This window comes from Bacillus sp. BP-3 (genome assembly GCF_028401955.1).
In the GTDB taxonomy this organism is placed as follows: Bacteria; Bacillota; Bacilli; order Bacillales; family Bacillaceae_G; genus Bacillus_A.
This window is the reverse complement of sequence record NZ_JAQOTJ010000012.1, coordinates 1-57,671: the sequence shown is the minus strand read 5'-3', so window position 1 is coordinate 57,671 and position 57,671 is coordinate 1. Positions and strand designations below refer to the sequence as shown.

Sequence of the window (57,671 nt, the reverse complement as noted above, 5' to 3'; positions counted from 1 at the left end):
GAGCACCAATCATTAAAATAAAGAAAATAAATGCAATAGGTATTGTGATAATGAAAATTGTAGATAATGACATACATAGAAACAAAATTCCAATTACATGAGATTTCTTTATTAATTGTATTTTATTGCTACCGCATTTAGGACATTTAATAATGTTTTGTCCATCCATCCTTTATCCCCCTATAATTTAAATGATTTTATATATATTAATTGATTCATTTTATTTAAGTATATCAAACGTAAAGGTAAATTTATCCATAAGGAAGAGGGATTATTCCTCTAATCAATTTTAAACTAGCTAAAAATGTGGATTAGGTTTAATCAAAGATTATTTTCTTAACAATTTCTTTGAATCTATCACTGTTTAATAACTCTTCAAATGTCACAACATTACCATTTTCATCAGGTTCTGCATACTTAATTTTAAGTCTATAATTGTGTTTGTCTTTTTTCTTACTTTTACCCTTATCCTTATCTTTCATTTTCATTCCTCCCAAAGATATTTAAAATTCAATAGGATTATACATTAATTTGTATTTAAAAGTCAAAATATTCAGTTTATAAATGAAATAATTATTTATACGTGAAATTTCACTTGTTAAAACTAGAAATAAAAATTGTTAATGATAAAGAAGAAAGACCATCGAATCATTGATGGTCTCCTTTGTTGTCAAACTAAATAATTATTTTATTTATTAACGAAATTTTTAAGTTCATCAAATTATTGGTGATCTTTTTTGTTGTCTTCAACTAATTCAATTACTTCTTCGATATTACACTCAAGATATTCACAAATACTAATTAATACAGATAGAGCTACATTTTCTCCCTTAGACATCTTAGCTAGTGTTGATGGAGATATTTTAAGATCCCTTTTTAAATCGCTCTTTGTTTTATCTCTTTTGATTAAAGTAATTTCCATTGGTTTATAACTGGCTTTTAAGACCATTTATAAATCATCCTTTCATTTTTAAAAAGTACAACTTCTCGAACTAATTCTATCACAAATTATATATTTTTTACTACTAAACGAAAGATACTCCGAAATTAATGTTGACTTGTTTGTATTTGATAGTGTAAATTAAGTATAAGAAATCGAATTTTTTATACTATAAGTTGTACTTCCTGATTTCTTATATTTTTTTATAGGGAGAGATTCACATGATAGCAATTAATGAAAATGTCAAAAAAGTATTTGTTTATGACACTGTAGAAGAATGGGGAATTACAGAAAGCGAAACAGAGGCAAAACAAATTGATTCTACATACAAATTAGCAACAATTGAAGATTTACATACGCTTGTTTCGTCTTGTGGTCATGTTTTTCAAGGTAAACTTTTAACGGTGGATGGTATTGTTGAATGGCACGAAGATTGGGAATCTGATGAGTTATCTGGTATTGAAGAAGCGTATGATGCAAGCGAATATAAATTAGTGAATTAATAATTGTTTTATTTATAAACATCAGGGGTACATCTTTTAATTATCAACGAGAAGATGTACCTTTTCTTAACTATGCCTAAATTTAGTGGAAGGAGGGGAAAAGGATGAAACCGGGAAACATTAATCAATATGCAGAGCTATCACAGTTTCGTGATTTGAAAAATTTCAATGACTGTATTGAACAATGGATGATTGATATAAAGAATTTATTAACTAAGTCTGAATTGGTAGCATTGAAGCGACTAATCAGATATAGTAGCAAGTTTCCCGGTGTATCCAATGCGAAGATACAAACTATTGTTGCAGCTACTCATAAAGATGATGTTGGGATATCACGTAGTAGTTTTGAACGTATGCTTCGGAAAGCAAAGAAGTTCGGTATGATCGTTGTTAATAACACATTTAGTAAGGGAAAACAATGTCATAATGTTTATGTATTTCAGCGTTATCCATTACAAGAAGAGAAGGGGAATTCCATTTCTCAACAATCTGACGTACTGAATGATAAGAAAATTGACGGAGCAGAAACTGGTAATCTTTCTAAAACTAGCAACAAAAAAGATATAAATAAACGTAACATAGACGCTACCATTGTTAGTCAATTTAAATGTGAAAAAGTAAATGAAGAACAACAAGAACTGACAGCAGAATTCACATCTGAGTGTGTACCAAGTGAATTTACTAAACTAGCAAGTTGTTTCTGGAACTCTGCTAAAACTATTGAGTCATTGTGGCAACGTGTAGAAATCTGTGCGTATAAGAATGCTTATGAAAATGAACATGACATAAAGCTTGATATAGGTGTGCAAAGTCTTAGACAAGCTATCAGAGGGATAAAGATGGGCAGAGTGAGAGACTTCAAGGGGTACATGTATGGGATCATGAAGAAAAAGTTTCGTGAAAAGTATTTTGAGGAATTGTATGATTATGATGGTGGTAAGAGTGTTGTTATATAATCTTAACTATAAGGATGGTGATAATTCGTGGAAATTGAAAAACATTTACATAGTAATGAAACTCATGATGACTGGGAAGCTTTTATTCTAATTTATGAGAACGAAGAATGTGAAAGAATTGATTATGGTGTGTATTCTGATAAGGGTGAAGCATTAAACGTTTTAAATGAAGCTGCTGAAGAATTATTGAAGCATGAAAATTTAGAGTCGATTAGAAAAGAAATTGAATACTATATGGATTTATAAACCTGATAATGTTGGGTTTATAAATTAGGGTGCGTCAAATTTGACGTGTAAATTAGGAGTGCTCACTTTTGAGTGAAAGTAACGACTTACATTTACTCATTACTAATTTAGTAACGACCTATTAACGTTCGTAACTGAAATGGTGACGACCTTATATGATACCTAATCATTTTTGTCGATAACGGAATTATAAAAAGGTCGTTCAGACGGATTTGTTTTAAATAAGAGTGATAATGCCGAAAAGGTTATCTATAATGTAGGATACCTTGTAATTGTCTATATAATATAGAAGGTTTTAGTATCCTTATTGTTTTTGTGACCATAAAGATAGATGCTTAAATGCGACTAAAATAAAAGAGCACCTTATACTGGTGCTCAATAAAATAGCAGTATGGAAGCTCTTTTTCAATGTTAGAACCCTAAATTTTAGTGATTTGTGGTCACAAACGTGGTCACATCTGTGGAAACACAATAGTTATCTCAAATATTTTTTCGTCACGCCTACACCAACAAAGCTAGTCCTGATAGGGGGTTGATTCCTTTTTTATAATTCTATCGACTACTTCATGTAAATCATCGGGCTTCAAAAATTCAATAGGGGAAAACCCTTTTTCAAACGTAAGCGTGTCCGCTTCAATCATCAGTACATATTTATCATTAACCTTCGCAATATGAACTTGTTCACCAAAATCCGCAAGCAATGCCTTCACAGAAATGTGGTCTGCCTTTAGTTTTAATTCTATCTCAGGGGTATGCTCCACAATTTGTGCCGTAGCTTCCATAACTTCTTCTGTTGTGAAATGCTCCATAATTTCACGTTTAGGACTTGCAGCCCACACTTCCATCGCTTGGTCGAATTGTTCACGTTCTTCTGTACCTTCTTCAAAGACGTCTTCAATTTGGTCGTATACCATGCCCATAACTTGTGTTTTCATAATTTCTGGCATGGAACGCTCGTATTCTACGAATTTTAAGAAGTCTTCGAAGTAGCGGGCGTGTGATGCTTGATGGATTTTTAGTTCGCCGTGCTCCACGATGCCTTCTTCTGGCATGTATGGATATTGAATCGACTTCATATTTTTCGTTGTAATGGCCATTTCAACATTTCGAATTAGTGTTGCTTCATCAGAAATAGAAGCAACTTTTGGTTCGAAGTCACATTTCATTACAAAGACGAACGGATCGTCAAAGTATTTGCGAAGCTTTGCCTGAACAACGAGAAATACACCGCCGCGTACAGCGCTTGTATCAATATAGGTATAGACGAGCGGTTCGTTTGTATCCTTAAAGGTTTCTTTCGTTTCTGCAAAGCGAATGCGGTTAAATAGGTTGTAGTTCGGGTTTGAATCTAATTCATGGCCAACTTCAACAATGAAGCAACCGATTTTTGTCGGAACTTGTTCGCTTTTAGGATGACGGTCTACTTTTCGCTTCGAAATTTTTAATAATTCTCCGTCTAGAAAGTCTTTTAATGGACTGTCTTCGTATTCTTCTGCATCTAACGTTTGAAAATGTTTATAACGTTTGTCTGCTTGTTCACCTTGTCCGTCTACTTGTACGACGTAAAAGGATAGGAAATTTATTTCAAAATCCATGATTATCACCTTGTTTCATTTCGTTAACTCTTTTCAGTATAGAGATGGAGAAAACATTCGTCAATTTAATAACAATGGTGTTTTCATTCGTGCGGATGGGGGACACTTATTTATCTTAAAAAGAGTCATTATGTATTACATTTTTAAGTAATATTGGTATAATAAAATATCGAGTGTATAAAAATTGTCACAGTGTATTTTTTGGTATATACTGGATGGGTAAGACGATAAAATTTTTACATGAAATATGTGTAGACTTTTATGAAGGAAAAGAGTAACTTAAGATATGGTATAAATAAGACAGTAATACATAAAATTTATTTTAAAAAGTAATGTAATTATACATACATAGAATTGTTGAAACTAGAAAAAAAAGATAGAGAATAGAAGGAGAGAGTAATTTGTTGCGTAGGGTTCGAATTTTAGTCGTAGGAACATTCTGCTTAGGTGTAGTTAGTGGGTGCGGAACGAAAGCTAATGAAGTTGCATTAGTGAGTGGCGTTGGTGAACATGCTGTAGAAGCGAAAGCAGAGGTAAATAAAAGTATTAGTTTAGTAGATGGCAGAACTGGGAAAGAAGTAAAAAAGATAGATTTAGCAAGTTTAGGTTATTTTGAAGATGAAAAGACCTTTAAAAAAGAAGTCTCTAAGGTAGTTAGCGAAGTTGCAAAGAGTGTAGATACAAAGATGGTTCCTTCTCGTATGAAGAGTGATGGTACGTGGGTAGAAGGAAAACCTGCTTACGAATTAATGGAAAAAGAGTTAGTAGATAAGTTAATGAATGTTGGAATGTGGGATTCTACTTATCAGTTGCCAATTGTAGAGAAAAAGCCTGTTGCTACAGCAGAAGCTGGAAAAGGAAATGGAACAGTCGTAGGGAGATTTGAAACGAATTTGGGTGGCTCTACTGGTGGTAGAATAGAAAATATCCGTTTGTCTGCAGGCACTGTCAATGGAGTTGTATTAGGTAAGGGAGATAGATTTTCCTTTAACGCTTTAGTAGGAGATACAACACCTGACAAGGGCTATCAATTAGGGAAAGAGATTGTAGATGGTAAATTAGTAGATGGATATGGCGGAGGGGTATGTCAAACTTCTTCCACATTGTTTAATGCTGCAGATCAAGCTGGATTAAAAATGGTGGAGAGATCAACACATTCAAAAGAAGTAGGTTATGTACCTAAAGGCAGAGATGCAACGATTGCATATCCATATTTAGATTTAGTATTTGAAAACGCAAGTGATAACCCAATAAAGCTTGTAATGTACTTAGATGGTCAGAAATTAGTCGCAGAGGTACGTGCTGTATAGGTTGTTATAGGTGTAGGTATTGCGCTCTTTTTAGAAAACTTCTGAAAAGATGTGAATTGAAGTAAATAGATGTATACAAAAAGGTGCTACTTATGAAAGCGCCTTTTTGTATTGCCAATTAAATGTATCTTTACTTCATACGTTATAATGCAATCCAATATCTTTTTACGACATTACCATCTTCTTCAATATAATTTGAATCAGGTATACCGCCATTTTTGATAATTGTTTTTTCTGAACCGATATTACTCTCGTCACAAACAAGAAGCGCTTTTTTGATACCTAGTTCTTTCGTTTTTTCCAATGCTAAATGTAATAAAATAGTAGCGTACCCTTTTTGTCTTTCAGAAGGGCGGATGCCATAACCGATATGCCCGCCGCAATGTAATAATTTATCTGTTAATTGGTGGCGTATATTTACAGCGCCAACGACTTTATTTTGTTCTGTAATTAACCAATAAGTAGAATCAGGTACCCAACCTTTAGGAAGATTTTCACCTTTCTCTGAGTCTATTAGAAACTGAATCATTCCATGAAAATCTGATGGGTCTTTACTAATGATCCATGGTACCATATTTTCGCCGCTATCTTTCCATTCCTGATAGAAATTTAAATATTCATTTTGTAGTTCCAGTGTAGGTTTTACTAGTGAAACATTCATTTGCATGCTCCTTTAATATAGAATATTTATAATGTTAACACAGTTTTTGTTATTTATAATATGGGTTTTGAAGTAATAGCTGTTTCTACTTAACTGAGATAATTTAATTAGGTATTCATTTTCATAGAAGAGATTCATATGTTGAGAAATGAAAATCGATATAAAATATACTAATTAATAATCCATTTCCAAATTATTTTTCTGTATTCTTTTCATAATATCAATTAATATATATAAAACAATGTTAATTCAACAAACAAGGAGTGAAACATAATGGACTACCAACAAATAAAAATGAAAACATTAGAGGGGAAAAAAATAAGTAGATTGAAATCATATATAGCAGAAACAAAATCTGTTTTAAAGAATTCCTTACATATAAATTCGCTTATAAAAAATAATCAAAAAAACAGCGAGAGGGAAATTAGATACTATGCGATAAATTCTTGTCTAACAAAATTAAATCATTATATTGATTTGAATTTTGAGATAGCTGGATTATCCGAAGAAGAAATTAACAAAAATGTTTTTTCTGGAGAAAAAGTAGTTTCTGTTTTAAAGTTCATTGACTTTTCAATCGCTAACAACAAAATAAATATGAAAACATTGAAAGATCGTGAATTTTGTATTTTTTCTGATGTTGAACATACGAATCTGTTTTTATTACAGGCTAAGCACGAGATGTTAGTGTATGGGGATATTAAAACTTGGATTATTAATTCACTTTCATATAAGGAATATATATAGACTATAGAGAAGTGAATGATTGATAAGGAATAAAGAAATTTTATTAGTATGATTTGTATTTTTTCTGATTAAAATGTGCTGATTTATGGAAGCGGGGTATTTTTTCTCCTATTAAAGAGCTGAATAGTCATAAAAAAGAGGTATAATGAAAGACTTTGTCGAATTTTTTGTGAAATATCAAATTCCGAAATGTAAATAATTTAGGGATTTTAGACAGAAAAAGGGGTCTTATCATTGGAGAAAATAAAGGAACTATCAATCCCAAATAACGTAAGAATTATTGTTATTTCCGATATTCATGGGGAATTAGAACTTTTCAAAGCGCTATTAGAAAAGGTTAAATTTAGTAAAGAAGATTATTTAATCATTAATGGTGACCTTTGTGAGAAGGGGAGTAACAGTAAAGGTGTTGTAAACTACGTAATGGAACTCTCATTTAAGAATCCAAATGTTCACGTTATAGAAGGGAATTGCGATACTGTAGTTGAAGAACTTTTAAATGAAAATCCACATTTAATAAACTATTTATGTACAAAGCAGCACTCTATATTGAATGAATGGTTGGAGCATATAGGCTATTTTGTGAGTGAAGATACAAACATCAGAGAGATAAAGGAGATACTGGAAAATCAATTTTCAAAAGAAATAAAGTGGCTTACAGAATTACCTACTGCAATTGAAACGGACGATTACATTTTTGTTCATGCAGGATTAGATGAAATAGAGAATTGGAAAGATACAAATCGAGATACTGCCATTACATTGCCGGCATTTTTACATAAGTCACATCGTGCAAAAAAATATGTAATCGTTGGACACTGGCCAGTTGTTAATTATTCTTCAGAATTACCATCAGATAATCCAATTATTGAACATACAAAAAAAATAATTTCAATTGACGGTGGAAATGCGATTAAAGAGACGGGTCAATTAAATGCATTTATTATTCATAAGTCATCTAGTGAAGATACATTTTCACATACATATGTTGATCATTTTCCAAAATATAAGGTGTTAGAGGACTTTTGTGCGGAACCTATGATGAGCGGTTTGATTACATATCCACGATATGAGATTATACCAGTTAAAAAAGGTAAGCATTTTACTTTATGTGAGCAGCTTGAAGCAAAACAATTACTTAACGTTAAAAACGAATATATACATCAAAATGAAGCGGGAAGTTCTTATGCTAAAACGGATGTTTCTTGTGCGCAAATAGGTGTAAATAAAGGGGATACTGTCTCTATAATTGATGACAGCTGCACAGGATATGATTTGATAAAAAGAGATGGTGTAGTTGGTTGGGTAGCTAAAGGTATCTTAGCTAGTGAAATGGAGGTGTGACAATTGGTTTCTCAACTGGAAATAGAAGAAGTGAAAATAATAGATAAAGATATTGAAAAGCTTGCGGAACTTTTGAGAGTAGTAGTAGATGACGGGGCATCGATAGGTTTTTTACCACCAATGACACAAGAAGAAGCGATAAAGTACTGGAAATCCGTGTTAAGTTCTGAAGTTATACTATTCATAGCAAAGATAAATAATGAAATAGCGGGCAGTGTACAATTGCATTTAAGTACGAAGCAAAACGGGAGGCATCGAGTTGAAATTGGAAAACTAATGACTCATCCGAAATTCAGACGTAATGGAATTGGACGTGCACTTATGCAAAAAGCAGAAAAAAGAGCGATACAAGAAAATAAATCGCTTTTAACATTAGATACTAGAGAAGGGGATCCTTCGAATCAACTCTATATATCATTAGGGTTTGTAGAAGCGGGGAAAATTCCCCACTATGCTAGGTCGGCAAATGGAGAATTACATGCAACGGTGTTTTATTATAAAATGATTTAGTGAATTTTTGAATGCAAAATGTAAGCGACTATGATGATCTTTATTTTGTGTGAAATTACTTAAAAATGACATGATAAATTAACATTTTATAATAATCTATTAGCAGCCCTATTTTAGAATTTTGTTAGCAAGGTTCTAAGATAGGGTATTTATGTTTTTATAAAATATTTCTTTTTTTAAGAAAAATATTGAGAAAATCTTTCATTTGTCAGATTTATAAAAATTAGAAAGGTGAAATTTTACCTACCCTAGAATTACTCGTACATTCGAAACAATTCTAGAGTAGGAGAGTGATAGTTTTGTTGAAAAAAGTTGTCACAGTTGCTACCGTAATTCCATTGATTTTTGGTATGATTCATACTGTTTCAGCGGTAGAAGAGATACAAGGAAAAGTGCAAAATGTCTCACTACAAGAACAGGCAACCGAATATTTAAAAGGGAATGCAGCGCAGTACTCTTTGAAGTCGGATATATCAGATTTACAATATGTTTCTACGACAGATACAGAGGTGGCATCTTATGTTAGATTTCAACAAGCAGTTAATGGATTTCCTGTATTCTCTAGACAAGTAACCGTAACGCTCAATAAAGGAGGACAAGGTGTGTTGGCAGTTTCGGATTACCTTCCTGTACAGAGCGTGAAGGAAATTAAGCAAAAGCTAAGTGAAAAGGAAGCGGAAGGTAAATCTACTCAGTATCTAGAAGCTGATGATGCGACTTTATGGGCTCCAACTACGCGTGAATTTGGATATATAATAGAAGAAGGTGTGGCAATTCCCGTGTATCGGGTTGTCATTCATTCTCAAAAACCATTTGGTGCTTGGGAAACATTTATTGATGCAGAAAATGGGAAATTACTTAAGAAAAAAGATTTAAACCGAAAAGCAGAAGGACAAGGGAAGGTGTTTCTTCCAAACCCTGTAGCAACGAGTGGAAACTTAGCCGGATTGACTGATAATAAAGACTCAGATTCTACTGCGTTGAATAACCAATTGAAAACGGTCACTTTAAAAGGTCTCAATGGGTCAGGATATTTGGTTGGAGATTATGTGACGATTGCGTCGAAAGTAAAAACGTATTCTGCTTCTCTTCAATATAACTACACACGTTCAAATGATAGATTTGAAGATGTTATGGCATATTATCACATCGATACTTTGCAGCGATATATACAACAACTTGGGTTTAATAATATTAACAACCGTTCTATTAAAGCAAATGTGAATACATCTACAGCAGATAATTCTTTTTATTCGCCTTCAACTAAGGCGCTGACATTTGGTTCTGGCGGAGTTGATGATGCGGAAGATGCAGGGGTGATTGCCCATGAATATGGCCATTCTATACAAGATAATCAAGTTGCTGGATTTGGGAACTCTTCGGAAGGCGGAGCTATGGGAGAAGGGTTTGGAGATTTCTTAGGAGCTACATATGAAGATGCTGTATCAGATACAGGTTATGGAAAAGCTTGTATTGGAGAATGGGATTCAACTTTTTATTCCAATACGAATCCAACTTGCCTTCGTAGATTAGATAATAACAAAGTGTATCCGAAAGATATAGTGAATGAAGTTCATGCGGACGGTGAAATTTGGTCACAAGGTGAGTATGACATGGCGCAAGCTTTTGGCCGAGATATTGCGACAAAAATTATTTTACAATCGCATTGGTCTCTTACTCCTAACGCTACTTTCCGTGACGGTGCTAAAGCGATTAAGCAAGCGGATGCCCTCCTATATGGAGGACAGCACGGTGCAGAAATTGATCGTATTTGGACGGCGCGAGGCATCAGTACAAACTAGTTGTAAAATAGTGAATTTAAAGGGAATAGATCTAGAAATATAGAAGGTAACAGGATATCGACATTTGTTGATATCCTGTTATATATGCTTAAATTGGAAAAATATCGGGTGAATTTATTGACAATAAGTATAATTGTAACTAAAATGATTACATCTAATTTGTTATTCTATATTCTTGTGAAGTGATGCAAGTGAAAAGGATAAACATAATTTGGAACATAAAATGAAGCTTCTAGTATTGGGAGTTTGTTTCATTCTGCACACTTGTGCAGGAGAAAAAAGGAGGTTAAATAATTGCAAACAGAATTACAAATGAAAGTACAAGTCGCTAAGGATAAGCGAATTATTTTAGCAATCATTCTCGGAAGTTTATCTGCGATTGGACCGCTTTCTATTGATATGTATCTTCCAGCTTTTCCAGCTTTAACAGACGATTTGCATGCGACAAGTGCACTTACACAGTTAAGTTTAACGGCATGTTTGTTAGGAATTGCGTTAGGACAATTGTTGGTCGGTGCATGGAGTGACCGTCAAGGAAGGAAAAAACCAATTGTAATTGGTCTTGTTATTTATGCAGTTACGTCATTATTATGTGCGCTAACCCCCTCTGTCTGGACACTTATTGTATTACGTTTTATTCAAGGGGCAGCTGGTTCAGCGGGGATTGTACTTTCACGTGCGATTGTGAGAGATTTATACACGGGATCAGAGCTTACGAAATTCTTTTCTGCTTTAATGTTAGTAAATGGAGCTGCACCAATCTTCGCACCTATTATTGGGGGACAAATTTTAAGTTTTGCTTCTTGGCACTGGGTATTCATTGTGTTAGGTATACTAAGTGGATTTATGTTATTAAGTGTTATATTTATATTGCCAGAAACGTTGCACGAAGAAAAAAGAACCGCAGGTGGTTGGGGAGAGAGCTTATCGCATTATAGACGCTTATTACAAGATCGTGTATTTATGGGGTATGCACTTTCTCAAGGATTTATTACAGCAGCGATGTTTGCCTATATTTCAGGATCACCGTTTGTCATTCAAAATATTTTTGGTGCTTCGCCGCAATTATATAGTTTATTTTTTGCGATTAACGGTTTTGGGATAATCATTGCCTCACAAGTTACAGGGCGTTTGGCAGGGAAAATTAAAGAACGTACTTTATTAGTAACGGGACTTCTTTTAGCTTTATTCGGAGGCACAATGCTTCTTTTGATTATTTTGCTGGCTCCTTCTTTAATAGGGGTGTTAATCTGCTTCTTTATGATTGTTTCTAGTGTAGGGATTGTTGGGACGACGGGGTTTACGTTGGCGATGCAAAATCAGCAAAAGGCAGCGGGAAGCGCTGCGGCTTTACTAGGACTGTTACCTTTTATCTCTGGCGCTGTAGTAGCACCTATAGTCGGCATTCAAGGAGAGCAGACTGCCGTACCAATGGGAATAACAATTGTTTGTTGTCATATCGGTGCAATGCTTAGCTTTATCATTTTAACGAAACGAACAAAAAATTAAAAACTCTAATTTGAAATTATTATGCATGATAATGTTTACATTTTAAAGGGGCACAGTTTTTAGGTAGCTTTTATATTAATTATATAAGTCGTTTAAGTATACCCCTCTTTTGTTGTGAGAGGGGGTTTTTTATAACGTTTGAAGGTGAGAAAAGATGGATGGAAATACGGGAAGTGAGCACATATTAATAAAGAGGCATGCTGATCTTTTCTCACCGATTAACGGTAAATGGGAGAGATATTCTTTGATGTGACAAGGAGAAAATGATAAAGATATCTATATATTTTGTTCAAGAAAAAACGGTTTAGCTGAAGAGATATTATTACATTACTGGTTATTATATGATTATTGATTCAGGTAAGGGAATGACAATCCAATTTTTAATATAACGTAGAGGAATCCGAGAACCGATTGGATATATGAATTGATTGTGGCCGTTATGCGGATTTATTTGATTATGATGAAGAAGTGAGACAATTGTTTATAGAAGAATAAATGGGAGTATGTTTTATGGTATTCTTATGAGAGCAAAGGTCGATTATTAGAAGATAGGGGTGAAGAAAATGACGTTGCAAGAGATTGCACTTCATATACTTGTAGCTATATTTGCTGGGGCCCTTATCGGGACGGAGCGTCAGTGGCTTCATCGTATGGCAGGGTTAAGAACAAATGCTTTGGTTTCATTAGGTGCATGTTTGTTCGTTTTATTATCAGTGATTGTGACAGGGGAATCGAGTCCCACCCGGATTGCAGCTCAAGTTGTTAGTGGAATTGGCTTTTTAGGAGGGGGAGTCATTATTCGCGACGGCTTTAGTATTCGAGGGTTAAATACAGCTGCAACATTATGGTGTTCTGCAGCTGTAGGAACTCTTGTTGGAGCAGGTTTTCTAAAAGTGGCTATACTAGGGGCATTTGGCGTTTTAATAGCTAATATTTTCCTTCGTCCAGTTGCACTATTTATGAATAAGAAATCAACTGATCAAATGCCAGAAAAAATGAGTTATGTATTATCCGCAACATGCTCTAATACAGATGAAGTTCATATTAGGTTGTTACTTATGCAAATGTTAAATACAGAAGACATTGAGTTAAGAGAATTATATAGTGAAGAGATTGAAGAAGGTAAAAAAGTAACGATTCACGCAGTTTTACATTGTAATACTAAGAAAACAATTCTTATTGAAAAAGTAGTGAATGGTCTTAGATTAGAAGTAGGCGTTACAGCTACTGGATGGAAAGCTATTTTTGAGCAAGAGGGCGATTAAAAAGATACAAGTATAAATTTCGTACGTGTCAAAGAACAATTACAGTCAACTACCCACCACTGGGCTCTTGCCCGTCACGCGCTTGAAGGTGAAGGCTTCTTTCGGAAATACGTTAAAGTGGAAACGCCATCATGTAAGGATGAATTAACATAGTGTGTATGTTGATTCATTTTTATTTGAATGACGTTTTAAATATTTAGATTATTCTGTATAATTGAAAGCAAAACTTTTTAAATTATACAGTGAGGCGGTTAAAGATATGAAAAATGTGAAAGAAATGATCAAAATTGAGGATATTCTCGTTGCATATAATACGTTAAAAGATGTGATTCGAAATACATCTTTAGAGCGCGATTCAATTTTATCAGAGAAATATCAATGTAACGTATATTTAAAACGAGAGGACTTACAAGTTGTTCGTTCTTTCAAAATACGAGGTGCCTATAACTGTATTAGCAGTTTACCGATGGAAGACTTGAAAAAAGGAGTTGTCTGTGCAAGCGCTGGTAATCATGCACAGGGCGTAGCTTATACATGTCATAAATTACAAATTCCAGCAAAGATTTTTATGCCAAATACCACACCAAACCAAAAGGTATCACAAGTACGCTTTTTTGGAGGGGATTACATAGAGGTAATCTTGCAAGGAGATACATTTGACAGCTCATATGGGCAAGCTGTCAAATATTGTGAAGAATTTGGATTAACATTTATTCATCCGTTTGATGATCCAAGGGTTATTGCAGGACAAGGGACGGTTGGTGTAGAAATTTTACATGATACGGATTGTACGATTGATTACATGTTTATGGGAATTGGGGGAGGAGGCTTAGCAGCAGGAGTAGGAACATACATAAAAGGGATTAGTCCTTTAACGAAAATTGTTGGGGTGGAACCAGAAGGTGCCGCTTCGATGAAAGAGGCGCTTGCGCAAGGAGTGGTTGTCACGCTTCCACATATTGACTCATTTGTGGATGGGACAGCGGTTAAACAAGTTGGTTATCTTACATATGAAATTTGTAAACGTGTGCTAGATGATATTGTTGCTGTACCGGAAGGAAAAGTATGTACAACATTACTTGAGCTTTATAATAAAAATGCGATTGTAGCAGAGCCATCTGGTGCACTGCCAATTGCAGCGCTTGATTTATACCGAGATGAAATTCGCGGAAAGACAGTTGTTTGTATTGTAAGTGGTGGCAATAATGATATCGATCGGATGCAAGAAACAAAGGAAAGAGCATTAATTTATGAGGGACTGAAGCATTATTTTATTATTAATTTCCCGCAGCGGCCTCGGGCGTTACGTGAGTTTCTAGATAACGTACTCGGACCACATGATGATATTACACGTTTTGAGTATACGAAGAAGAATAATAAAGATAATGGTCCGGCACTAGTTGGAATTGAACTGCAGAAAAAAGAAGATTATGAGCCTTTTATTAGAAGAATGGAAGAACAAGGAATACATTATATGGAAATCAATCACAATCCAACATTATTTAATCTATTGATTTAAAAGGAGCATGAAAATGAATTTAGAAAAAAGGAAATCAGCTGAAGAAGAAATAGTAGAATTAAAGGAGCTTGTAAAAGAGTTGCATGGTTCTATCCATCAACTGCAATCAGAAGTGCAGCAAATGCGGCATGAAAGGCCAGTTGTACAAATGAAAAAGGGGATTGAATGGACACCAACAATGGTTGGACAGGTTGGCGGAATCATTTTAGGTGGTCTTGCAATTATCGGTATCTTTTGGTGAAAAAGAAAGGTTTACGGCTCATGCCGCAAACCTTTTTACATTAAATAACGTAAATAAATATATGCATGTGATAAAAGTAGTGCAACAATTGTTAATGGTAACCCGATTTTTAAGAAATCCATGTACGAGAAACCGCATCCTTCACGTTTAGCAATGCCTGCTACAACGACGTTGGCAGAAGCACCAATTAGCGTACCATTTCCTCCTAAGCAAGCTCCAAGTGATAATGCCCACCATAATACTTCAATTTGCGGGGAATCTGCTGCAAGTCCAAGTCCGCTTGCTAAGTTTTGAATAAGCGGAATCATCGTTGCGACAAACGGAATGTTATCAATTGTGGCAGAAGCAGCGCCGGATACCCATAAAATTAAGATAGATGCATAGCCGATATCTCCATTTGTTACGTCTAATACTTTTTTTGCAAGGGAGGAAATAAGTCCGATATCAACAAGTGCACCGACAAGAACGAATAAACCTGCAAAGAAGAAAATCGTTACCCATTCAATATGTGCAAATACATTTTCAATTTCGTGCTCTTTTACACCGATTAGCATTAAAAGGACAGCGCCAAGTAGAGCGATAACGGCAGCATCAACATGAATAACAGAATGGAAAATAAATCCAAATATTGTTAGTCCTAAAATGGATAAAGACTTAACGAGTAGGTTGTGATCACGAATATAATCAGTTTCATTTAAAGACATCAGTTTCTGGATTTGTTCGTCTGTTGTTTTTAATTTGTTACGATACATGATATATAAAATAAGTAACGTAACGGCAGAAATAATAGCAACAATCGGTGCTAAATTCAGTAAAAATGCATTAAAATCAAGATGCTTATTTGCAGATCCAATCATAATGTTTGGAGGGTCACCAATAAGCGTCGCTGTTCCGCCGAGATTAGAAAATATTACTTCTGAAATTAAAAATGGAACAGGAGGTACCTTCAAAATACGTGTAATCGATAATGTAACAGGTACAACTAATAAAACCGTTGTTACATTGTCTAAAAATGCAGAACCAACTGCGGTTAAGAGGGATAGAAGCAGTAAAATGCGAATTGGCTTTCCGCCCGCAACTTTAGCAGCTTTAATTGCCACATATTCAAAGACACCAGATTGACTTGTGATATGTACGAGGATCATCATTCCGATTAATAGAGTGATGGTTTCCCATTGAATATGTGTAGAAAAAGCAGTATGTAAATCTACTATTCCCATAATCACCATAATAGCAGCGCCAAGTAAAGCAATAACAGCACGGTTAATTTTTTCAGAGATAATAAAGCCGTATGTGATTAAAAATACAGCAATGGCAAAATAGTATTGCCAGTTTGCAACTTCGTGTGCGGAATGATCCAATGTGTTCACCTTCTTTTTAAGAATCCTATACGTAGTAGTGTATAAAAATGTCGAAATGCACCCTTCTGCATAAATATTATTGTAGCAAATTCACATGCAGAAAGAAATGAAAATACGGAACACATCAAAAAGATAAATAATTTCACATATCGTATTGAATATAAAAAATAAAAAGCAAAAAAATATGCAAAGTAATCATTGTCCTCTATTATAAGAGATAGCAATTTACATTATTTTTTCGTAAACTGATTAAAAGAGGTGAAATTCGATGGAAATAATTACAGATACTACTGTCGTACAAAGTGAAATCGAACATTTTCTAAATCAAGATGTATACCTTCATTTAGAGACGACAAATGGTGCATATGCTTCACATGTAAATGAAAAAACGATGACAGTTGGGGCATTTATCCGTAATGCAGTGATTCGCTTTGAACGCGGCAAGATTACAGGAACGAATCCATATCGTGTAGGTTTAAAAATGGAGCATGGCTGGGTATACGCAGAAGGTGTGACACATTGGGAAAAAGATGAAAAAAATCGTCTTTTATTAGCAGGACATGATGAAAAAGGGCGTCTTGCAGTTGCACTGCAATTAAGTTTAACGCCATTTGCATAAGGAGTGGAGATAATGGAAAGACACGTACTTGTAGTATTTCCGCATCCAGATGATGAATCATTTGCGGCGGGGGGAACAATTCGTCAATATCGAAATAATGGAGTCCCTGTTACGTATGCTTGTGGGACACTTGGTCAAATGGGACGGAATATGGGGAAAAACGTATTTGCCAATCGTGAAACAATTCCAAGTATTCGTAAGCGAGAATTAGAAGAAGCTTGCCAAGCGATGAGAATTGAAGATTTACGTTTACTTGGCTTCCATGATAAAACGTTAGAATTTGAAGACGTTGAATTTGTAGCGGATAAAATTGAAGAAGTAATTCGTGATGTGAATCCGTCTTTAATCATCACATTTTATCCTGAACACGGCGTACATCCAGATCACAATGCATTTGGACGCGCAGCTGTTCGTGCAGTAGAACGTATGCCGAAAGAAGAGCGTCCAGTTATTCATGCGGTGGCTATCACGAAAAATCGTGAGGAAGTATTAGGAAAGCCAGATGTAGTTAATGATATAAGTAACGTATTACCGCAAAAATTAGCAGCGCTTCGTGCACATCGTTCCCAAACAGAAGCGATGTTAGAAGAAATGGAAGAAAAGCTAAAAAAACAAGATCCAGCAACGACAAAATGGTTACAAGGTGAACAATTTTGGACGTATAAATGGGAATCATGAGTTAGAAGTAACAAACCTTCTAGCCTGTGAAATAGAACTAGAGGCCGTAATGATGGAATCTCGTTTCTTTGTGTAAATAGGCACATCGAGTTAATTCCTTTCATACAATACAAGCGAATTGTAGAAAGAGGGGGATATTAATGGACTATTCATACGAAGATGTGTACGGAGATTTTCGAAATGGTTATCAATTAAGCGGAGAAGTAGTTTCTAGCGTGGATCCATATGTTGTGCAAACGTTACAAATGATTGTTGGGAAAAATGTTGTTGTCGACACAATGCGCGGTAGCTTGCAGGGGATGTTAAGGGCTGTTAAACCAGACCATATTGTAATTGAAGAGGAAGATACACCGTTCTTTATTCGGATGCAGCAAATTGTTTGGATTACGCCGGAAGGATAGTGTGGATGAAAGAACCTTTAACTTTTATACATTAGTAATGATGGTAATAACCAAGAAGTCTGCTAAGTTGTAATGTAGGTTTATAAAAAAGTTTGATAAAAATCACCTCGTGAGATATTACAATCTTAAGAGGTGATTTTTTGTCTAATAGAAAAAGAGTAACTTCTATAAAAAAGAGGTTGAAGATTATAAGTAAGGTGAAACTTTAATCAGAGGGGGGCTTCATTCCCCACTGATTATCAGCCCTCACCAATTGGGCTTTTACGGGCAGTTTATCTCCTACCTAACTTCTGTGTTTTTGCTGAATTTTGAGGTAGGAGTATTACTACCCACGAATAGCGGGATAAATCTTTAGGCTTTCTTATTGTTGTAAAGAGCGAATGTTACTTCTGCTTCACAAGCGATTTCTCCATCTACTAAAGCAACAGCATTTGCTTTTGCAATTAAACCACGAACTCTTGTTATTTCTACTTCTAAATGTAACTGATCTCCAGGGTGGACTTGTTTCTTAAAACGACAACGATCAATGCCAGCAAACAACCCAATTTTTCCTCGGTTATCATCTTTCATTAACATGATAACTGCACTTACTTGTGCCAACGCTTCTATTATTAGAACGCCCGGCATTACTGGATAATCTGAAAAGTGACCATTAAAGAATGCTTCATTAGCAGTAATATTTTTAATTCCGACTGCGCGTTTTCCTTCCTCTATTTCAAGTATGCGATCAACTAATAAAAATGGGTAACGATGTGGAATAATCTCTTTAATTTGTTGAGTGTTGAACATGAATCCCTCTCCCTTATACTTTCACAAGTAATTATTTAATTTACATTATTTTCATTTTATATTATTGACACAAATTGGTATGTGATACTAATATTAGATTATAATATCAAGTGTAAAAATAGTAAAGGAGGACAAATAAATGAGGTCAAAAGCAAGAATTACAGCTATTGGTACCTATGTACCTGAAAAGAAATTAACAAATTTTGAGCTGGAGCAAATGGTTGAAACAAATAATGAGTGGATTATTCAAAGAACAGGAATTCACGAACGCAGAATAACTCGTCCTGATGAATTTACTAGTGATTTATGTGTATCTGCCGTAAAGGACTTAATGTACCGATATAATAAAAAAGTCGAAGATGTAGATATGATTATTGTGGCAACTAGCACACCAGATTTTCCATTCCCATCTGTCTCCAGTATAATACAGGACCAATTAAATATATCCCAAACTGGTGCCATAGATTTAAGTGCAGCATGTGCAGGGTTTGTTTATGCATTGCATACAGCAAACAGTTTAATTTCTTCTGGGCTCCACAAAAAGGTGCTAGTTATTGGAGCAGACACAATCTCAAAAATTACAGATTATAAAGATAGAAGTACATGTGTTTTATTTGGTGATGGTGCTGGCGCGGTATTAGTTGAAAGGGATGAACAATCAAAAAGCTTTATTGAATTCCACCTAGGAAGTGATGGGAGAGGAGCACAACATGTATATCGTCCTGGACTATCAAAAAAGATCAATGGAATTGAATTAATCGATACTCAATATCTTGTACAAAATGGTAGAGAAGTTTTTCGATGGGTTGTAAGGAATGTTCCAGATAGTATAAGACAGATTTTAGAAAAAACGCAAATGAGTTTAGATCAGGTTGATTGGTTTATACCTCATAGTGCTAACTTACGGATAATAGAACCGATTTGCGAAAAATTAGAATATCCATTGGAAAAAACCCTTTATAGCTTAGTTAACTTTGGAAATACTTCTGCTGCAACAATTCCTTTAGCTCTTGACCTTGGAATCCGTGAGGGAAAAGTCAGAAATGGAGATCGAGTTCTTATGTACGGATTTGGATCTGGTTTGGTTCACGCTGGACAGCTTTTAGAATTAAATTTTGATGAACAAATTAATACTCCTACACCGTTGTGATGTATACCAAATCATTATTTAACTAACCAATGATTTGATGAACAGGGCTGCTCTTATCGACATACTACTTTTCTTATTCACTACCATAGAGGAACTTAATCCTCTTAAAAGTAGCTTCAATATTATAAAATCTAACCTTTATGTATTCCACAGAAGTTCGATTACTTAGTTGTTGAATTAAATCTACTAACTCAGGTATGTCGTTTGAAAAAGCTTTCTAAACTTCAATAAAATCCCCTCCTTTGAATAAATGATGTATTTATTTTAAATTTTGCTTCTAGTATAATCAATTTAATTGTTATTATGAAAAAAATTCCAAAGGAGGGGTTGTTTTTGAAAAGAGTGAATGTAGTTTCAGCTTTAATTTATGATGATAATGACCATATATTAATAGTTAAAAACAAAAAGGGTGATTCTTATTATTGGAGTCTGCCGGGTGGGGCAGTTGAAGGAGATGAGACTTTAGAAGAGGCTGCAATTCGCGAAGTAAAAGAGGAAACAGGGTTTAATATTGCTGTAGATAAATTACATTCTATTAGGGAAGTGTTTTTTGAAGAAAGAGGTCATCATGCTTTAATTGTTACATTCCATGCAAAGATTATTGATGGAGAAATAAACATTAATGATCCAGATAATGATATTGTAGAAGTTAGATGGGCACATAGTGAAGCCGTAAAGAAATTGATGCCGTCTTTATTTGAGATGTTAAAAATAAATTTTGATAAGGATAACATACAGGCTTTTTATGCATTTGAAGGTACCAAATAAAATCAAGAACAGGTTCTATTGTTAATAAAAGAGTAGTGTACATAGTGGTAATTAAATATTTATTGTATTTGTGTTTTTTCTATTAAGTGAGAATTTTGGTAGCATTAGATTTGTAATTAGAGGAAAGAGGCTGTCCTAGAAGTGAAACTTTTAGGACAGCCTCTTTCATTATATAAAGGAGAGTGGAACCTATTTCACACCAACTGCATCATATGACTGCTTCACGGCTGTCACTTCTGCAGAGTTTGCGCCATATAAATCAGCTGCTGCTTGTACTAAACCAGCACGCGCTTGACTAAAAGTTGCAGATTCAGTTAAGTATACAGTATTTGCACGATAGTAGATTGCACCTACTTTATCTTTGCCAATACCATTTACCGTTACACCATAATGTGTACCACCATTTGCTAATAAGTACGCAGCTTTATTGATAATACCGCTATTTGTATGAACGCCGCCATTATCACTTGAACCTGTATAACGTTTAGAGTAATGATCTGGATCATCATATTTTGTTGGATCACTCATCGAACGAAGTGCATCCCCAGCTGTACCAGGTGTATAAATATCTTCTCCAACTTCCCAATCTGGGTTACGGTTATCATAGTATTCTATTAATGTTCCAAAGATATCAGAAAATGCTTCATTTAATGCACCAGATTCATTTTGATAAATAAGGTTTGAACTATATTCTGTAACGGCATGCGTTAACTCATGTCCGACAACATCAATCCCTCCAGAAAATGGAATGAATGTATATCCATCTCCATCACCGTACACCATTTGTGATCCATTCCAAAAAGCATTGTTATAATTTTTTCCATAATGAACCGTCGATTTTAACTGTGCGCCAGCATCGTTATAAGAGTTGCGGTTAAAGGTTTTCTTATAATAATCATATGTTACACCTGCATAATAATGTGCATCCACCGCTGCCGCATCACGGGTAGCATTAAAGATGTTATCTGTATCAGCCCATAAAGTTCCTGGAAGAGTCGAACGATTCTTTGCATCATATGTGTAAATGGTTGCACCGTGTGTATTGTCTTGTAAATAATAGCTAGATCTGGATAATGTTGTATTAATAGATTTTGTATCGCCTAATACTCCTTTACCTGTTCCAACTTTATTTGTTCCTGTTACAGGTTTAATCGGTGCAGTATTCTCAGTATTAGCATTATGAATTGTATTGTATTTATTCAGTACTTTACCGCTATCAGCTTCAATGAAATAATAATAGTTTCCTGGCTCTGGATCTAAGAAATTTAATTTCACAACATATGCGTATGTTGTTTCCTCACCATTTTGATATACAAATAAATCTGCCGCCGGCTCTACTTCATATTTTGGATTCATTCCTAAGTCTTTTTGCGCAGCAGCAATTGCTTCTTTTCCGTCAATTTTATTTTTATTTTTCAGCTTCTCTTTTTTATCTAAATCAGGCGCAACTGTTCCTGATACAACCTTTAATACACCATCTTTTCCAACATGAGCTACTTGAGTATATCCCCATACCGGTACGCCTTCATACATTTGCTGCAGGCGGACAACAGTTGCTTCTCCAATAGGATCTTTTACAATTTTTTGTACTTTAAAGGATTCTTCTGCACCTTTTTCGCCTAGTTTATAATCTTTTTTAGCAGAGTTTAAATAATCAAATACAACAGACTCTGCTTTCTTTCCTGATTCGCTTGTTAGGTTTCCTGATACAAACTCTGGAGACTGAGTAGTCTCATTGTATTTTTTTGTGGAAAGTACATTCTTTGAATCTGCAAAGGCAGAGCTTGTCCCCCCGAACGTTGTCACTGCCATTCCGGTTGCTAACACAAACGCTAGACTCTTTTTCTTCATCATTCTTTCCCCCTAACAAAAATTTAAAAGAATAGATTTATAGTAACATTAAGTTTCTATTATTAGAATACTGAAAATTCAAATAATTTTTTTCTCAAGTTTTTTTGAGTTTTGATAAACAATTTAAAAATTTGGGATTTTCAAAAGAAAATTGTAACTCTAGAAAACAAGCGAAACGATTGAGTGTTTTTGGCTAAAGTCGTTATGAAACGGTACATATAAGCATAATTCATGTTGCTACAGCATATAAAACTGATAGCACCCGTACAAATGCTAGAGGCTATTTAGAGTAGGTTTACATAATGGGAGGGGGAATATTAATGAATCAAAATCTTTCTACAAAACTAGTTGTAGCAATTGGAATTGGCTCAGCAATATATGGTGTATTAGGATTATGGGGATTTTCTATTGCACCGAATACTTTTATTAAACCAGCACTTGCTTTATTAACGATTTTCGGTGCTATCTTTGGACCAATCGCAGCTTTATTAATTGGACTTATCGGTCATGCAATAACAGATGCTATTGCTGGTTGGAGCATTTGGTGGGGCTGGGTATTAAGTTCAGGAATCATTGGCTTATTTATGGGATTTGTCCAAAAGCGCCCTGCATTTAGTGTGAAAAATGGAACGTATAGTAAGGGAGATATCGTTTACCTTTCTATTACGGGTGTAATTGGTATTCTTTTGGGAATCGTCTTTGCTGGTATATTTGACATTTTCATTATGGGCGAACCGTTTGATAAAATTGCTATTCAAGTAGGTGGTGCGATTATCGCAGATGTTCTCGTGTTCTTTATCCTCGGTTTACCAATCGTGTTAGGACTTGCGAAGGCAAATAAAAAGAATACACAATTAAAGGTCGAGAAGTAAAAATATGCATATGAAACCCATTGTTTCGTTTGAAGAATTTACATTTCAATATAAAAGCGTAGCTGAACCGACTCTAAGGGATATTACCTTTCATATTTATCCTGGCGAAAAAGTATTAATTGCTGGGCGAAGCGGGTCGGGAAAATCTACATTGGCTCATTGTATCAATGGGCTCATTCCTTTTTCTTATGAAGGGACAAGTACAGGAAACCTTTCCGTGTGCGGTATAGATCCTAGACATACGAGTGTATTTGAGTTAAGTCAATATGTAGGAACGATTCTGCAAGATCAAGATTCTCAATTTATCGGATTAACGGTTGAAGAAGACGTTGCGTTTGCGATGGAAAATGATTGTACGGGGCAAGAGGAAATGAAGCGAATTGTAGAACGTTCACTTGAAGAGGTAGACATGATTAAGTTTCATTCACATAGCCCTCACGATTTATCAGGAGGACAAAAACAGTCCGTTTCTCTTGCAGGCGTACTAGCTACAAATGCCGAGATTCTGCTGTTTGATGAACCTTTAGCGAATTTAGATCCTGTAAGCAGCGAAAAAGCAATTCAACTTATGAAAAAGATTCATAGACAAACGAATAAAACAATAATCATTATTGAGCATCGCATTGAAGAAATACTCAATCTTGATTTAGATAAAATTATTATTTTGGAAAATGGCCGTATCATTGCAAACGAAACACCGCTTAAGCTATTACAGAAAAATATTCTACAAAAGGCAGGGCTAAGGGAGCCTGTATACGTAGAAGCATTAAAAACATTGGAATATCCACTTTCGGACGAGGAAGTGTATCCGATAAAAAGTGTTAATTCTCATATATTACACGAAACGCTATCAAAATGGATGTTACAAAATCGAATACATGCAGAAAGATTCGAAAACAAATGTATATGTAAAATAGAGAATATATCGCATGCATATCCAAATAGAAATTTTGCATTAAAGGATATATGTATGCCTATATACAAAGGAGAAGTTCTCGCTCTTTTAGGAAACAATGGTGCTGGAAAGTCAACACTTGCTCATATCATGACAGGAATGAAAAAAGCCCAGCAAGGTAAAATTCTTTTAGAAGGAACGGATGTGACAAGATGGTCAATCCGAAAGCGGGGAGAGGTGGTCGCTTATGTGATGCAAAACCCTAACCATATGATTACACAAGCGACAGTATGGGAAGAAGCCGCTTTTGCTTTAAAATTGAAGAATACTTCAGAAGAAATACATAAAAAAGTAGAACAGGCATTACAAATTTGCGGTTTGTATCCATTTCGAAATTGGCCAGTACAAGCATTAAGTTATGGACAAAAAAAGCGTCTAACGATAGCTTCGATTCTCGTTACAAGTCCAAAAATTGTTATTTTAGACGAACCCACTGCAGGACAAGATTATTTTCATTACAAAGAATTCATGAATTTTATAGAAAAATTAGCTAAATGTGGAATTTCTTTTTTGTTGATTACACATGATATGAACTTAGCGATAGAATACGCCAAACGGGCGATTGTCTTACATAATGGCGAAATCATTGCAGATGATGCGGTAACTACCGTGTTAGCCAATGAGCATGTTTTAAAACGTGCAAACCTCCGCGAGAGCACACTTACCCGTCTAGCGAAACATGGGAACATACCACTTCCGCAGCTATTTGTTCAATCTTATATAGAAGCAAAAAGGAGGAACCGTCGTGAGTAAGATGGGGACACTATACATAGAAGATGAATCATATTTCCACCGTATGGATGGTGCTGTAAAGCTCATCCTATTTATTATATGGATGATTCTTACATTCCTGTTTTTTGATTTTCGTATTTTATTATTCTTATTACTAATTGGCTGCATACTAGTAGGTATCGCTAAAATTCCATCGCGTAGGATAGTACTTATTTTTACTGTTATTTTCACATTTAGTATTCTGAATTCTACCATGATTTTATTTATTACCCCAACACATGGATCGGAACTAACTGGTACATATACACCACTTCTTCACATTGGTTATGCGACTATTACACTCGAAACTCTTTTTTATGCAATGACATTATCATTAAAATATTTTACCTTATTACCGTTTACACTTATTTTTATTTACACAACTCATCCAAGTCAATTTGCCAGCAGCTTAAATAAAATTAGATTCCATTATAAAATAGCCTATGCAGTTAATATTGCACTGCGCTATATTCCGAATATACAAACAGAATATGAGCTCATTAAACATGCGCAGGAAGCAAGGGGGATTCCGTTTCATAAAGGAGAAGCAACTCTACTTCAACGCATTAAAAATCGAGTGACGATTTTTTGGCCGCTTGTAATCAATTCATTGGATCGAATTGATACCGTTTCGAATGCTATGGATTTACGAGGTTTTGGAAAAAAGGAGAAACGAACTTGGTACTATAGAACGGAAATGCAGTTTCTTGATTATCTGGCGCTTCTTATTGGGGTATGTGTTTTGATTTTCGCTATTTATTTAAAACTTACAACTTTTCATTCGTTTTGGTATCCTTTATGAATAATAGAAGAATGATTAGATAAGAGAGGAGGAAACTGTATTAGTTTCCTCTTTTCTTGCATATTGATTGTTTTCTTTGAGCGGAGAAGCCGTAGTTATAATTGAAACTTTTAAGTCACTAAGCTCTCCACCAATTAGTTGTAAAAATTGCTTTTTGATTTGTCCCGTGAAGAAGCCGTTAGAGGTTAATAATAATTTACTCATTTTAGATCCCCATCTTTTGAAACTAGTTTTTGTTTCAGTCTCCTATTTTACATGTTTGCAATGACATCCAAGTATCTTTAAATGTTATCATATTCTCCGTAACATATAACGGTTTGTGCTCACTTGGCTGTTTTTTACCCTTTGGATTAATCCAGATGGCGAACATGCCGGCATTAATCGCACCGATTACATCATTTTTCCAGGAATCGCCTACGTATACTGCATTCTTTGGCTTGATTCCATAATGTGAGAGAGGTATATGAAAGGCTTCACTTTTCGGTTTTTCAACCCTCATCTCTTCTGAAATAAAGATTTCTTGATCAGTAAACACCTTATGTAGATTTAATTTTATGAGTTTGGATCGTTGTTCATAGACTTTTCCGTTTGTGATAATACCAACTTGATACGTTTTTTTTAATTCACGGAGATATGCATTGACTACCTCTTCTGGTTTTAATAAGTGGATGAGCTGATTAAAGAACTCACCGAAATAGGTATCCGCCTCTTCTGCACTGATCTCCTGATTAAAATGTTTAAGTGTATAAATGAGACGTTGTTGCCTCACTTCATCTAAGGAAATCTGTCCTTGATCGTGCAATTTCCAAAAATGATGGTCATAATGATGATAGTGTGAGAAAAACTTCTCAAATGGTAAAGGTTTCGTGATGCTAGATTTATAAAAAGTATTTTTAGTAGCTTGCGTATAATAGATATCAAATGAAAAGAGGGTATTATCTAAATCAAATATGTGTTCATCCGGAGCTATTGTTATAAGTTCACGAGACTTCCATTTAATTCCTACATACGCTTCCATGACATATAGCCAGTAAATGAGAACATTCGACAGTATTTATAATGTTCCTTCATCAAAGAAAAAATTTGTCGAATTTGATAAGAGAATAAAAAGAATAAGTTGGGAATAAATAGGATTATTTGGGCGATGTGTAGAATATTACAACATCTTATTATTGAAGGAGATGTTGTAATGGAAGTAACTATTCATCCCGTTCAAATACAAGATGCTAGCGCAATTCATCGAATTTGCATACAAGATGCTGTTTTGCCATATATGGTTTTCCTGCCTAGTATGCGGGTAGATGCTATGGAAATAGAATTAGCAATTTAGGACCTAATCAATTCGAATTTGTTGCAGAGCTTGATGGTAATGTTGTTGAATTTAAGAAACATATCGATATAACGACTAAATTGTACAAAGAAACGGGACATTTAATGCACTGGGATAGACCTAATGAAATTGTTGAAGATGTTTTAAATTGGCTGAGATAATGAGAGGAAAGTACGGTGTTCAAAGCTGAAACCGTACTTTTTGTTTTACGTCCAGCGTGTGCATATTCTCTAGGGTTCAAATCCTGAATCACGAAGGCCGTAGTAGCAGTTTTGTTTTAGGTACTTTTTTTAGGCCCTAAATTATATATATGCTAAGATAAAAAAGAGATTTTGAAGAAGTGTAGCTTAGCTAACGAATAGACAAAAGCTATAGGACTGAGCCGTTTACTTTGAAAGACTAAATTTTATGATTTTCGAAGACATCCATATGAAAATAAAACAATTAATTTCCAAGAATATTAATTGTTTAGATACCATCTTGCCAAGTGGATTATGGAAAATGATTCAAGATTGATGGGTTTTTAAATGCAGCTAAAAAGTGACAGAAAGAATCGGAGAAATTGAGAATGATCATTCTTGACTTTCAGCTGATTGTAAAATTGCAGAGGAGTGTTCCTTGATGACAAATAGTAGAATGAATCCTAAGGTTGATGAATTTTTAAATGCAGCCGAGAAGTGGAAGGAAGAATATGAGAAGTTGAGAAATATAGTTCTTGACTGTGAGCTAACCGAAGAATTTAAATGGATGCATCCTTGTTACACGTTTGAGAAAAAAAACATAGTTTTAATACATGGATTTAAAGAATATTGTGCGCTTCTGTTTCACAAAGGTGCCTTGTTACAAGATGCCCAGGGGATTCTAATCCAACAAACGGAAAATGTACAGGCGGCACGCCAAATTCGGTTCGCCAATGTTCAAGAAATAGTTGAAATGGAACCCATCTTGAAAGCCTATATTTATGAAGCCATTGAAGTTGAAAGATCCGGCTTAGAAGTGAAAAAGAAAGAGCATAAAGAATTCATAATTCCTGAAGAACTTCAAAATAAATTCGATGAAATGCCTACTTTTAAAACTGCTTTTGAATCATTGACACCGGGACGGCAAAGAGCATATATTATTTATTTTTCTCAGCCCAAACAATCTAAAACTCGAGAGTCAAGGATTGGGAAATGTATCGAGAAAATTCTCGATGGAAAGGGATTAAATGATTGTACTTGTGGGCTATCTCAAAAGCAACCTAACTGTGACGGTTCACACAAATCATTGGATAAGAAAAAAATTTAATCAAACTTTAGGATATTATCTCACTTTGCGTTACCTGTGAACTCTTTTTAGTTCGCAGGTAACGCTCAATCAAATAATTTAAAATGAAAAAACAAAAAAATGATTCGTAGAGTATAAGCAAACTACCGTATAACAGGCTTACGCATTACCAGTTAAAAAAACTGCACACAAAAGTGTACACTTTGGCTTTTTGCTGAAAGGTACACTTTTCTTGAATTAATGGGTGCACTTCACCTGTACGCTAAGGACTTCGGATTTATATCATTCCATTATTCTTTAAATTGGTTTCACAAGCAATGCTATGCATCAGTATTTTGAATAAAATCAATCATTTTCTCCTTTAATTCAGTAGCAAATTCTGTACGTGTACTGAGATAGAATTGATTATTACTAGACAGATGTACACGTATAAGGTTTGCTGATCGCAATATCATCAGGTGATGATGGAGATTCCCTTTCGCTCCGCCTATATAACTTAGAATATCCGTAAATTTATATTTATCTCTTGAAAGAAACTGAAGTATATCTAAACGTTTTTGATCTGCTAGCGCTTTTGAAATGTTAAATATTTTTTCTCTTGATTCTTCAAAACTTACAGGATACCAAACAAACATTTTTTCTTTAAAAATACTAAAAGTATGGAGCGGACAAAAGTGAAGAGAAGGAATTAGAACAACGTGCTTAATTGTTGGAATTTCTATTTTAAGGCCAGTCGCAAACACTTCTACCAATTTTTCTGGTGAATATGTTTCAGCTTTTTCACTAAATTTTGAAGCCTCGTTAGCTATTTTTTTCTCTATATTCTCAAATTTAAAGTACTGGTTATACCACTCCGACAGGAAATAGAAATAATTATTTTTTTGATTTTCTAAACCAAGCAAAAAATGAGAATCCTCTTTTTTTAAGTGTGGCGCTAGTAATTCATACAATGTCGTTATTGATGCTTTCTGGAACCAATTTAAAAATGAATGAATATTCTCTTTTTGAGGACATCCTTCAATTATTAAGCATAGTACATCCCCGAACGATACATCTTCAAATTGATCAAGTTTATTTTTATATTCATCAGTTATTTTAGAATCAACTTCTTCAACCCAATTCATACCTTTATACAAATATTTTAGATTTTTCCTTCTTTTATATAATAAAAAACTTAAAAGTAATTCATAAACTATTGAATCATCCACTGCTACACGATATGACATTACTTACCTCCTACTAGGATATTAATTATAGAATATCAAAAAATATAACAATTGAACAATGTGTAAAATTCTGAATTTATTTACATTTTCGTGATTTTCTAATATTATTGAACTGTAAATGAGTTCTTCGTTCGAAGAACTAAATAAAATACCATTGGAGGTTGTATTTATGAATCAAATTTCTCATGAGCCTACATGTTGGAATTTACAAAGATTATATCCAAATGAATTGAATCAAACTTTATCCAATGAATTAAATGAAATTAAAACCTTAATTCATTATTTAAAAGAAGAGACTTATTCAAAATTCAACTCTGAAAGTTTTATTGATGAAAAAATGCTGCAAACCTTCTCCAAGGTCCGCAGCAGGCTTGAAAAAGCGGAATATTATTGTTACTGTCTTAGTTCTGAATCAAAAGATCATTCTATTCTTACTTCATTGCATAGCAATATAACTTCTTTCAAAGACGAAGTTCATTCTTTATTATTGGATTGGAAAAAATATATAAGTGAACTTCCTGTTGAAATCCAGAAGGAATGGTATAGTCTTCCTTTTGTGCAACCCTTTATTTTTGATTTATCTCCTAATATTTATAATGATATTGAAGAACAAATAATAAGCATAACAAAAAATGAATTAAATCATTGGAAAGCTATGTATACTCAACTTAAAAATAAATTAGAGATTGAATTAATTTATGATGATAATAAAAAGATAGTTTCTTTTAGTGAATTGAATCATTTAGCTATGAATCATGATGATCCCATCAAAAGAATGGAAGCGTTTGAGTTGCTAACGATTAAACTAGATAAGGAAAAGGCTCTTTTTGCTACCGTTTTTAATAACTTTGCACGGTTACGTCTGTTCCAAAACTGCGCCCTACAAAAAGACGATATATTATCAGATTCTCTGCATTTAAATGGAATTTCTCGAAAATCACTCTTTACAATGTGGGAGACAATAGATGAGAATTTGAAAAATTTAACTGTTTTTCTGAACTTTAAAAGGAAGAATGTAGAAAAGCTAACATGGCATCAATTGATGACTTCTCAAGAAAATGAGCAAAGAAAAATGCCTTTTTCAAAGGCCGTAGAAGAAATATTCAATGCATTTAAAAATATTGACGATGAAATTGCTCAATTTGCACTTCATGCCATAACAGATGGCTGGGTAGATGCAGAGCCAAGAACGAATAAACCTTCTGGAGGTTTTTGTGCGCCTTTTTTAAGTGAAGGAGAATCTAGAATTTCTTTACGATATGACAGAACGATAGAGAGTGCAAGGATACTAGCACATGAACTAGGCCATGCATGGCATTTTAAGCAATTAGAAGATGATCCCTCAATTTTCTTTTTAGAAGAACGTTTTCCAATGAGTATCGCAGAGTGTTCATCTATTTTATTTGAATTAATTTTTGTGGATCATTTAATTACAGTTACAAGTGATTTAGAAATTAAACAATCTTTACTTAACTATAAAATACAAAGTAGTTTAAATTATTTAATGGCAGTTCGAGGATCATTTATATTCGAGCAACTTTTCTATGAAAAAAGTAAAGATGGCCCATTAAGTCCTATTCAGATAGAAGAATTATCAATTGAATCTCAGAAAAGAGCGTATGGTAATAGCTTAGAACAGTATCAACCTTTTGTTTGGATGAAATATGGGCATTTTTATGAACCCACCGTTCCTTATTATAATTATCCTTATACTTTTGGTTATCTATTAAGTCTAGGTCTGCTAGCCATCGCAAAGCAAGATGGTAGTGAATTTCATTCGAAATATAAAAGGTTCTTAAGTGAAACTGGAAAAAGGTCAGTTGAAGAATTAGTATACCATTACTTTAATATTGACCTTTCTAATCCACAATTTTGACAGCAGTCTGTTAATCAAATTATTACGGATATAGAAGAATATATTCATCTTTCAAATAATTAATTTTAATCCCGTTAATTTCAAAGCCAGAATAATTTTCTTGTGTCAAAGATACCTTTAGTAAATATTCAAGTCTCATAAACGACCGTTTTTAGAAAATAGAATGACTTGACTGTCCTTACAACTTTTAATTCGGATTTCTAGGACTAAAAGTATCACCAAAATTAAATAACTGAAATTTCAATGTATTAACCGTTTTTGGTACAGAATTAGCGTGGGTTTTATGTTATTTGGTGGCGGTGACCCATGCTATTGGTGAATTTATTTCTGATTTCTACATACTTCCTGGTATTCTACTATTAATTGGTGAGTTAATGGTAAACGTCAAGTAACTCCAAAATATACAATAAAGATTGCTTTTAGATTTGTTTGCCGTATTTATTATTTCGGTTCTAGATGCTAATTATTTTGTTGTGTGGTTTTCTCTGAAGGTTTTTAACTAGTAACCAAATATGTATAATTGCATAAATAAATTGAAAAATATGAGGTATTATTAAACTATATATTTCATACAGGTGAGTAGTCTTACTTAAATGTGAAACCGTTTGTATTTTTTAGAAAGAATTATTTGTTACTAATGAGAGAAAATTAAATTTTAAAGGGGATTGGTGTATATGGTGTTCCGAAATACAAAACTTGCTATTTTTACTATTTCTTCATTTTTCATTTTAGGTTCTGCATCCTTATCATTTACTAATACCGTGTATGGTGAAGGAGCTTCTTCATCTTCGAAAGTAACTGAAGGGGTAACTTCAACTAATTATGATGATACATATTATAATAGCGTGAAGGGGAAAACGGGCCTAGAGTTAAAAAAGGAACTTCATAATATTATTGATAATCATACAAAGATATCCTACAGTGCAGTTTGGGAAGCGCTAAGAGATACTGATGAAGATCCAAATAATAAAAATAATGTACTTCTCTTATATACAGGGCGTTCGCAAGGGAAATTTACAAGTGGTTCAGGGGTCGATAATTGGAACCGAGAGCATGTTTGGGCAAAATCTCACGGTGAATTTGGGACGGCTGCAGGGCCTGGAACGGATCTTCATCATTTAAGAGCTACAGATGTATCTGTAAATAGCTCACGTGGAAATTTGGATTTTGATAACGGTGGTGTGAACCATCCAGAAGCAACAGAATGTAAATATGATAATGATTCTTGGGAGCCTCGTGATAGTGTAAAAGGCGATATTGCTAGAATGCTATTTTACATGGCTGTTCGTTATGAAGGGGATAACGGTGAAGTAGATTTGGAACTAAATGATAAAGTAAACAATAATAAAGCTCCCTATATGGGAAAGCTATCTGTTTTGCTAAAATGGAATGAACAAGATCCTGTTGATGATTTGGAGCGAAAGCGTAATGAAATAATCTATACAAAGTATCAACATAACCGGAATCCATTTATTGATCATCCTGAATGGGCAAATAAAATTTGGAAATAAATAAGTAAAAACATAGTTTGAAAAATATAAAGTGGAAAGGAGTGGTCATAAGGATCACTCCTTTTTCGTGTTTATTATACAATAATTGGTCTGTAATGGATAAGTGAGGAAAGTAAAAGACTTTTTGCTAAACCTCTATTATTATGTATAATTGAATTATCTGAAAAATATAATTGCATGCTTACGGAGACGGTATTATGAATTATATGGATTCTAATAATTTTGTTTTACATGCAAAAAGTAAACAGTTTTATTGGGAAGGTCACGGCCAATTATCTATTAAAACATTTTCTAACGGAAAAGCACATTATAGGACTAGTAAAGGTTTTTTTGCTGTCGAGGAAAGTAGATATTTACTTCTTAATAAAGGGTCTTATACAATTTCAATTGATGAAAATAAGGAAGTTGAATCTTTTTGCATCTTTTTTAAAGACGGATTTGCAGAGGGAATTTTAAACTCATTACGAGAATCAAATAATAGACTTCTTAGTGATCCGTTTAAGAATAGGAACGATATCGAATTCTTTGAAAAAACTTATGATACAAGTAAAACTTTATTGTATCAAATAACAAAATTTAAAGAGAATTTACCTATTCTTGAGAATGACCCAGTTGGCTATGAAGAACAATTTCATAAGTTAATACAAATCATTCTATTTGAACATTTTGACGCATGGAAAGAAGTCGAATCATTAAGAGCAGTACGTAATTCTACAAGAGAAGAATTGTATAGAAGGATTAGTATCGCACATGAATATATAAGGGCCTATTATGATAGACCAATTAAATTGAATGAAATTGCCCAAATTGCTTGTTTATCGCCAAACCATTTGTTAAGAACATACTCACAAATATATCGTAAAACACCTCATCAGCACATATCAGAGTTTAGAGTTCGGAAAGCGAAAAAGCTTTTAACACAACTAGATTTCAATATGACTGATATAACATTTGAACTAGGATTACAAAACCCTGTATCTTTTAGCAAAATGTTTAAACAGCATGTTGGGATTTCCCCTATTGAATTTCGAAAAAAGGTGATTTTGGATAAGAAATACAAAGTTTAATCGTATATTCTTAGAATGAAATGATTTTGAAAGGGGAATTCTCATTGGAAACTACTATGATTCAAAAAATCGGACAAATTGGGGTACCAGTTAAAGATTTAGATAGGGCAATTCATTTTTATAAAGATAAACTTGGGCTATCACTTCTATTTAATACTGATAGTATGGCATTCTTTGAATGTAACGGGTTGCGTCTCTTTTTAAGTCTTCCAGAAAAAGAGAAATTTGCTCAATCTAGTTCGGTCATTTATTTTCAAGTTGAAAACATTAAAGAGACTTACGAAGATCTATTAAGCAAGGAAATTATTTTCATCGATGAACCACATATTGTAGCGAAAATGGGACAATTAGAAACATGGATGACATTCTTTAAAGATACAGAAGGTAATACACATGCTTTAATGAGTGAAGTGCAATGTCAATGAAAGAGACCGTTGATAATGGTCTCTTTCACTACTTTTAGTTTTTTAGTATTTCACAAAATAGAAAAAATTTCACTTTGTTTGGTGGTACGATACTAGCGAAAATGAGAATAAGACAGATAAAAGGATAGTACTAATATCGGAGGGAGAATAAGTTGGTCATTGAATTGTTTATCAAAGGATTAATCATTGGGCTTAGTATCGCTGCTCCTGTTGGACCTATTGGAGTTTTATGTATACGACGCACATTGGAGTACGGAAAATGTATTGGTTTTATGTCAGGATTAGGTGCAGCAACAGCTGATGGGCTGTATGGGCTGATTGCTGGACTTGGTTTAACATTTATAACTAATTTTTTAGTTGAACAACAAGGGTGGATTCATGTTGTTGGTAGTATATTTTTATTATATCTAGGATTGAAGATTTTCGTTTCAAAACCATCAAAAACATCAGCTAAAGCCAATGGTAATAATGTTTTTGGAGCATATGCTTCAACCTTTCTTTTAACTATTACAAATCCAGTAACCATATTATCTTTCTTAGCCATTTTTTCTGGACTTGGAATGTCTAATTCGAATAATGATACAATAATTAGCTTAGTCGTAGTATTAGGAGTATTTTCTGGTTCTACATTATGGTGGTTCATTCTTAGCAGTGTAACAGGAGTATTGATGAGTCGAATGAAAAATTTCCCTTTAAAAATTGTAAATCGTATTTCTGGATTCATTATAATAATGTTTGGTTTATGGTCTATGTACAATTTAATGAAAGGCTTTGTTACATAAAATAAGAGATTTTAGATTACCACTTTTTTCTTTGTGAGAATAATATTATTACGATATTACAAATAATTGACAGTTATGTATTGGTAAAATATAATTCATATGTGAAATATTTGTTAACTTATAGAAAAATGAGGAAAGTATGTAGAGATAGTTGTAAAACTCCAGATAAATGATTGGGAATACAATTATTTTTATTTTCCTTGTTTAGTGTAGAATTTGTTCTCTGCAGAAAGGGTGTTTTCTATGCAAGTAGCAGCAAGGGAATTATATGCTTTAATTAGAGAGGTATATCATCAATTACAAAATAATCTCGAGAATCAATTGAAACAATTCGATATTAGTGTAGTTCAATTTGGAGTTATACAAGTGTTATCAGAGTCAGAAAAAACTTCGATGTCTCATTTAAAACAAAAAATTGGTTGTGCTCCTAGTAATGTTACTACTATAATTCAACGGATGAAGAGAGATGGGTTTGTAACAACGACTAAAAATCCAAACGATCAAAGAGAAACGTTAGTATATTTAACTGAAAAAGGTAAAGAAACGAAAGAAAAGGTAAATGTTCAATACAAAGCATTTCTTAAAGAAAATTTTTCATATTTTGATGAAGAAAAATGTATTACTTTATCAGAAATTCTCAAAGACTATAAGCATCATTTGTTAAATGTTGGGGAAGAAGTGCAAAAGTGTAACTAATAGTTGCATTTTTGTTTACATAAATAATTCATATATGAATTATTTATCTGAGTATTTATTTCATATATGAAATAAAATCTGAAGCCGAGGGGGAGATGGAAATGATTGATAAAGGAATGAGACATATGCTAATTCTACTAGCAATTGTAGCATTTTTTATTGGAATGGATTCTTTAGTGGTATCACCTTTAATTCCTGATATTGCTAAAGCTACTGCAACACCACTGGAAAGGGGAGGATGGTTAATTACTTCTTATGCATTATTCTATGGAATAACTGCTCCATTTTTTGGTCCAATTTCTGATAAATTTGGGCGTAAACAAATGATTGTGACAGGGATGGTTATATTTTCAATAGGAACGTTTTGTACAGGACTATCAGAAAATTTTAATACAATTTTAGTTTTTCGTGCTTTAACAGGCTTATCTGGGGCTATGGTGATGCCAAGTATTTTTGCGTTAATAGGTGATAAAGTACCATATAAAATGCGGGGCAGTGCAATGGGAATAATCATGGGGGCTATGGTTGGTTCTACTGTACTAGGGGTACCAATTGGAGCTTTCTTAACTTCCATCGGTAATTGGCAATGGACTTTTTATGGTATTGGGATTTTAGGGATGATTGTAGCATTTATTATTATGGGTATCTTGCCTAAAACACCACAAACAAATCAAATTCTGATTTTTGCATCAGTAGCAATGATTTCTGCCATAAAGACAGCCTTTACAAATACATCTGTGTTTTTTGCATTATTGTCTACTTTCTTATGGACTGTCAGTTTGCAAGGCATGTTTTCTTATATTGGAGTTTATTACAAAGAGAATTTTGACTTTAGTGTTGAAAAAATAGGAATGGTCATTTTTTTAGCAGGAGCCGGTAGTATTATTGGCAACGTCATAGGAGGTAAATTAGCAGATAAAATCGGTAAAAAAGCAGTTGTCTCAATTGCTACTATTATCGCTGCAGTTGGAGTTGTTAGTTTCACTTTGTTAACTGAACATATAATATTTGCAATAATTGTACATGTATTATGGAGTACATCAATTGGATTTGGACAATCTTCATTAACAGCATTAATTTCAGAGTTAAGTCCCAAAGTAAGGGGCACTATAATGGCTCTAAATGGCTCAGCGATGTATATCGGAATGATGATTGCCTCTACAGGTGCTTCCTGGCTATTGGAAGGCGGACAGACATTTTTAGCTATTGGTATAATGTGTGCAATTGCAAGTTTCTTAGTGCTGCCAATTATTCATTACTTAATAAAAGAAAATTCGATTACACCAGTAGATGAACAACGAGTTCAAGTAAAATAATTTGAGAATATTTCATAGAAAATACTTTGCTATTATGGTGGCTAATATTAAAAAAGGTCTTTTAATGGTCATATGAGTAAAGAGATTTTTTGAGAAGTAATTCCTTGGTAATTGTATAGGATTATTATTAAGGAATGATAATTAAATGTTGCTTGAAAGTGTTGAAAGGAATTAGTAACAGGTGTGTTTTTTTGCTAGAAAGAAGAAAGGAGAGCGCATATTAATCATAAATACGATGTGTTCTCCTTTTACTAAACTAAAGAGCATAAGCACTTAATAAAAAACATAATTAATTCAATTTAGAAGTTATTAATTAATCGTTGTATTGCATCAATTACTACAAATGGTTCATCATTTTGTATATAGTGGGTACTATTTTCTGCAATTATAAGCTCACTTTTTGTAGATATCTCAAGAATCTCTTTTTGCATTTCATTCCATAATTCTTGAGATTTTTTAGAATAATGATCTTTTTTTCCTGCTGATAAAACGATTAAGGGAACGTTTAATTGTTGTTTTGTTTGTTTTAGCTGCTTTAGACTTGCGGTGAATTCATCGTATGTACTTTCATAAATAAATTGGTCGTTATATGCTTGTTGAAATTCTTTTGACATTGTTGGAAGAAATCTTTCTTTATAGCTTTCTGGTGTAGAATCAATCAAAAGTAATGCAGCGACGTTGTTAGGATACTTTGTAGCATATATCCGCATGTTTACGCCACCAAAAGAATGACCTACTAATATGTATGGAGGTTGTATCTTCATTTTTATTAGAAGTTGGTTCAATTCTTCTACCATCTCTTGGCTCGTTCTAGGATTAAGGCTTTTTTCGCTTTTTCCTAATCCAGCTCTATCATAGACAAGTACTTCCGTTAGCAGAGAAATTTCATTAATTATTGAACTCCAAGTTTTAGAATAATCTCCATATCCAGCATCCATTACAATAGTAGGTTTGTCTGTTTTTTCCCCATACAGCTTTGTGAATAATTTGAAACCACTAATTTGTATAAACTGCTCTTTCTCTCGAATAGGCATTTTCTCTCTTAGTTTCACATTAATCCTCCTAGTAATTAACAGTATATTTTTTCTTTCTAAGACAGTATTGAAAATAAATGCATTTGACTAGAATCTCTAAATAGAATTGTATCATATGTGAAATAAGATGTTAGTTTTTATACGGGTTTAATTCTCCTTTAACAATCATTGTTCAAGTCATTTGGAAAAACTAAACTGTTTGCAAGAAGAGGAGGTTTATGAGGTGACCCAAATTGCTTAAGGTCATCTCTATTATTATTTTAATTTAGAACGATTGAGGACAGAGAATTTGGATAACGGTCAGTTGGTTTTATCCAATTCAGATTTAGAAAATATTATGTAAATATACTAATAAGAAACAAGCCTCAATAAGCTTGTTTCTTATCTTGAACAGGTATATCCGTCCGATCAATAATTAAATTATATGTCAGTCCCATTAATACTAACAAACCACCAACTATCCTACCAATTGATATGTCATGTGAATTGAAAAAATCCAGTATAATGCCCATACCTAATTGACCGATAAAAATGAGTAATGTCAAATAGAAGGAAGAAATTTTAGGAATAATATAGTTTGATAATCCAATAACTATAACGCCTACCAATCCCCCTAAATAGGCAAGGAACGGTATGGACTGCAAAGTCGTGTAGGACATGTTAAAAGCTTCATTACTAAAAATTAAAAATAGCAACGAAAAAGCGAGACCAGTAATATAGTTGAAAAATGTACCTTGGAAAATTCCAATTTGAATTGCTAAGTTTGCGTTAATCACCCTTGCGATTACAATGGAACAGCCAGCTAAAATGGCAATGCATATATATAACATCATTTCTCCTCCATTAAAAAGTATTCATAATACTAATTCCAGAAGCAATTAGTAATAAGCCGACCATTTTCTTTTTTTCAAACTTCACAGCGTTCATTCCTAATAATCCAAAATGATCAATCATAATAGAAGTAATCGATTGACCGAGTAAACCTAAAGCGATTGTCAAGGATACACCGAGTGTTGAAAAGCTAACATTTGTAAAGAGTACAGTGAACACCCCGATGGCTCCGGCGCTATATAAGTAAAGTGGAATACCTTTCTGGATCTTAATTTTAAATTTACCGATTAGTAAAATGATAATGACCGCAATTAATCCAACAATATGAATAAGAACGCTAGCGTTATAATTTCCTATAACTTCTGCTAAGATGCCATTTAGTGGAATCATCAGTGCGATGAGAGCACCGATAAATGCGGAAAGTAATTTATACATAGTGTTTCCCCCTTGCATTTTTAAAGTTAATTTATCATGATTGAAGTATCGTGTATTATGACATATGTCATAGTGAAGAGGGGATTTGGAGAATTTATGAAAAAAATATATGATTCGAAGAAGTTAGATGAGTATATTCAAAAGAATAATATTAAAGATTTTTTTAGTCATGATATAAAGCCTGTGATGGAGTTATTGTTATTTAAAAAGAATGAATATATATGTAGAGAAAATGAAACGCTTTATTATCTTTATTTTTTTGTAGAGGGAAAATCCAAGGTATATACGACTTTAAGTAACGGTAAGTCGTTATTATTAACTTTTTATAATGGGTTTGAAGTCATAGGAGATGTAGAATTAGTTCGTTCTCAAAAAACTTTTTCTAATGTTCAAGTGATCGAGGACTCATATTGCGTTGGAATTCCATTAGAAAAAATTAGAACGCATTTACTTCAGGATGCAACCTTTTTAAGCTTTATTTGTGATTCTTTAGCATATAAACTTGCTAGACTTGCTCAAAATAGTTCCATTAATTTACTATATCCACTTGAGAATCGATTAGCCAGTTATATTCTTGCGACAGGTGAAAGGGGAGGAGATAAAGAAAAAACGATAATATTTCAAGGGAATTTAACCGAAATATCGGAGTTATTAGGAACAAGCTATCGGCATTTACTGCGAACGTTAAATATTCTTTGTGAAAAAGGAGTGTTAGAGAAGAAGGAGAGTTATTTGGAGGTAATAGACGAGTCTTTACTGCAAGAATTAGCGGCAGATATTTATAAACAAAATTAAATATCTGTTTGTAAGTGAAGTTGTGAGTAGGGTCAGGTGATTTTCATTAATGATGAAAATACGATAAAAAATGAAATAGGCTCGGTCTTCCTTTAGGTAGTTCTGCTTTAATAGCAATAGGTCCGATTTTCCTTAATGTACAGAAAATCGGCTTTTTTCTTGCCGAAATTAGCTTAGCGTACACTAGTCATTTATTTTTTAGAATAGCGGAAGAATATATAGAAAATGCTACATAAATAGGAAGTTTGATTAACTTAGGGGGGACAACTTTGTTCAATTGGATAGTAAAATCTATACCTAATTTATTTACGATTGGAAATTTATTGTGCGGTGTTTTTTCAATTACCTTAAATATGAGCGGCTTTTTGGAAGCGGCCTGCATTTTTATTTTCTTTTCGGCTGTTTTAGATCTTCTTGATGGAAGGATTGCGAGAAAATTAAAAGTGAATAGTGAGTTTGGTGTAGAATTGGATTCCTTAGCTGATATTGTTAGTTTTGGCGTTGCTCCTGCACTTTTATTTCATTCGATAGCGGTACCATCTATTTTAACTTCTTTGGCATTTATCCTCTTCCCAACGATGGGTGCTTTAAGATTAGCTAAATTTAGTGTTAAACCAACCATTGGGTATTTTATGGGATTACCTATTCCAGCTGCTGGATTACCATTGGCTGTCATGGGATTGTTTTCATATAGTAATGCATGGATTACCTTAATTCTCGCTCTCTTAATGGTAAGTCCAATTAGGTTTAAAAAACTTTAAGAGGAGGTACCGTCTCTTGCCCATTAAGTTAAGATCTCTTAATACCCCCCAACGAGAATATTGCCCTATGGGTAACTTGTTTTTTTAGGTTGATGGCAATTGGGTAATAGGCCCAAATCATAAAAGGCTATTCCATCACCTCTTCAAGGCGTAACTACAATAAGGACAAGCCAGTTTTGGCTTGTCCTTATTGTAGTTACGCCCGGCGAATTCAAACGGCAATCACACAAAGCCGCTATTCACCCCAGATCTATCACCCTTGCCACAACGCAGGTTTTGTCACCATGAACCATAACATCGCCATTAAAAGAACAATGTAAATCCAAACAGAACGCCGTAACAATTGAATCAAGGTGTCCTTGTCTTGGCCCGTTTCGCTGAATTTCCGAATGGTCGGCGAAAAGGCGCGGGCCAGGAAAAATAATGAACTCGCCATGAGAATAAGGGTCATCACTATCCAAGGGGTCTTCCAAGTCCAAGGGCCCGCCAGTACAAGCAAAACCCCGGATGCAACCAGCACATGCCCAGCATGCTTGGCCAGCCTGACCGAAAATCGGAATACATCCAGATAAGCCTGACGCGCGTAGGCCTCTGAAGCCCGCAATTTTTTGATGAGCGGAAGCAATACAAAAAACGGGCCGATGGATAAGATTACACTGAAAATATGTACATATAGAAGCAGTCGATACAACATGTCCATCCTTATATCACATTAACCTTCGATGGGACAGAATTCATGAACCCAAACTCTCATATTTGGCAGCCATGGCATACCAGGGTGAAGAGACAGGATAGATTTCTTATATTCCTCCACATTCGCATAGCCTTCTTGACGGGCATGCTCATCAGTCAATTCGCCAAGTGACTGCGAATAGACCTTCTCCACAACATACCGATGACCTTGAAGCTCCATCACTTCCCCGACATCCGCATATCTCCCGTTGCGGCGAGTAGCCGTTTTCTGTCCTGCAAGCACTTTTTCTATGTCCTCCTGAATTGTGATAAGACGTTCAATCGTACATGTTTTTGGTGGTAAAGCGTTCGTTTCATTTTGGTTTGTCATCTGGGTCACTCTCCTTTTTTTATTTAAGCATAAGTCCACTTTATCATATAAAAAAATTATTCTATATAGCAAGTTTCTACTTAATAGTGATAATAAACTTTCATACAATGTTTATACGATAAAACACCAATAATGGGAAAAAGCAGCGCTTAGTTTTGGTGCAAAAATCTCAAGATAATAGCAATTGATCTCTGAATTTTGGACATATAGATACTAGTACTCTAAAAAAGGAGGTAATCGGTATGGAAAATCAAAATTTGTTCAAATGTATCAGGAGGATTATTATGATCCGGAGACGGAGAACAAGGATGTTACAGAAATTTATGTGACAAAGCATCGGAATGGACCTGTTGGATTGGTGAAGCTGCGTTTTTTGAAAGAGTATGGAAGGTTTGTGGAAGGAGGGGAAGAAAGCCCACTGATGGTGGTTTCGTTTTATTAGAATACAAGATTTGTATTTTGTATTATTGGTGTGTGTGTCCCTATTACACTACCTCTAAAGATGTATAGAACTTTAATACTTTTAGTGGATTTAATATTGCTTGTAAATTGATATAGTTAATATTCAAGAATAGAGAGTAGGAGGGTAACCATATGATTAAAGGATTGTATGAAGCGCACTTACCAGTTAGTAATTTACAAAATTCAATTGAATTTTACCGGAAATTAGGATTGGATCTTGCTTAGAGTGATGAAAATACTGCTTTCTTTTGGATTGAAGAAGGGAAAAGTTGGTTGGGTTTATGGGAAGGAAATGAGTATGAAACTCGATACCACCCTTCCTTACGACATATTGCTTTCCGAGTTTCATATGAAGGTTTAAAGGAATCTTTAAAGTGGCTAGATTCTATTCAAGTTGAAGCTGTCCCATTTGGTAATAGAAAATCTATTGAGCCATTTGTTCGCCCGCATCAAGGGAATGCTTCAGTATACTTCAAGGACCCAGATGGTAACAGTTTAGAGTTAATATGTTATGTTGAAGTTCCTAATGAATTAAAACATATTACAGATAAGTTGTCCTTCGTAGATTGGGAGGAACGAGTTAACAATACATTTAAGTGAAAGATTGTGTGATAAGCTTATTTTACTAAACGGAGTCACAACACATCACTATCAAGCTTCCATTTTGGAGTATCCCCAAAATGGAAGCTTTACTTTATCTCTCCATAGTTGTCTACGAAAATTCAGTTCATTTTTTTATTTTGGGGTATTTGCCTTTTTTAGGTTGATGGTGATTTGATCCCTATTAATTTATGTTGAGAAAATCAATAATTAATTGGTTTTAATTGTATTACTAGTTATATAATGGTATTTTAGGAGGGGAAGGGGATATAAAAATGAAACAATTATTCTATTATTTCTTTGTTAGTATACTAGTTTTTAGTTTGATTGGTTGTTCTTTAAATACTTCAAAAACAACTGAAACAAATAATACTAAACAGACAAAAAACGATTTGATGATATTTAAAGACAATGAAATAGAAAATATACAATTATTAAAATGGCAAAACGAAAATAATAAATTAACAACCACTAAATCTCAAACTTCAAACGAATCTTTAATTAAAGATATTGTTAAAACAATAAAAGATGGTTCACCAACTAAATTTCATTTAGATGAAAAGGAAAAAAAATCTTTAAACGCAGAAATGGAAGTTAATTTTAAAAACGGTTCAAAAGAAACTCTCTCAGTTTTAATTAATGATAAAAATGAAATTTCTGTAATAAAAGAATCTGGTGAAGGTTATAGGCTTAAAAATGATGCTCCTAAGTTAGTTGTCAATTTCTTTTTAACAGAAGAAGTAAATTTATAGTAATAACAAAGGTACCAAAATAGGTACCTTTGTTTATATATTTTTTATTAAGGGGGTACCGCCACATCGCTATCAAGCTAAGGATATTATAACGCTTCCAAAACAAAAAAATTGTACATTTTCACCCGAAGATGTTAATTTTCTCGTTTTGGGGGCAACCTGTTCTGTTAGCACGATGGGAATGGGGTACCGCCATCATTTTGAAAACCCTACGCTAAGAGCATGCAAGATTTTATACAGTTTTTCGGCTAATCCAGTAACAAGCAAGAACCCTAAAACCGCGCCAGGATAGGAATGTATAAAAAGATGCATAGAATCATAGAAAAAGAAAAAAGCAGATTCCTTGTGAGAGTAAGGGGTTGTTTATGATGGAATCAATGTTATAAACTACTTTTTAATCAAACTTTACTCAAAACCAACACTTTGCCTTTGTCCTTGCTACCAATAATGTTACGTTATGTTAACCTCACATGAATATCCTATTCATCCAAATTTGCACAAAATTGTCCTTGATAATGGTACAATTAGGATAACGGAGGAATATTATGGGATATCTTAATGAACTTTATGTAATACTGTTTTTTATAATTGGCACTGGAATACTCGCAATTATCAAAGCTGATTCACCAAAAATCAGGAAAAAAAAACTATCATTTGTAATAATCTGTTTAGGGATAAATATACTCGCAATTCCAATGGCTTTTTTTATAGGTGGAATGGCAACAGCTCCCCCAGACAGTACTGAACTTGATTTTTGGGAAGGGTTTCTCTTTATTCAGGCAATACCGCTCCTTATATTAATAATAGGAATCTTAAAATGGCTTATTGACAGAGGAAAAAATAAATGAGCTTATAAATAGAATTGCTATATAAGATGTATAGTTGCACAAAATCGAGAAATTTAAGGAGACGGATAAATTTTATGAGAAAATTATCCATATTACTTACTTTAAGTCTAGTATTTGTCAGTGTTACGGCTGCTTGCACACAAGATAAAAAAGATAGTGCAGTTGAAAATGATTCAATAGAAGAACCAACTGCAAAAAATGAGAATAAAGAATTAATAGATTTTGAAGAAAAAGAAAAGATGATCCGCTTGGAACAAGGTATTTTATTAGTTGGTGAGAGTATTAAGGGAGGCTATTACTTGGCCACCGTTCAAAGTGCATATTTAAATGATAGCAACGATTCTATCGTTGTTAATGTCTCTATAAAAAATGTACGAGGTCAAATGATTGGACTATCAGAATTAAAATATACCTTAAAAGATGAAAAAGACGGTAAGGTGTATGAAGGAAAGCTGCTTGACCAAAACCCTCCTCCTTATGATATACAAGTTAAACCAAATGAAACGGTAGAATTGAAAATAGCTTTTGAAGTACCAGGTACCGCAAATAAATATATGTTTTATATTGAAAGCTCTTTAGACCCTCTAGAAACACACTGGAAAATTGATAAGCTGCAATCACCAAAAAACTAAGTCTAAATATAATTTGGTGGAAGTGTTCTTTAATGTGAATTATATATTCGAAAAGGCTACATTCCCTAACCAAAAACAAACATACGTTCTTTTATCGTTGTATACATAATAGACCATCTTTTCAATCTCTTATTATGGGGTATATCATGTAAGAAAAAAGAGGATCTATGTCCTTATATTAGACATAATATCCACTTCTAATTATAGTCTGTTTAACTCTGACATAATGATTTTATTCAAAGATGGATCCAAAGAAACTTTTTTTTGTGGGTTAGTGATACAACCCAAATTACAGTAGCAAAAAATACAAATGAAGCTCAAGCTGAAGCATATAAAATAAACAATACTAATTCCAAGCGAGCGGTTAACTTTTTTGACAAATAATTTACTTCCGCTTTCAAAAATTATGTAAATGAGCTGTCCATATAGGCAGCTTATTTTATTTTTGGTGGTACCCCTTTATTAGAAATGAATAAATCTTACAAAAAGTTTAGTTATTTCTAAAATAACCCAATATTGTTAAAGTAGACCATGTGAATATAACTTTTAATGGTAAAGATAAGGTGATTGTATGAGTGATAAGTTGAGGTCGGCCGAACTAAGAGAGAGGCGCAAATACTATGTTTCTAGTGTTCACAAAATAGCAAGCGGCCGTTTAGAGATATTGGACAGGTACATAGACGAGGAAAACAAGTTTGGCTCAAATATAAAATGATCGATACTGGTGAAATTTCAGAAAATCGAGAAGTCAACATAAACAGCAGCATTTATAAATTTCGCAGAAAACAAATGGCACAAGCTTTCGAGGAAGACAACCCGGAATTATTTAATCAGAATGCATCATATAAGCTTGTATTAGAGGAATTGGACAACGTTTCTAAGCAATTGACAACGCTACTATACAACCAAACGTTATTTATGCAGGAAATACAGGAATTGAAAAAAGGTAGGGTGACGATATGAAAAAGAAATACATGATCACAGGCATAGTGTTTTGCGTGGCCGCGGGTTTTGCAGCAACAAACACAGTTTTAGGCAAGTATAAATAGCAGAAGGCACGAGTCAAATATGAACAACAGCAACGTGAACAAAGAACAACCGAAACAGGATTATGAAGATAAAACGCCAAACGAAAAAACAACAAAAGAGCAGCGCGACAAAATAAACGCTTACTATGAGCAACTTGCGAAAGAAGGGGATATATGGAAATGAGGGGTGACGATATGAAAAATAAGTATGTGATCATCGGCATAGCGTTTTGCGTGATCACGGGTTTCGTAGCAACAAACATAATTGTAAATAAATACTGTCAGCAGCAGGGCGAACCAACACAAGATGGTTTACACAATTGGCATAAAACAAAAGATCAGTATTGTGAATGAGCGTTATGTGGTCTCGCCACATCGCTATCAAGCTGACAAAACAAAATACCCCCCTAAAATGAAAAAATACGCTATTCTTTCTGTAGAATTATAGGAAAGGATAACTTTTTTTCATTTTAGGGATACAATTTCGCTTTAGTTAAATGGTGATGGGTGATCTCCTAACAAAAAATTAGTTTAGTATTTTTTTAATCGTATTAAGTATATAACTATTTTAATACCATAAAAGAGTATTGCAATGGTCATTATTTTCCCGAAAATTTTTATCGTTAATTCTAATAGAGCACCTTGTTTAAATGCTTTCTTTAGAATGAATTCAAATAGAAGTCCAAATACCCCAATTATAGCTAAAAAATTAACAGGGAAACTATTTTGTTGGAATACGTAGTCGCATTAAAAATAAGCTATTCTGGAAAGATGACAAAATCTATTACAGGGCTTAATGTGTTACATATTTGATTATCACATATATCTGTTATAGAAGTTGATTCTGTTATGGATTTAACTAATTTTTCAATTGACTTTTTCATGTCTTCTCCTTTTAGAGTTATGCAAAATTGTTAATATAATAATGTTCTTTAAATGCTGATCTATAATAAAATAATAACAAAAAAGTAAAAAATTAAAATTTTACAAAAAATGATTTCGATTAAAAGGTGTATGGCAACAAATCTTATTTCTATCGTTTTGGGGGCATTATAAAATTTTAACTTGATGGTGATAGGGCAGGATCTCTATAAGCAAACAAAAGATGTAGCCATGTTATAAGAAATACTGAATCGTAGTACACTCCAAATGACACTTAAATATACTGGAATGAACAAAGAAGAAAAGATAATATCTTGGATGCGTTTTTAATCTAACGTTAAATCTTTTAAAGATACGTTATAGGATAGTCATGCTTGTTTTTTTATTTTCAAAAAAAACAGTCCAAGATAACATAGGAGAATAAGACTAAATATGTATAATGTATTTGCTAATCCAAATAAATCGGATAGACTGCCGCTTAACGTTGGACCGCAGAACATGCCAATTGAGTATGCCGTGTTATAGATAGCAAAGAGTATACCGTATGCACGAATACCATTTTTGTCTGCGAGGTATGTCAGTTCGGGCAGAGCGGGTGCTAGTAAGAAACTAAAGCTAATTCCTAGCACGGCAAGAACAAATATTTCAGCGATAATATTAGGAATAAGTGTTAAGAATGGAAAGCAAAGAGCAGCAATTATAAGTCCAATAATCATTGTTTGATTTCTGCCAAGCTTATTTGACAGTTTCCCAATTACTGGAGCGGTAAACCCATAGGCAAGAGTAGGAACCGCAAATAAAAGTCCAATTGTTCCTGAACTTACGTGTAAAATATTATGTAAATATAAAGGAAGAGTCGGCTCTAAAGCGCTAGGCAAGGCAGCTCCAATTATAATAATTCCGATAATCATAAATAAAGAGTGCATCTTTAAGATGGAACGATAAGAAATGCGTTGGTCAGTATCCTGTTTCGGTTCATCATAAAGTAATGTGATTCGTAATATCCCATCAATAAGTGCGATTGCTGCAGCGAATATAAATGGTAAGTGATAGCCGCCCCATTGGTAAAGAAAGCCGCCGATAGTTGGTCCTAAAAGCATCCCAATTGCTTGGCCGGATAGAGCAATCCCCATAGCCTTCCCGCGTTCTTGCAGAGGGAATACATCTGCAAGAAGGGCTAACCCAGCTGTCCATGTTGCAGATGCAGATATACCTTGTAGCATTCGTGCTACAAGCAATAACCAAAAACTGTTCGCAAATCCAAATAATATAGTTGCAGCTGCTAATCCAAATAAACCTAGAATCATAGGGAGTCTTCTTCCTACTTTATCAGAGAGCACTCCTAAAATTGGGGTTGCGAGAAGTAACGTAATGGCATAGCTGCCAAATAAAAATCCAATCTCAGCTTGTGTGGCCCCAAGTGTTTTTGCGTAGCTTGGAATAATAGGCACAATCATTCCATAAATAAGCATGTCAGTAAAGACGGCTACTGCTACAACCCATAAAGCGGCTTTTTGTATTCGAGACATTTTTATTTGAGATTTCATCATTTTTCCTCCTTTCTGGTCTTTTCTTCTAATATAGATAACTTCTTTTCTAGCCTTTCAATAAAACGAAGCTGCATCTCACATTGCTCATAAATATTTTCAAAGATAAGAGTTACATGCTCAGGAAGGTCAATCATTTTCTCTTTAATCGATTGTCCTGCTTTCATATTTTCGTACATGTCTACAATCCCTTTTTTTTGCTCCTGCAAAGCAACTGTAATTTTCTCGACAGAAACTGCATCAGCTGTGAAAAAAGTTAGTGCTGTATATAGATGAGTTGGGAAAACTACCGAAGATTGCTGAAAAGATTCAATCATTAACTTATAAAATTCATCTTTTCCAGCTGGTGTGATACTATATATTGCCTTGGAACGATTTCCTGTTTTTTCAACAGTATCTAGTCCTACCAATCCTTCTTTATCCATTTTTTTTAAAGCGTGGTAAATAGAAGCAGGGAAAACACCTGCCCACGTATCAGTTTGCGCAGATTGCATTGCTTGCTGTAATTCGTAGCCAGACATAGGGCCATACTGCATTAATAAACCAAGTACCATTAATCTCGTCATCATTATCCCTCCATTAAAATAGAAAACATTTAATACTAAACGTTTAGTATTAATGTAAGTTTATTGAAAAAGTTTTGTTTTGTCAAGAATTGGAATGTGACTTTTAAACATGTGGAGCAACGAGTAATAACTAAAAATAATTGACAATAATCATTTTTCTGATTATTATTAATGCAATTAAAAAATTGAAAATATTAGCAGCGATGAAGAGAAGAGTAATTAAGAAATGTTATGTAACAGAGAACTCCGGTAGTTGAGAAGGAGAGATAACGATCTTAATGAAAAAAGACTTGGAGCTTCGTATGGAACTAAGTTGATTAGGGATAATGCGACGGGTTCTCCCGTTATAGAGATAGGGTATATGCAATTTGCCGTACCCGAAGAGGTTGGTATGGTGACATATCAATAAACTGAGGTGGTACCACGATGAGCACAACTCTCGTCCTCAAGATTTCTAATCTTGGGGGTGGGAGTTTTTTATTTGAAAAAAGGTAAAAGTAATTTGAAATAATTTTATGAAGGATAGTATGCACTGGGCATATAAAATAGCAAATGAATTAATTCATAAGTATCCAAATAAAAATACTTTTGTGTGCGCGTCAGGAATTAGTCCTTCTGGATCAGTTCATATAGGGAATTTTCGAGAGATTGTAACAACGCATTTTGTAGTAAAGGCACTTCAAGACTTAGGGAAGAAAACACGTTTTATTTTCTCATGGGACGATTATGATCGTTTTAGAAAAGTTCCTAAAAACATTGATCCGTCTTTTGAAAAATATATTGGTTTGCCGTATTCAGATATTCCAGATCCATTTGGGTGTCATGCGTCGTATGCAGAGCACTTTGAAACAGAATTTGAAAAGTCGCTTATGGCTTTTGGGATTGAAGTAGAGTTTCTATACCAAAGTAAGGAATATAGAACTGGTAGATATAACAAGCACATTCTTCATGCTTTACAACAAAGAAAAGAAATATATGACATAGTCATGAAGTATAAAACGGGAGATGCTTCAGAAGAAGAGAAAAACGCTTTCTACCCAATTGCACTATATTGTGAGAATTGTGGAAAAGATAATACAGAAATAAAAATCTTTGATGAAGAAAATGAAACGATTGAATATGTTTGTAGATGCGGAAACCATTCTATATTATCAGTAATGAGAGCGAATAATCTGAAATTAAATTGGAAAATAGATTGGCCAATGAGATGGATGGTTGAAAATGTTATATTCGAACCTGGAGGAAGAGATCACTCTTCAGAAACAGGAAGTTATAACGTGTCGAAAGAAATTGCCCGGAGAATTTTTAACTATGAAGCACCTAGCTATGTAGCTTATGAATTTATAGGAATAAAAGGCGATCATAAAAAAATGTCTAGCTCTGCTGGAAATATAATAACGCCAAATGAACTACTAAACATATATTCACCTGAAATTATCCTCTTTATGTTTTCTAAGTATAAACCAAATGCATCATTTAACATTGGTCTAGATGAAGATGTGATTAAAAATTATTCTGAATATGAAAGGTTTCGAGAAAATTATCGAAATGGAACATTACAAGATAAAGATATATGTTCGTCACTTAAATTATCAAAAGTTAACGATGACAATGAAGTGTTTCCGAATTTTAACCAAGTTGCAAGTCTCTTACCATTAGTAAACTTCCAAGTACAAGTATTACAAAGCGTTCTTAGTAAAACAGGTGAGGAATATACCATAACAGACACCGAGGCAATAAGTGATCGAGTAGAATATTGGATTAAAAATTGGAATCCACAAAAAATGATTCGTATAAATGATAAAAAAGATATAGAATACTATGAAACATTAGATGAGATTCAGAAAAAGTGGCTAAATGAACTTTGTGACGTAATTCGTAAAAGTTGGCAGATAGATCAATTAATGGAGAAAACATATGCGATTTGCCATGACGGGGATAAGAAAACCATGAGAGCCAATCAAAAAATATTATTTAATATAGTGTATAAACTCGTTTTGAATAGTTCAAATGGACCACGATTGCCACTGTTGATTCAGGCGGTAGGGGTTGAGCGAATGGTTTCTTTATTAGATTTTTAATAAAAATAGATTGAAGATATTTTTCAAAATGATAGTTCTTCCTATCTCGAGATACGGAGGAACTATTATTTCGATGTAATATATACTTTACATAAAGTAAAATATATATTACATTTTAAGTGGAGGGTGTCATATGAAAAATCACGTAAAGGTTGCTCGCGTAAAAGCAGACTTGACACAACAGCAGCTTGCTGATGCGGTCGGTATTACAAGACAAACGGTTAGCCTTATTGAAAAAGGGAAATATAATCCGTCATTAAAGTTATGTTTACAAATTTGCTATGCCGTAAATGCAAAACTAGATGAAATATTTTGGGTGGAGCAGGAGGATTTTGAATGAAAAAAATTACAGATGAAAGACTTACTTTAAGGAATTTACAAAACATTAAAATTGCGTATATCGTCCAAACAACAGGGGTTTTATGTATTCTTGGCTACGACTTCATTCAAGGTGGAATGGAGAGGATGCGTGAAAATCCTCTTTGGATGGTATTTATGTTAACCGCTATTGTAGCTGCTTATTTATCAATGAGTATTAGTGTAGAACATGAAAAGAAAATAAAAAACCCTAAGAAATCGTTTATTGCTAGCATGGCAGTATTAACTGTAATTGGGACAGGTGTTGCATATCTTACTTCCATTACACCCAACTTTGGCTGTAAAGATGGTCTATTATTAGGAGCTATTATATTTATTTGTGGTCTTATACCGGTTTACTACGTATATAATTTAAGGGTGAAACAGGGACTGGATCTAGAAGATGAGTAGAATGTGTTAATATAATTGTTACTATTTTTTAGAAGAAAAGATAAGTTGTTATTATATTACATTTACTGAAAATACATGTTTAATTGATATTTGCTTTTACTTCAAAGCAATATCAACTATCCATTTATTCCACACTACAATGTATTTTGGTAAATCCTTTGGATGATGTCGAATGGAAGTAGCGATGCAACAATGATTTATTAATGAGAAATAAAAGAAGGATTCTACATTCCATTCATAGAATCAATTGTATGGCCAAAAGAGAAAATCAACATAAGAAATATAAGTTTACATAACATAATTATGTTAATAAAATTGATAAATATTTTGATAAGGGGAAATACAATTGAAGTATATTGAATTTGGAATCGGGAATAAGTGGCTTATTAGAACAGAAATAGAATATGATGATGGAACTGAGACGGAGCAACGTGGTGTTTTGAAGCCAATTCATTTTGAATCGGCGTATATGAGATGTTGGGTAGGGGAAACGTGTTTTATTGTAGATACAAAAGAAGGCTTTAAGAAAATGAAAAAGAACCGTAAAGAATTTAAATTTGTTTTTGGAATTGTTAGTAGAAGATAAGTAGAAAGGAATCAAAAGGTTACGTATAATGTACTTTTGATTCCTCTTATTTCATCTATGCCCTTGTTTTCTGGCTTCTACAAATCCATAGTACGCACAAGCACCATTTTGAGAAAGATCTTTAACTTCAAAGCCACATTTTTTATAAAACTCAAAGTTATTTGCTGAAGTATTCGCAAACCAATCACCGTGGGGTAACTTTTGTAAGCATAACTCTACGAGCTTTTTTCCAATGCCTTGTCCTCTATATTCACTTTTTACGACTACATCCATAATCATAGCAGCCATAATTTGATCTGATATGACTCGTATCATCGCAATCATTTCCTCATGATCCCATACTGTAAAAGCCCAAGTAGAATTTTCAAATATTAAACTGAAGCGTTCATCTTGCCAAGTAGGAGTATGATTTCCAATCCAGCCAGCATCTTGAAATAGAATTTTCACAGAAGAAGCAGGGATTCCTTTTGTTCCTTCGCGAATAATGAGTCCGTTATGATAAATGTACATAATATATTGCCTCCTTTTGTACTTCATTTCTTTATGGATTAGATATTTCCTGCATTATGGCTTGTAAATGATAAAGGATTGATGATGAGAAAAAGACAAAATCAAAATTAAGATTGAACAAATCAACCTAAAATTCTATTCTATATTTTTTTTTAGCTGCATAATCTCCGTAAAAGTAAGAGTTATCTAAATCATCATATTTAGGAGTAGCAATTATGGTATATTTACCATTTTCATCGACTTCAAACAAAGCTACATTATTATATTCCCATCCCACAGAATGATCTGGATTTGAATCATCTACTAACATATCTATGTTGTATATCCCTTTTTTAATATCCCACTTTTTTGAAAGTCCTCAATTAGACCTTTGGCCTTTGGAATAGGATGCTTATTTTTATTCATGTCAAATTCAAATTGAAAATTCACCACACCTACATACCTAATATTATAATTTTCACGTCGGGGATCACTTGGTATTAATGTAGGTAAAAGTCCAGTAGTATCAATCTTTTGAGTCTTTTTAAAATCATTAAGTAGCGCTTGAGAATTATTTATATTTAACTTAATGTTATTGTAAGGAAAGATACGAATAGGGTTATGCCCTTCTAGGACAACTTTATCAGGATATTTCACTAACCCATATTTTTTAATGATCTGTTTCATTACTTGAACTACTTCTGGGTGTTGCTCAATATATGCACCCTTGAATTGTTCAAGATAGATATCGTCACTATCATCTTTTAAGATTTTCAAAGTATCTCTTTCAATCATTAAGAACGGATAAGCACGATATGGCTTTTTCATTTCTACATAAGTTTGATGGCCAATCCCTCCAAACCAATTATTATCTGTCTGAATAACAGAAAACTCGCCTTGTATTCCATAGTTTGTTTTTAAATATTCTTGTAGAAAAATGCAATTCGTTGTCATTATAACAAACTTATAACTAGGTGCGGTGTTGACACAATATATGGGTACGCCATATTAACAGACGATTGTGTCAATAGCATTGGACCAGTGGCTAATAAAGAAAGACTGATCAAAGTTAATAAATCGGACCCTTTATACAATTATTATAGATATGGAGCTGTTGAGTGGAGCGAATGGGACGATTTCGAAATGTTTGATGAAGTGAACAAAATTATTAAGAAATATCATGAAACCGTCGAAGATGACTTTAACATGCGAGTAAATACACTGTTGAAAGAATCAATGTGTTAATGGAACTTGAATCAGAAGGATTGTTTGGAGACACAAATGATAATCGATTTATTGTCATTTGTGTAACTGATTCGTCGAACGAAATCATGATTGAATCAGCTCGATTGCTTAATACATTAAAGATATACGAAGAATATGCTTCAGAATTTGCATAAGAATGAATATAAGTAAAACTGTTCTCTATAAGAGGCGGTTTTCTTTTATTCGAAAGTCAACAATTAATATTAACAGAGCCTAATAATAAAATAATATCCTTTTATTTCCACTTACTATTTTACAATAAATCAAAATATATTGCATTGAAATTGGTACAAGAGAAATTATGTTATTTATTTAATCAACTTTTCCAGTAAATGCGTTCCTTACTTTAACTAAAAAAATAAGAAAAAATTTTTAAAAAGAATAGTTTAAGATAAAATATGAACTGTATCCCGAATCAGGGACTTTTTTAAAACGTAACAACTTTATTTCGAATCAACAATAGTCTTGTTTAAGAAAATAACGTTTTTTTACATTTGGGTGTAGTTAATATTCTTAAGTTGATGGGCATGGGGTCACTATATTATAAAAAGAAAATTGTACATTTAGACACATTTTGGACACGGTTTAACCAGTACTCAGTAGGCTAAGCGAAAGGCTAATTAAACAAGTTAATATAAGCAACCAGTAGGTGTTGCAAATTAAATTTTAATAATGACATGCTATTTGTAGCAAAATAGAGAAAAGATTTATGCAACATAGAAGAGGATCCACCTACATTTTCTCTGGTTACAGCGACGCTGATACTGAGCCTATTAAGTCAAAGAAAGGCACTCATTGGAGTGCTTTTTCGTTTTGGAGAACAAAGAATTTCTTAACTTAATGGGGTCATATCTAGGAATAAAAGTAAGGATATGACTCATTTTTACACGTATCTCAGTTATACTACATTATGTGAAATATTCCAATTTCGCATTTGGAAAGAACTTTTTCATATAAGAATAAAGGTGATTTTTTATATCTTCTTCTTCTTCTTTTTGATAAATATATTTACCAATCCCATATTTCCCCCATTTATATCTTCTTCTCTCTTCATCTAATTCTAATTTTGTCATAGGGTAGTTTTTTTCAATTACCCTCTTAGCGGGCTTTGTAAAACGATGTTGAATAAATTCAAATGTAATATCATCTCTTACATCAAGGGGTAATTCAGCATCGAGACGTTCAAACATATGATAGTAACCGTCCTGCCAACCTTCATGAAGATAGATAGGAGCCACTATGAACCCTAAAGGATATCCTGCTCTGGCTACTTTTCCCGCTGCTTCAATTCTTTTAGGTAACGGGGAAGTACCTGGCTCAAAGTTTTTAATAACGTAATCAGCGTTTACACTAAACCGAAATCTTGTTTTTCCATTATGTTTTGCATCAAGCAAATGGTCCACATGATGAAATTTTGTAACAAATCTCAGCTTTCCATATTCAGATTCTCCAAAATGCTCAATTGCATGTTTAAGAGCATGAGTTAAGTGATCAATTCCTACAATATCTGATGTACACGAAGCTTCAAATCTTGTCAATTCAGGTACACGGGCCTCCATATATTTGTCAGCAGTTTCTAGAATTTCGTCAACATTTACATAAGTTCGGATATACGGCTTGCTTCCCATCGTTGTCTGTAAATAACAATAATGACAATGTCCCATACACCCTGTTGCAAAGGGAATAGCATACTCTGCTGAAGGCTTTGAAGTATCAAATTTCAGTGTTTTTCTAACACCAACGACAAGAGTAGATTTTGCTACTCGATATTTTTGGAAATCGTTTTCGCCTGGCAGGTCTCTCACTTGATTGTGGGAAGTAGTATGACGAATTTCAACATCCATATTTGAAAATTTCTCATAAAGTTCTCTCCCTAATGGATAATCTAATGCTTTGGGTTCAAAGTATACAAGTTTAGGCATAAACGGGTTATTCATTCTAACATCCCTTCTGAAACATCCCCATAATAGTAGGTATAGGCTTGATTTGCCTCTTCTTCAGTAGAATAAACCGCCATCTCATTTGTTAGTGGATAATAAGTTTCATAAAGAAATAATGCTAATTCATTTGGTCTCTCAGGATTATTGACAACTGCTGCAGCTTGTATATTTGCTACGTCCTGAGTGTGGGGGTTTCGATAAAAAATATAAACAATATCTCCAGCATGATAAACATTATTGTTGTTAGAAAATTCCATCTTATCACCTTTTCTTTTTATAAAATTCAATGTGCTAAGTTATACATTATAAATTTTTTCCAATAGTGGATAAAAATATGTCTTCTTTTATCTAAAATAGGGGAGAATACTCCAACTCAAGGAATGTGAAGGGCGTAGCCCAATGAGTAGGTGGGGGATGAATCGCCTTCGGACAAGAGATGGCGATTTACCATCTCGATTGTCCGACTGTTCGAGTGCTACTTTTAATTCTAAAAGAATGTTAGGAAATTGTAATACTACTGTTTGTTTTTCTATGTCTTCACCTCTAAAATTATATACATAAGGAGGTGAAAGTCATGATTGTTAATAAAGCATATAAATTCCGTATATACCCAAACAAAAAACAAGAAATTTTAATCGCTAAGAC

General features: G+C 33.7%; 62 protein-coding genes, 6 pseudogenes and 1 other annotated feature (1 of these 69 running past the window's edge). Of the genes and pseudogenes, 46 read left to right on the top strand and 22 right to left on the bottom strand.

What is annotated here, in order from left to right:
• The 3 genes from PLX19_RS18130 to PLX19_RS18120 all read right to left on the bottom strand — a co-directional run.
• Window positions 1-169: the 5' portion of a hypothetical protein gene (locus PLX19_RS18130; protein ID WP_272190155.1), read on the bottom strand. The gene continues 104 nt to the left of window position 1, outside the view; 169 of the gene's 273 nt are visible here — the first part of the coding sequence; its start codon is at window positions 167-169; the stop codon falls past the left edge of the window.
• Window positions 170-317: 148 nt separating this feature from the next.
• Window positions 318-482, bottom strand: a complete 165-nt coding sequence (locus PLX19_RS18125) for a hypothetical protein (RefSeq protein WP_272190154.1) — start codon at window positions 480-482, stop codon at window positions 318-320.
• Between the two features lie 239 nt (window positions 483-721).
• On the bottom strand, window positions 722-949 hold the full coding sequence (locus tag PLX19_RS18120) for a helix-turn-helix domain-containing protein (RefSeq protein ID WP_272190153.1): 228 nt from the start codon (window positions 947-949) through the stop codon (window positions 722-724).
• A gap of 212 nt (window positions 950-1,161) precedes the next feature.
• On the opposite strand from PLX19_RS18120, the gene PLX19_RS18115 reads away from it, so the two are divergent.
• The 3 genes from PLX19_RS18115 to PLX19_RS18105 all read left to right on the top strand — a co-directional run bounded on the left by PLX19_RS18115 (window position 1,162) and on the right by PLX19_RS18105 (window position 2,645).
• Complete coding sequence (locus tag PLX19_RS18115) at window positions 1,162-1,443, top strand: hypothetical protein (protein ID WP_272190152.1); 282 nt, start codon at window positions 1,162-1,164, stop codon at window positions 1,441-1,443.
• Between the two features lie 104 nt (window positions 1,444-1,547).
• Window positions 1,548-2,399 carry a hypothetical protein gene (locus tag PLX19_RS18110; protein ID WP_272190151.1) on the top strand — a complete coding sequence of 284 codons (852 nt, stop codon included), beginning with the start codon at window positions 1,548-1,550 and terminating at the stop codon, window positions 2,397-2,399.
• A gap of 27 nt (window positions 2,400-2,426) precedes the next feature.
• On the top strand, window positions 2,427-2,645 hold the full coding sequence (locus PLX19_RS18105; protein ID WP_272190150.1) for a hypothetical protein: 219 nt from the start codon (window positions 2,427-2,429) through the stop codon (window positions 2,643-2,645).
• Between the two features lie 515 nt (window positions 2,646-3,160).
• On the opposite strand, the gene PLX19_RS18100 is transcribed toward PLX19_RS18105, so the two are convergent.
• A complete protein-coding gene (locus PLX19_RS18100; protein WP_272190149.1) occupies window positions 3,161-4,240 on the bottom strand; it encodes a DUF3900 domain-containing protein in 1,080 nt (359 codons plus the stop codon).
• A 401-nt stretch (window positions 4,241-4,641) separates the two neighbouring features.
• Between PLX19_RS18100 and PLX19_RS18095 the strand changes: the two genes are divergently transcribed.
• Entirely contained in the window at window positions 4,642-5,550 is a 909-nt protein-coding gene (locus tag PLX19_RS18095; protein ID WP_272190148.1) for a VanW family protein, read from the top strand.
• A gap of 142 nt (window positions 5,551-5,692) precedes the next feature.
• On the opposite strand, the gene PLX19_RS18090 is transcribed toward PLX19_RS18095, so the two are convergent.
• The gene (locus PLX19_RS18090) at window positions 5,693-6,211 is read right to left on the bottom strand and encodes a GNAT family N-acetyltransferase (protein WP_272190147.1); all 519 of its coding nucleotides are present in this window, start codon (window positions 6,209-6,211) and stop codon (window positions 5,693-5,695) included.
• Window positions 6,212-6,484: 273 nt separating this feature from the next.
• On the opposite strand from PLX19_RS18090, the gene PLX19_RS18085 reads away from it, so the two are divergent.
• From PLX19_RS18085 to PLX19_RS18050, 8 genes are all read left to right on the top strand, one after another.
• Window positions 6,485-6,958: a hypothetical protein gene (locus PLX19_RS18085; protein WP_272190146.1), complete on the top strand. Its 474-nt coding sequence runs from the start codon at window positions 6,485-6,487 to the stop codon at window positions 6,956-6,958.
• A gap of 234 nt (window positions 6,959-7,192) precedes the next feature.
• Window positions 7,193-8,302, top strand: a complete 1,110-nt coding sequence (locus PLX19_RS18080; RefSeq protein ID WP_272190145.1) for a metallophosphoesterase — start codon at window positions 7,193-7,195, stop codon at window positions 8,300-8,302.
• Window positions 8,303-8,305: 3 nt separating this feature from the next.
• Window positions 8,306-8,812: a GNAT family N-acetyltransferase gene (locus tag PLX19_RS18075; protein ID WP_272190143.1), complete on the top strand. Its 507-nt coding sequence runs from the start codon at window positions 8,306-8,308 to the stop codon at window positions 8,810-8,812.
• A 350-nt stretch (window positions 8,813-9,162) separates the two neighbouring features.
• Window positions 9,163-10,614 carry a M36 family metallopeptidase gene (locus PLX19_RS18070; RefSeq protein ID WP_272190235.1) on the top strand — a complete coding sequence of 484 codons (1,452 nt, stop codon included), beginning with the start codon at window positions 9,163-9,165 and terminating at the stop codon, window positions 10,612-10,614.
• A 312-nt stretch (window positions 10,615-10,926) separates the two neighbouring features.
• The gene (locus PLX19_RS18065) at window positions 10,927-12,123 is read left to right on the top strand and encodes a multidrug effflux MFS transporter (RefSeq protein WP_272190234.1); all 1,197 of its coding nucleotides are present in this window, start codon (window positions 10,927-10,929) and stop codon (window positions 12,121-12,123) included.
• A 563-nt stretch (window positions 12,124-12,686) separates the two neighbouring features.
• The gene (locus tag PLX19_RS18060) at window positions 12,687-13,388 is read left to right on the top strand and encodes an MgtC/SapB family protein (protein ID WP_272190142.1); all 702 of its coding nucleotides are present in this window, start codon (window positions 12,687-12,689) and stop codon (window positions 13,386-13,388) included.
• A 259-nt stretch (window positions 13,389-13,647) separates the two neighbouring features.
• Entirely contained in the window at window positions 13,648-14,907 is a 1,260-nt protein-coding gene (ilvA, locus tag PLX19_RS18055; RefSeq protein ID WP_272190141.1) for a threonine ammonia-lyase IlvA, read from the top strand.
• Window positions 14,908-14,920: 13 nt separating this feature from the next.
• Window positions 14,921-15,148 (top strand): hypothetical protein, encoded by a 228-nt coding sequence (locus PLX19_RS18050; protein WP_272190140.1) that lies wholly within the window; start codon window positions 14,921-14,923, stop codon window positions 15,146-15,148.
• A gap of 35 nt (window positions 15,149-15,183) precedes the next feature.
• Here the strand turns inward: PLX19_RS18050 and PLX19_RS18045 are convergent, their stop codons facing one another.
• Entirely contained in the window at window positions 15,184-16,509 is a 1,326-nt protein-coding gene (locus PLX19_RS18045; protein WP_272190139.1) for an ArsB/NhaD family transporter, read from the bottom strand.
• A gap of 268 nt (window positions 16,510-16,777) precedes the next feature.
• Between PLX19_RS18045 and PLX19_RS18040 the strand changes: the two genes are divergently transcribed.
• The 3 genes from PLX19_RS18040 (at window position 16,778) to PLX19_RS18030 (ending at window position 18,207) form a co-directional block, all read left to right on the top strand.
• Window positions 16,778-17,128, top strand: coding sequence for a YojF family protein (locus PLX19_RS18040; RefSeq protein ID WP_272190137.1), 351 nt, complete (start codon window positions 16,778-16,780; stop codon window positions 17,126-17,128).
• Window positions 17,129-17,140: 12 nt separating this feature from the next.
• Window positions 17,141-17,806 (top strand): bacillithiol biosynthesis deacetylase BshB2, encoded by a 666-nt coding sequence (gene bshB2, locus PLX19_RS18035; protein WP_272190135.1) that lies wholly within the window; start codon window positions 17,141-17,143, stop codon window positions 17,804-17,806.
• A 140-nt stretch (window positions 17,807-17,946) separates the two neighbouring features.
• Complete coding sequence (locus tag PLX19_RS18030) at window positions 17,947-18,207, top strand: YuzF family protein (protein ID WP_272190134.1); 261 nt, start codon at window positions 17,947-17,949, stop codon at window positions 18,205-18,207.
• Window positions 18,208-18,558: 351 nt separating this feature from the next.
• On the opposite strand, the gene fabZ is transcribed toward PLX19_RS18030, so the two are convergent.
• Entirely contained in the window at window positions 18,559-18,996 is a 438-nt protein-coding gene (fabZ, locus tag PLX19_RS18025) for a 3-hydroxyacyl-ACP dehydratase FabZ (protein WP_272190133.1), read from the bottom strand.
• A 139-nt stretch (window positions 18,997-19,135) separates the two neighbouring features.
• Between fabZ and PLX19_RS18020 the strand changes: the two genes are divergently transcribed.
• Both PLX19_RS18020 and PLX19_RS18015 read left to right on the top strand, forming a co-directional pair.
• Window positions 19,136-20,146, top strand: a complete 1,011-nt coding sequence (locus tag PLX19_RS18020; protein ID WP_272190132.1) for a ketoacyl-ACP synthase III — start codon at window positions 19,136-19,138, stop codon at window positions 20,144-20,146.
• A 333-nt stretch (window positions 20,147-20,479) separates the two neighbouring features.
• On the top strand, window positions 20,480-20,914 hold the full coding sequence (locus PLX19_RS18015) for an NUDIX hydrolase (RefSeq protein WP_272190131.1): 435 nt from the start codon (window positions 20,480-20,482) through the stop codon (window positions 20,912-20,914).
• Between the two features lie 189 nt (window positions 20,915-21,103).
• Here the strand turns inward: PLX19_RS18015 and PLX19_RS18010 are convergent, their stop codons facing one another.
• Window positions 21,104-22,765, bottom strand: a complete 1,662-nt coding sequence (locus PLX19_RS18010) for a M4 family metallopeptidase (protein ID WP_272190130.1) — start codon at window positions 22,763-22,765, stop codon at window positions 21,104-21,106.
• A 320-nt stretch (window positions 22,766-23,085) separates the two neighbouring features.
• Between PLX19_RS18010 and PLX19_RS18005 the strand changes: the two genes are divergently transcribed.
• Genes PLX19_RS18005 through PLX19_RS17995 form a run of 3 tightly spaced genes read left to right on the top strand, consistent with a single transcriptional unit; the run spans window position 23,086 to window position 26,165 of the window.
• Window positions 23,086-23,637: an ECF-type riboflavin transporter substrate-binding protein gene (locus tag PLX19_RS18005; RefSeq protein ID WP_272190129.1), complete on the top strand. Its 552-nt coding sequence runs from the start codon at window positions 23,086-23,088 to the stop codon at window positions 23,635-23,637.
• A 10-nt stretch (window positions 23,638-23,647) separates the two neighbouring features.
• Entirely contained in the window at window positions 23,648-25,345 is a 1,698-nt protein-coding gene (locus tag PLX19_RS18000; protein ID WP_272190233.1) for an ABC transporter ATP-binding protein, read from the top strand.
• 1 nt (window position 25,346) lies between these two features.
• Entirely contained in the window at window positions 25,347-26,165 is an 819-nt protein-coding gene (locus PLX19_RS17995) for an energy-coupling factor transporter transmembrane component T family protein (protein ID WP_272190232.1), read from the top strand.
• Between the two features lie 15 nt (window positions 26,166-26,180).
• On the opposite strand, the gene PLX19_RS17990 is transcribed toward PLX19_RS17995, so the two are convergent.
• Both PLX19_RS17990 and PLX19_RS17985 read right to left on the bottom strand, forming a co-directional pair.
• On the bottom strand, window positions 26,181-26,369 hold the full coding sequence (locus tag PLX19_RS17990) for a hypothetical protein (RefSeq protein ID WP_272190128.1): 189 nt from the start codon (window positions 26,367-26,369) through the stop codon (window positions 26,181-26,183).
• Window positions 26,370-26,403: 34 nt separating this feature from the next.
• The gene (locus PLX19_RS17985; protein ID WP_272190127.1) at window positions 26,404-27,183 is read right to left on the bottom strand and encodes an HAD family hydrolase; all 780 of its coding nucleotides are present in this window, start codon (window positions 27,181-27,183) and stop codon (window positions 26,404-26,406) included.
• Between the two features lie 171 nt (window positions 27,184-27,354).
• Between PLX19_RS17985 and PLX19_RS17980 the strand changes: the two are divergent.
• From PLX19_RS17980 to PLX19_RS17970, 3 genes and pseudogenes are all read left to right on the top strand, one after another.
• Window positions 27,355-27,548, top strand: a pseudogene (locus PLX19_RS17980) (GNAT family N-acetyltransferase); the annotation flags it as partial.
• Window positions 27,543-27,656, top strand: a pseudogene (locus PLX19_RS17975) (alpha/beta hydrolase); the annotation flags it as partial. The pseudogenes PLX19_RS17980 and PLX19_RS17975, both read left to right, overlap by 6 nt.
• 460 nt (window positions 27,657-28,116) lie before the next feature.
• Window positions 28,117-28,782, top strand: coding sequence for a DUF1801 domain-containing protein (locus PLX19_RS17970; protein WP_272190125.1), 666 nt, complete (start codon window positions 28,117-28,119; stop codon window positions 28,780-28,782).
• A gap of 299 nt (window positions 28,783-29,081) precedes the next feature.
• Here PLX19_RS17970 and PLX19_RS17965 read toward each other — a convergent pair whose 3' ends face one another.
• Window positions 29,082-29,987, bottom strand: a complete 906-nt coding sequence (locus tag PLX19_RS17965; protein WP_272190124.1) for a winged helix-turn-helix domain-containing protein — start codon at window positions 29,985-29,987, stop codon at window positions 29,082-29,084.
• Between the two features lie 169 nt (window positions 29,988-30,156).
• Between PLX19_RS17965 and PLX19_RS17960 the strand changes: the two genes are divergently transcribed.
• The 7 genes from PLX19_RS17960 (at window position 30,157) to PLX19_RS17930 (ending at window position 37,660) form a co-directional block, all read left to right on the top strand.
• Window positions 30,157-31,863 (top strand): M3 family metallopeptidase, encoded by a 1,707-nt coding sequence (locus PLX19_RS17960; RefSeq protein WP_272190123.1) that lies wholly within the window; start codon window positions 30,157-30,159, stop codon window positions 31,861-31,863.
• Between the two features lie 674 nt (window positions 31,864-32,537).
• Entirely contained in the window at window positions 32,538-33,374 is an 837-nt protein-coding gene (locus tag PLX19_RS17955; protein ID WP_272190120.1) for an endonuclease I family protein, read from the top strand.
• A gap of 197 nt (window positions 33,375-33,571) precedes the next feature.
• Window positions 33,572-34,441 carry a helix-turn-helix domain-containing protein gene (locus PLX19_RS17950; RefSeq protein ID WP_272190119.1) on the top strand — a complete coding sequence of 290 codons (870 nt, stop codon included), beginning with the start codon at window positions 33,572-33,574 and terminating at the stop codon, window positions 34,439-34,441.
• Between the two features lie 44 nt (window positions 34,442-34,485).
• A complete protein-coding gene (locus PLX19_RS17945; RefSeq protein WP_272190118.1) occupies window positions 34,486-34,866 on the top strand; it encodes a VOC family protein in 381 nt (126 codons plus the stop codon).
• Window positions 34,867-35,018: 152 nt separating this feature from the next.
• On the top strand, window positions 35,019-35,648 hold the full coding sequence (locus tag PLX19_RS17940; protein WP_272190117.1) for a LysE family translocator: 630 nt from the start codon (window positions 35,019-35,021) through the stop codon (window positions 35,646-35,648).
• 243 nt (window positions 35,649-35,891) lie between these two features.
• A complete protein-coding gene (locus tag PLX19_RS17935; protein ID WP_272190116.1) occupies window positions 35,892-36,344 on the top strand; it encodes a MarR family winged helix-turn-helix transcriptional regulator in 453 nt (150 codons plus the stop codon).
• A gap of 101 nt (window positions 36,345-36,445) precedes the next feature.
• A complete protein-coding gene (locus PLX19_RS17930; RefSeq protein WP_272190115.1) occupies window positions 36,446-37,660 on the top strand; it encodes an MFS transporter in 1,215 nt (404 codons plus the stop codon).
• A 299-nt stretch (window positions 37,661-37,959) separates the two neighbouring features.
• Here PLX19_RS17930 and PLX19_RS17925 read toward each other — a convergent pair whose 3' ends face one another.
• The 3 genes from PLX19_RS17925 to PLX19_RS17915 form a co-directional block, all read right to left on the bottom strand.
• Entirely contained in the window at window positions 37,960-38,694 is a 735-nt protein-coding gene (locus tag PLX19_RS17925; RefSeq protein ID WP_272190231.1) for an alpha/beta fold hydrolase, read from the bottom strand.
• 365 nt (window positions 38,695-39,059) lie between these two features.
• Entirely contained in the window at window positions 39,060-39,524 is a 465-nt protein-coding gene (locus PLX19_RS17920; RefSeq protein ID WP_272190114.1) for a DMT family transporter, read from the bottom strand.
• A 13-nt stretch (window positions 39,525-39,537) separates the two neighbouring features.
• Entirely contained in the window at window positions 39,538-39,960 is a 423-nt protein-coding gene (locus tag PLX19_RS17915) for a DMT family transporter (protein ID WP_272190113.1), read from the bottom strand.
• Between the two features lie 96 nt (window positions 39,961-40,056).
• Between PLX19_RS17915 and yeiL the strand changes: the two genes are divergently transcribed.
• Window positions 40,057-40,755, top strand: a complete 699-nt coding sequence (gene yeiL / locus PLX19_RS17910) for a transcriptional regulator YeiL (RefSeq protein WP_272190112.1) — start codon at window positions 40,057-40,059, stop codon at window positions 40,753-40,755.
• Window positions 40,756-41,024: 269 nt separating this feature from the next.
• Window positions 41,025-41,516 carry a CDP-diacylglycerol--serine O-phosphatidyltransferase gene (gene pssA / locus PLX19_RS17905; protein WP_272190111.1) on the top strand — a complete coding sequence of 164 codons (492 nt, stop codon included), beginning with the start codon at window positions 41,025-41,027 and terminating at the stop codon, window positions 41,514-41,516.
• A gap of 253 nt (window positions 41,517-41,769) precedes the next feature.
• Here pssA and PLX19_RS17900 read toward each other — a convergent pair whose 3' ends face one another.
• Both PLX19_RS17900 and PLX19_RS17895 read right to left on the bottom strand, forming a co-directional pair.
• Window positions 41,770-42,210: a DUF2269 family protein gene (locus PLX19_RS17900; RefSeq protein ID WP_272190230.1), complete on the bottom strand. Its 441-nt coding sequence runs from the start codon at window positions 42,208-42,210 to the stop codon at window positions 41,770-41,772.
• Between the two features lie 18 nt (window positions 42,211-42,228).
• A complete protein-coding gene (locus PLX19_RS17895; protein ID WP_272190110.1) occupies window positions 42,229-42,579 on the bottom strand; it encodes an ASCH domain-containing protein in 351 nt (116 codons plus the stop codon).
• A 265-nt stretch (window positions 42,580-42,844) separates the two neighbouring features.
• Between PLX19_RS17895 and PLX19_RS17890 the strand changes: the two are divergent.
• From PLX19_RS17890 to PLX19_RS17855, 8 genes and pseudogenes are all read left to right on the top strand, one after another.
• A pseudogene (locus PLX19_RS17890) lies at window positions 42,845-43,021 on the top strand (DnaB-like helicase C-terminal domain-containing protein); the annotation flags it as partial.
• Window positions 43,022-43,173: 152 nt separating this feature from the next.
• Window positions 43,174-43,641, top strand: a pseudogene (locus PLX19_RS17885) (VOC family protein).
• A gap of 275 nt (window positions 43,642-43,916) precedes the next feature.
• Window positions 43,917-44,393: a hypothetical protein gene (locus tag PLX19_RS17880; RefSeq protein ID WP_272190109.1), complete on the top strand. Its 477-nt coding sequence runs from the start codon at window positions 43,917-43,919 to the stop codon at window positions 44,391-44,393.
• Between the two features lie 545 nt (window positions 44,394-44,938).
• Window positions 44,939-45,241: a hypothetical protein gene (locus PLX19_RS17875; RefSeq protein ID WP_272190108.1), complete on the top strand. Its 303-nt coding sequence runs from the start codon at window positions 44,939-44,941 to the stop codon at window positions 45,239-45,241.
• A gap of 74 nt (window positions 45,242-45,315) precedes the next feature.
• Complete coding sequence (locus tag PLX19_RS17870) at window positions 45,316-45,873, top strand: DUF4352 domain-containing protein (protein WP_272190107.1); 558 nt, start codon at window positions 45,316-45,318, stop codon at window positions 45,871-45,873.
• Between the two features lie 711 nt (window positions 45,874-46,584).
• Window positions 46,585-46,836, top strand: a complete 252-nt coding sequence (locus tag PLX19_RS17865; protein ID WP_272190106.1) for a hypothetical protein — start codon at window positions 46,585-46,587, stop codon at window positions 46,834-46,836.
• 105 nt (window positions 46,837-46,941) lie between these two features.
• Window positions 46,942-47,085 (top strand): hypothetical protein, encoded by a 144-nt coding sequence (locus PLX19_RS17860; RefSeq protein WP_272190105.1) that lies wholly within the window; start codon window positions 46,942-46,944, stop codon window positions 47,083-47,085.
• The gene (locus PLX19_RS17855) at window positions 47,076-47,255 is read left to right on the top strand and encodes a hypothetical protein (RefSeq protein ID WP_272190104.1); all 180 of its coding nucleotides are present in this window, start codon (window positions 47,076-47,078) and stop codon (window positions 47,253-47,255) included. The genes PLX19_RS17860 and PLX19_RS17855 overlap by 10 nt, the downstream gene beginning before the upstream one ends.
• A gap of 896 nt (window positions 47,256-48,151) precedes the next feature.
• Here PLX19_RS17855 and PLX19_RS17845 read toward each other — a convergent pair.
• Window positions 48,152-49,330 carry an MFS transporter gene (locus PLX19_RS17845; protein ID WP_272190103.1) on the bottom strand — a complete coding sequence of 393 codons (1,179 nt, stop codon included), beginning with the start codon at window positions 49,328-49,330 and terminating at the stop codon, window positions 48,152-48,154.
• Window positions 49,330-49,896, bottom strand: coding sequence for a PadR family transcriptional regulator (locus tag PLX19_RS17840; RefSeq protein ID WP_272190102.1), 567 nt, complete (start codon window positions 49,894-49,896; stop codon window positions 49,330-49,332). Before PLX19_RS17840 ends, PLX19_RS17845 begins: the two co-directional genes overlap by 1 nt.
• Before the next feature lie 194 nt (window positions 49,897-50,090).
• Window positions 50,091-50,346 (top strand) — a binding site (T-box leader).
• Window positions 50,347-50,423: 77 nt separating this feature from the next.
• On the opposite strand from PLX19_RS17840, the gene lysS reads away from it, so the two are divergent.
• The 4 genes from lysS to PLX19_RS17820 all read left to right on the top strand — a co-directional run bounded on the left by lysS (window position 50,424) and on the right by PLX19_RS17820 (window position 53,331).
• Window positions 50,424-51,977, top strand: a complete 1,554-nt coding sequence (gene lysS / locus PLX19_RS17835; RefSeq protein WP_272190229.1) for a lysine--tRNA ligase — start codon at window positions 50,424-50,426, stop codon at window positions 51,975-51,977.
• Between the two features lie 133 nt (window positions 51,978-52,110).
• Window positions 52,111-52,317: a helix-turn-helix transcriptional regulator gene (locus PLX19_RS17830; RefSeq protein ID WP_272190101.1), complete on the top strand. Its 207-nt coding sequence runs from the start codon at window positions 52,111-52,113 to the stop codon at window positions 52,315-52,317.
• Entirely contained in the window at window positions 52,314-52,745 is a 432-nt protein-coding gene (locus tag PLX19_RS17825; protein ID WP_272190100.1) for a hypothetical protein, read from the top strand. The genes PLX19_RS17830 and PLX19_RS17825 overlap by 4 nt, the downstream gene beginning before the upstream one ends.
• Before the next feature lie 346 nt (window positions 52,746-53,091).
• Window positions 53,092-53,331 (top strand): DUF3977 family protein, encoded by a 240-nt coding sequence (locus tag PLX19_RS17820; protein ID WP_272190099.1) that lies wholly within the window; start codon window positions 53,092-53,094, stop codon window positions 53,329-53,331.
• Window positions 53,332-53,382: 51 nt separating this feature from the next.
• Here PLX19_RS17820 and PLX19_RS17815 read toward each other — a convergent pair whose 3' ends face one another.
• Complete coding sequence (locus PLX19_RS17815) at window positions 53,383-53,841, bottom strand: GNAT family N-acetyltransferase (RefSeq protein WP_272190098.1); 459 nt, start codon at window positions 53,839-53,841, stop codon at window positions 53,383-53,385.
• Window positions 53,842-53,968: 127 nt separating this feature from the next.
• A pseudogene (locus PLX19_RS17810) lies at window positions 53,969-54,753 on the bottom strand (hypothetical protein); the annotation flags it as partial.
• Between the two features lie 9 nt (window positions 54,754-54,762).
• Between PLX19_RS17810 and PLX19_RS17805 the strand changes: the two are divergent.
• A pseudogene (locus PLX19_RS17805) lies at window positions 54,763-55,220 on the top strand (DUF4303 domain-containing protein).
• A gap of 774 nt (window positions 55,221-55,994) precedes the next feature.
• Here the strand turns inward: PLX19_RS17805 and splB are convergent.
• Both splB and PLX19_RS17795 read right to left on the bottom strand, forming a co-directional pair.
• Window positions 55,995-57,023 (bottom strand): spore photoproduct lyase, encoded by a 1,029-nt coding sequence (splB, locus tag PLX19_RS17800; RefSeq protein WP_272190097.1) that lies wholly within the window; start codon window positions 57,021-57,023, stop codon window positions 55,995-55,997.
• Complete coding sequence (locus PLX19_RS17795) at window positions 57,020-57,283, bottom strand: transcriptional regulator SplA domain-containing protein (protein WP_272190228.1); 264 nt, start codon at window positions 57,281-57,283, stop codon at window positions 57,020-57,022. The genes splB and PLX19_RS17795 overlap by 4 nt, the downstream gene beginning before the upstream one ends.
• Before the next feature lie 317 nt (window positions 57,284-57,600).
• Between PLX19_RS17795 and PLX19_RS17790 the strand changes: the two genes are divergently transcribed.
• Window positions 57,601-57,671: helix-turn-helix domain-containing protein (locus PLX19_RS17790; protein ID WP_272187482.1), on the top strand; the 71-nt coding region annotated here is incomplete at its 3' end.

Excerpts from the sequence above, each read along its gene's own strand:
- PLX19_RS18125 (WP_272190154.1), bottom strand. The coding sequence starts at position 482 with ATGAAAGATAAGGATAAGGGTAAAAGTAAGAAAAAAGACAAACACAAT.
- PLX19_RS18120 (WP_272190153.1), bottom strand. The coding sequence starts at position 949 with ATGGTCTTAAAAGCCAGTTATAAACCAATGGAAATTACTTTAATCAAA.
- PLX19_RS18115 (WP_272190152.1), top strand. The coding sequence starts at position 1,162 with ATGATAGCAATTAATGAAAATGTCAAAAAAGTATTTGTTTATGACACT.
- PLX19_RS18110 (WP_272190151.1), top strand. The coding sequence starts at position 1,548 with ATGAAACCGGGAAACATTAATCAATATGCAGAGCTATCACAGTTTCGT.
- PLX19_RS18100 (WP_272190149.1), bottom strand. The coding sequence starts at position 4,240 with ATGGATTTTGAAATAAATTTCCTATCCTTTTACGTCGTACAAGTAGAC.
- PLX19_RS18090 (WP_272190147.1), bottom strand. The coding sequence starts at position 6,211 with ATGAATGTTTCACTAGTAAAACCTACACTGGAACTACAAAATGAATAT.
- PLX19_RS18085 (WP_272190146.1), top strand. The coding sequence starts at position 6,485 with ATGGACTACCAACAAATAAAAATGAAAACATTAGAGGGGAAAAAAATA.
- PLX19_RS18070 (WP_272190235.1), top strand. The coding sequence starts at position 9,163 with ATGATTCATACTGTTTCAGCGGTAGAAGAGATACAAGGAAAAGTGCAA.
- PLX19_RS18065 (WP_272190234.1), top strand. The coding sequence starts at position 10,927 with ATGAAAGTACAAGTCGCTAAGGATAAGCGAATTATTTTAGCAATCATT.
- PLX19_RS18060 (WP_272190142.1), top strand. The coding sequence starts at position 12,687 with ATGACGTTGCAAGAGATTGCACTTCATATACTTGTAGCTATATTTGCT.
- ilvA (WP_272190141.1), top strand. The coding sequence starts at position 13,648 with ATGAAAAATGTGAAAGAAATGATCAAAATTGAGGATATTCTCGTTGCA.
- PLX19_RS18050 (WP_272190140.1), top strand. The coding sequence starts at position 14,921 with ATGAATTTAGAAAAAAGGAAATCAGCTGAAGAAGAAATAGTAGAATTA.
- PLX19_RS18040 (WP_272190137.1), top strand. The coding sequence starts at position 16,778 with ATGGAAATAATTACAGATACTACTGTCGTACAAAGTGAAATCGAACAT.
- bshB2 (WP_272190135.1), top strand. The coding sequence starts at position 17,141 with ATGGAAAGACACGTACTTGTAGTATTTCCGCATCCAGATGATGAATCA.
- PLX19_RS18030 (WP_272190134.1), top strand. The coding sequence starts at position 17,947 with ATGGACTATTCATACGAAGATGTGTACGGAGATTTTCGAAATGGTTAT.
- fabZ (WP_272190133.1), bottom strand. The coding sequence starts at position 18,996 with ATGTTCAACACTCAACAAATTAAAGAGATTATTCCACATCGTTACCCA.
- PLX19_RS18020 (WP_272190132.1), top strand. The coding sequence starts at position 19,136 with ATGAGGTCAAAAGCAAGAATTACAGCTATTGGTACCTATGTACCTGAA.
- PLX19_RS18010 (WP_272190130.1), bottom strand. The coding sequence starts at position 22,765 with ATGAAGAAAAAGAGTCTAGCGTTTGTGTTAGCAACCGGAATGGCAGTG.
- PLX19_RS18005 (WP_272190129.1), top strand. The coding sequence starts at position 23,086 with ATGAATCAAAATCTTTCTACAAAACTAGTTGTAGCAATTGGAATTGGC.
- PLX19_RS18000 (WP_272190233.1), top strand. The coding sequence starts at position 23,648 with ATGAAACCCATTGTTTCGTTTGAAGAATTTACATTTCAATATAAAAGC.
- PLX19_RS17995 (WP_272190232.1), top strand. The coding sequence starts at position 25,347 with ATGGGGACACTATACATAGAAGATGAATCATATTTCCACCGTATGGAT.
- PLX19_RS17990 (WP_272190128.1), bottom strand. The coding sequence starts at position 26,369 with ATGAGTAAATTATTATTAACCTCTAACGGCTTCTTCACGGGACAAATC.
- PLX19_RS17985 (WP_272190127.1), bottom strand. The coding sequence starts at position 27,183 with ATGGAAGCGTATGTAGGAATTAAATGGAAGTCTCGTGAACTTATAACA.
- PLX19_RS17970 (WP_272190125.1), top strand. The coding sequence starts at position 28,117 with ATGACAAATAGTAGAATGAATCCTAAGGTTGATGAATTTTTAAATGCA.
- PLX19_RS17965 (WP_272190124.1), bottom strand. The coding sequence starts at position 29,987 with ATGTCATATCGTGTAGCAGTGGATGATTCAATAGTTTATGAATTACTT.
- PLX19_RS17960 (WP_272190123.1), top strand. The coding sequence starts at position 30,157 with ATGAATCAAATTTCTCATGAGCCTACATGTTGGAATTTACAAAGATTA.
- PLX19_RS17955 (WP_272190120.1), top strand. The coding sequence starts at position 32,538 with ATGGTGTTCCGAAATACAAAACTTGCTATTTTTACTATTTCTTCATTT.
- PLX19_RS17950 (WP_272190119.1), top strand. The coding sequence starts at position 33,572 with ATGAATTATATGGATTCTAATAATTTTGTTTTACATGCAAAAAGTAAA.
- PLX19_RS17935 (WP_272190116.1), top strand. The coding sequence starts at position 35,892 with ATGCAAGTAGCAGCAAGGGAATTATATGCTTTAATTAGAGAGGTATAT.
- PLX19_RS17930 (WP_272190115.1), top strand. The coding sequence starts at position 36,446 with ATGATTGATAAAGGAATGAGACATATGCTAATTCTACTAGCAATTGTA.
- PLX19_RS17925 (WP_272190231.1), bottom strand. The coding sequence starts at position 38,694 with ATGCCTATTCGAGAGAAAGAGCAGTTTATACAAATTAGTGGTTTCAAA.
- PLX19_RS17920 (WP_272190114.1), bottom strand. The coding sequence starts at position 39,524 with ATGTTATATATATGCATTGCCATTTTAGCTGGCTGTTCCATTGTAATC.
- PLX19_RS17915 (WP_272190113.1), bottom strand. The coding sequence starts at position 39,960 with ATGTATAAATTACTTTCCGCATTTATCGGTGCTCTCATCGCACTGATG.
- yeiL (WP_272190112.1), top strand. The coding sequence starts at position 40,057 with ATGAAAAAAATATATGATTCGAAGAAGTTAGATGAGTATATTCAAAAG.
- PLX19_RS17900 (WP_272190230.1), bottom strand. The coding sequence starts at position 42,210 with ATGTTGTATCGACTGCTTCTATATGTACATATTTTCAGTGTAATCTTA.
- PLX19_RS17895 (WP_272190110.1), bottom strand. The coding sequence starts at position 42,579 with ATGACAAACCAAAATGAAACGAACGCTTTACCACCAAAAACATGTACG.
- PLX19_RS17880 (WP_272190109.1), top strand. The coding sequence starts at position 43,917 with ATGAAACAATTATTCTATTATTTCTTTGTTAGTATACTAGTTTTTAGT.
- PLX19_RS17875 (WP_272190108.1), top strand. The coding sequence starts at position 44,939 with ATGGGATATCTTAATGAACTTTATGTAATACTGTTTTTTATAATTGGC.
- PLX19_RS17870 (WP_272190107.1), top strand. The coding sequence starts at position 45,316 with ATGAGAAAATTATCCATATTACTTACTTTAAGTCTAGTATTTGTCAGT.
- PLX19_RS17865 (WP_272190106.1), top strand. The coding sequence starts at position 46,585 with ATGATCGATACTGGTGAAATTTCAGAAAATCGAGAAGTCAACATAAAC.
- PLX19_RS17860 (WP_272190105.1), top strand. The coding sequence starts at position 46,942 with ATGAACAACAGCAACGTGAACAAAGAACAACCGAAACAGGATTATGAA.
- PLX19_RS17855 (WP_272190104.1), top strand. The coding sequence starts at position 47,076 with ATGGAAATGAGGGGTGACGATATGAAAAATAAGTATGTGATCATCGGC.
- PLX19_RS17845 (WP_272190103.1), bottom strand. The coding sequence starts at position 49,330 with ATGAAATCTCAAATAAAAATGTCTCGAATACAAAAAGCCGCTTTATGG.
- PLX19_RS17840 (WP_272190102.1), bottom strand. The coding sequence starts at position 49,896 with ATGACGAGATTAATGGTACTTGGTTTATTAATGCAGTATGGCCCTATG.
- lysS (WP_272190229.1), top strand. The coding sequence starts at position 50,424 with ATGCACTGGGCATATAAAATAGCAAATGAATTAATTCATAAGTATCCA.
- PLX19_RS17830 (WP_272190101.1), top strand. The coding sequence starts at position 52,111 with ATGAAAAATCACGTAAAGGTTGCTCGCGTAAAAGCAGACTTGACACAA.
- PLX19_RS17825 (WP_272190100.1), top strand. The coding sequence starts at position 52,314 with ATGAAAAAAATTACAGATGAAAGACTTACTTTAAGGAATTTACAAAAC.
- PLX19_RS17815 (WP_272190098.1), bottom strand. The coding sequence starts at position 53,841 with ATGTACATTTATCATAACGGACTCATTATTCGCGAAGGAACAAAAGGA.
- splB (WP_272190097.1), bottom strand. The coding sequence starts at position 57,023 with ATGAATAACCCGTTTATGCCTAAACTTGTATACTTTGAACCCAAAGCA.
- PLX19_RS17795 (WP_272190228.1), bottom strand. The coding sequence starts at position 57,283 with ATGGAATTTTCTAACAACAATAATGTTTATCATGCTGGAGATATTGTT.